The organism is Arthrobacter sp. 05N33_2 (assembly GCF_056397425.1).
This window is the reverse complement of sequence record NZ_JBFTNJ010000015.1, coordinates 1-56390: the sequence shown is the minus strand read 5'-3', so window position 1 is coordinate 56390 and position 56390 is coordinate 1. Positions and strand designations below refer to the sequence as shown.

General features: G+C 67.2%; 58 protein-coding genes and 2 riboswitches (1 of these 60 running past the window's edge). Of the genes, 47 read left to right on the top strand and 11 right to left on the bottom strand.

Annotation, left to right across the window (positions count from 1 at the left end; translation table 11 throughout):
- From AC1DHX_RS09830 to AC1DHX_RS09805, 6 genes are all read left to right on the top strand, one after another.
- Nucleotides 1–378 carry the 3' end of a purine-cytosine permease family protein gene (locus tag AC1DHX_RS09830; protein WP_230007952.1) on the top strand. The gene continues 1095 nt to the left of window position 1, outside the view, so 378 of the gene's 1473 nt are visible here — the last part of the coding sequence; its start codon lies beyond the left edge, outside the window; its stop codon occupies nt 376–378.
- A 99-nt stretch (nt 379–477) separates the two neighbouring features.
- Complete coding sequence (locus AC1DHX_RS09825) at nt 478–1980, top strand: aminobutyraldehyde dehydrogenase (protein WP_476857568.1); 1503 nt, start codon at nt 478–480, stop codon at nt 1978–1980.
- A gap of 28 nt (nt 1981–2008) precedes the next feature.
- Entirely contained in the window at nt 2009–3304 is a 1296-nt protein-coding gene (locus AC1DHX_RS09820; RefSeq protein ID WP_476899993.1) for a D-arabinono-1,4-lactone oxidase, read from the top strand.
- 101 nt (nt 3305–3405) lie between these two features.
- Nucleotides 3406–4164, top strand: coding sequence for an SDR family NAD(P)-dependent oxidoreductase (locus AC1DHX_RS09815; RefSeq protein ID WP_476857567.1), 759 nt, complete (start codon nt 3406–3408; stop codon nt 4162–4164).
- Nucleotides 4165–4202: 38 nt separating this feature from the next.
- A complete protein-coding gene (locus AC1DHX_RS09810; protein WP_476857566.1) occupies nt 4203–5126 on the top strand; it encodes an NAD-dependent epimerase/dehydratase family protein in 924 nt (307 codons plus the stop codon).
- Between the two features lie 57 nt (nt 5127–5183).
- Nucleotides 5184–6062, top strand: coding sequence for a polysaccharide deacetylase family protein (locus AC1DHX_RS09805; protein WP_476860114.1), 879 nt, complete (start codon nt 5184–5186; stop codon nt 6060–6062).
- 365 nt (nt 6063–6427) lie between these two features.
- On the opposite strand, the gene AC1DHX_RS09800 is transcribed toward AC1DHX_RS09805, so the two are convergent.
- From AC1DHX_RS09800 to AC1DHX_RS09785, 4 genes are all read right to left on the bottom strand, one after another.
- Complete coding sequence (locus AC1DHX_RS09800) at nt 6428–7255, bottom strand: glycosyl hydrolase (RefSeq protein ID WP_476860115.1); 828 nt, start codon at nt 7253–7255, stop codon at nt 6428–6430.
- Between the two features lie 170 nt (nt 7256–7425).
- The gene (locus AC1DHX_RS09795) at nt 7426–8994 is read right to left on the bottom strand and encodes an APC family permease (protein WP_476860116.1); all 1569 of its coding nucleotides are present in this window, start codon (nt 8992–8994) and stop codon (nt 7426–7428) included.
- Complete coding sequence (locus AC1DHX_RS09790) at nt 8991–10034, bottom strand: agmatine deiminase family protein (protein ID WP_476860117.1); 1044 nt, start codon at nt 10032–10034, stop codon at nt 8991–8993. Before AC1DHX_RS09790 ends, AC1DHX_RS09795 begins: the two co-directional genes overlap by 4 nt.
- Complete coding sequence (locus AC1DHX_RS09785; RefSeq protein WP_476860118.1) at nt 10031–11056, bottom strand: nitrilase-related carbon-nitrogen hydrolase; 1026 nt, start codon at nt 11054–11056, stop codon at nt 10031–10033. The genes AC1DHX_RS09790 and AC1DHX_RS09785 overlap by 4 nt, the downstream gene beginning before the upstream one ends.
- 228 nt (nt 11057–11284) lie before the next feature.
- On the opposite strand from AC1DHX_RS09785, the gene AC1DHX_RS09780 reads away from it, so the two are divergent.
- The 3 genes from AC1DHX_RS09780 to AC1DHX_RS09770 all read left to right on the top strand — a co-directional run bounded on the left by AC1DHX_RS09780 (nt 11285) and on the right by AC1DHX_RS09770 (nt 13141).
- Nucleotides 11285–11779, top strand: coding sequence for a GyrI-like domain-containing protein (locus AC1DHX_RS09780; protein ID WP_290370286.1), 495 nt, complete (start codon nt 11285–11287; stop codon nt 11777–11779).
- A gap of 193 nt (nt 11780–11972) precedes the next feature.
- Nucleotides 11973–12275, top strand: coding sequence for a DUF4193 domain-containing protein (locus tag AC1DHX_RS09775; protein ID WP_018775830.1), 303 nt, complete (start codon nt 11973–11975; stop codon nt 12273–12275).
- A 320-nt stretch (nt 12276–12595) separates the two neighbouring features.
- Entirely contained in the window at nt 12596–13141 is a 546-nt protein-coding gene (locus AC1DHX_RS09770; protein WP_476899998.1) for an AMIN-like domain-containing (lipo)protein, read from the top strand.
- A gap of 53 nt (nt 13142–13194) precedes the next feature.
- Here AC1DHX_RS09770 and fliW read toward each other — a convergent pair whose 3' ends face one another.
- From fliW to AC1DHX_RS09750, 4 genes are read right to left on the bottom strand one after another with little or no spacing between them, the layout of a single operon-like run.
- A complete protein-coding gene (gene fliW / locus AC1DHX_RS09765; RefSeq protein WP_476860119.1) occupies nt 13195–13599 on the bottom strand; it encodes a flagellar assembly protein FliW in 405 nt (134 codons plus the stop codon).
- Nucleotides 13596–14519: a flagellar hook-associated protein FlgL gene (flgL, locus tag AC1DHX_RS09760; RefSeq protein WP_459383898.1), complete on the bottom strand. Its 924-nt coding sequence runs from the start codon at nt 14517–14519 to the stop codon at nt 13596–13598. The genes fliW and flgL overlap by 4 nt, the downstream gene beginning before the upstream one ends.
- A 2-nt stretch (nt 14520–14521) precedes the next feature.
- Nucleotides 14522–15934 (bottom strand): flagellar hook-associated protein FlgK, encoded by a 1413-nt coding sequence (gene flgK / locus AC1DHX_RS09755; RefSeq protein WP_476860120.1) that lies wholly within the window; start codon nt 15932–15934, stop codon nt 14522–14524.
- Nucleotides 15935–15944: 10 nt separating this feature from the next.
- The gene (locus tag AC1DHX_RS09750; protein WP_018775825.1) at nt 15945–16433 is read right to left on the bottom strand and encodes a flagellar protein FlgN; all 489 of its coding nucleotides are present in this window, start codon (nt 16431–16433) and stop codon (nt 15945–15947) included.
- Between the two features lie 283 nt (nt 16434–16716).
- On the opposite strand from AC1DHX_RS09750, the gene AC1DHX_RS09745 reads away from it, so the two are divergent.
- The 18 genes from AC1DHX_RS09745 (at nt 16717) to rox (ending at nt 33302) form a co-directional block, all read left to right on the top strand.
- Nucleotides 16717–17895 carry a flagellin N-terminal helical domain-containing protein gene (locus AC1DHX_RS09745; RefSeq protein ID WP_223914330.1) on the top strand — a complete coding sequence of 393 codons (1179 nt, stop codon included), beginning with the start codon at nt 16717–16719 and terminating at the stop codon, nt 17893–17895.
- Nucleotides 17896–18045: 150 nt separating this feature from the next.
- On the top strand, nt 18046–19374 hold the full coding sequence (fliD, locus tag AC1DHX_RS09740; RefSeq protein ID WP_476899992.1) for a flagellar filament capping protein FliD: 1329 nt from the start codon (nt 18046–18048) through the stop codon (nt 19372–19374).
- Nucleotides 19371–19880: a flagellar export chaperone FliS gene (locus AC1DHX_RS09735; protein WP_476899991.1), complete on the top strand. Its 510-nt coding sequence runs from the start codon at nt 19371–19373 to the stop codon at nt 19878–19880. The genes fliD and AC1DHX_RS09735 overlap by 4 nt, the downstream gene beginning before the upstream one ends.
- Nucleotides 19873–20298: a hypothetical protein gene (locus AC1DHX_RS09730; RefSeq protein ID WP_476860122.1), complete on the top strand. Its 426-nt coding sequence runs from the start codon at nt 19873–19875 to the stop codon at nt 20296–20298. Before AC1DHX_RS09735 ends, AC1DHX_RS09730 begins: the two co-directional genes overlap by 8 nt.
- A 145-nt stretch (nt 20299–20443) precedes the next feature.
- Nucleotides 20444–20785 (top strand): flagellar basal body rod protein FlgB, encoded by a 342-nt coding sequence (flgB, locus tag AC1DHX_RS09725; protein ID WP_028277071.1) that lies wholly within the window; start codon nt 20444–20446, stop codon nt 20783–20785.
- Nucleotides 20785–21177, top strand: a complete 393-nt coding sequence (locus AC1DHX_RS09720; RefSeq protein WP_079555549.1) for a flagellar basal body rod protein FlgC — start codon at nt 20785–20787, stop codon at nt 21175–21177. The genes flgB and AC1DHX_RS09720 overlap by 1 nt, the downstream gene beginning before the upstream one ends.
- Nucleotides 21177–21488 (top strand): flagellar hook-basal body complex protein FliE, encoded by a 312-nt coding sequence (gene fliE, locus AC1DHX_RS09715; protein ID WP_028277073.1) that lies wholly within the window; start codon nt 21177–21179, stop codon nt 21486–21488. The genes AC1DHX_RS09720 and fliE overlap by 1 nt, the downstream gene beginning before the upstream one ends.
- The gene (fliF, locus tag AC1DHX_RS09710; protein WP_028277074.1) at nt 21488–23092 is read left to right on the top strand and encodes a flagellar basal-body MS-ring/collar protein FliF; all 1605 of its coding nucleotides are present in this window, start codon (nt 21488–21490) and stop codon (nt 23090–23092) included. Before fliE ends, fliF begins: the two co-directional genes overlap by 1 nt.
- Entirely contained in the window at nt 23089–24105 is a 1017-nt protein-coding gene (fliG, locus tag AC1DHX_RS09705; RefSeq protein ID WP_476860123.1) for a flagellar motor switch protein FliG, read from the top strand. The genes fliF and fliG overlap by 4 nt, the downstream gene beginning before the upstream one ends.
- A complete protein-coding gene (locus tag AC1DHX_RS09700; RefSeq protein WP_476860124.1) occupies nt 24095–24829 on the top strand; it encodes a FliH/SctL family protein in 735 nt (244 codons plus the stop codon). Before fliG ends, AC1DHX_RS09700 begins: the two co-directional genes overlap by 11 nt.
- On the top strand, nt 24826–26154 hold the full coding sequence (locus tag AC1DHX_RS09695; protein WP_223914323.1) for a FliI/YscN family ATPase: 1329 nt from the start codon (nt 24826–24828) through the stop codon (nt 26152–26154). Before AC1DHX_RS09700 ends, AC1DHX_RS09695 begins: the two co-directional genes overlap by 4 nt.
- Nucleotides 26151–26585 (top strand): flagellar FliJ family protein, encoded by a 435-nt coding sequence (locus AC1DHX_RS09690; protein WP_026538968.1) that lies wholly within the window; start codon nt 26151–26153, stop codon nt 26583–26585. Before AC1DHX_RS09695 ends, AC1DHX_RS09690 begins: the two co-directional genes overlap by 4 nt.
- The gene (locus AC1DHX_RS09685) at nt 26582–27307 is read left to right on the top strand and encodes a C40 family peptidase (RefSeq protein WP_476860125.1); all 726 of its coding nucleotides are present in this window, start codon (nt 26582–26584) and stop codon (nt 27305–27307) included. Before AC1DHX_RS09690 ends, AC1DHX_RS09685 begins: the two co-directional genes overlap by 4 nt.
- Nucleotides 27307–29472, top strand: coding sequence for a flagellar hook-length control protein FliK (locus AC1DHX_RS09680; RefSeq protein WP_476860126.1), 2166 nt, complete (start codon nt 27307–27309; stop codon nt 29470–29472). Before AC1DHX_RS09685 ends, AC1DHX_RS09680 begins: the two co-directional genes overlap by 1 nt.
- Nucleotides 29473–29490: 18 nt before the next feature.
- Nucleotides 29491–29925 carry a flagellar hook assembly protein FlgD gene (locus AC1DHX_RS09675; protein ID WP_476860127.1) on the top strand — a complete coding sequence of 145 codons (435 nt, stop codon included), beginning with the start codon at nt 29491–29493 and terminating at the stop codon, nt 29923–29925.
- A gap of 31 nt (nt 29926–29956) precedes the next feature.
- Complete coding sequence (locus AC1DHX_RS09670; RefSeq protein ID WP_028277079.1) at nt 29957–31123, top strand: flagellar hook protein FlgE; 1167 nt, start codon at nt 29957–29959, stop codon at nt 31121–31123.
- Between the two features lie 174 nt (nt 31124–31297).
- Complete coding sequence (locus AC1DHX_RS09665) at nt 31298–31762, top strand: phage tail protein (protein ID WP_476899990.1); 465 nt, start codon at nt 31298–31300, stop codon at nt 31760–31762.
- A gap of 79 nt (nt 31763–31841) precedes the next feature.
- A complete protein-coding gene (rox, locus tag AC1DHX_RS09660) occupies nt 31842–33302 on the top strand; it encodes a rifampin monooxygenase (RefSeq protein WP_476899997.1) in 1461 nt (486 codons plus the stop codon).
- A 14-nt stretch (nt 33303–33316) separates the two neighbouring features.
- On the opposite strand, the gene AC1DHX_RS09655 is transcribed toward rox, so the two are convergent.
- A complete protein-coding gene (locus AC1DHX_RS09655) occupies nt 33317–34483 on the bottom strand; it encodes a cytochrome P450 (RefSeq protein WP_476857546.1) in 1167 nt (388 codons plus the stop codon).
- Between the two features lie 285 nt (nt 34484–34768).
- Here AC1DHX_RS09655 and AC1DHX_RS09650 point away from each other — a divergent pair, with 285 nt between their 5' ends.
- The 13 genes from AC1DHX_RS09650 to AC1DHX_RS09590 all read left to right on the top strand — a co-directional run bounded on the left by AC1DHX_RS09650 (nt 34769) and on the right by AC1DHX_RS09590 (nt 45664).
- On the top strand, nt 34769–35071 hold the full coding sequence (locus AC1DHX_RS09650) for a flagellar FlbD family protein (protein WP_018775806.1): 303 nt from the start codon (nt 34769–34771) through the stop codon (nt 35069–35071).
- 2 nt (nt 35072–35073) lie between these two features.
- Complete coding sequence (locus tag AC1DHX_RS09645) at nt 35074–35883, top strand: motility protein A (RefSeq protein WP_028277084.1); 810 nt, start codon at nt 35074–35076, stop codon at nt 35881–35883.
- Complete coding sequence (locus AC1DHX_RS09640) at nt 35880–36704, top strand: OmpA/MotB family protein (protein WP_079555607.1); 825 nt, start codon at nt 35880–35882, stop codon at nt 36702–36704. Before AC1DHX_RS09645 ends, AC1DHX_RS09640 begins: the two co-directional genes overlap by 4 nt.
- A 147-nt stretch (nt 36705–36851) precedes the next feature.
- On the top strand, nt 36852–37748 hold the full coding sequence (locus AC1DHX_RS09635; RefSeq protein WP_223914317.1) for a flagellar motor switch protein FliM: 897 nt from the start codon (nt 36852–36854) through the stop codon (nt 37746–37748).
- Complete coding sequence (gene fliN, locus AC1DHX_RS09630) at nt 37745–38467, top strand: flagellar motor switch protein FliN (RefSeq protein WP_028277087.1); 723 nt, start codon at nt 37745–37747, stop codon at nt 38465–38467. Before AC1DHX_RS09635 ends, fliN begins: the two co-directional genes overlap by 4 nt.
- A complete protein-coding gene (gene fliO / locus AC1DHX_RS09625; protein ID WP_476860128.1) occupies nt 38468–39091 on the top strand; it encodes a flagellar biosynthetic protein FliO in 624 nt (207 codons plus the stop codon).
- Nucleotides 39088–39954 (top strand): flagellar type III secretion system pore protein FliP, encoded by an 867-nt coding sequence (gene fliP / locus AC1DHX_RS09620; protein ID WP_476851540.1) that lies wholly within the window; start codon nt 39088–39090, stop codon nt 39952–39954. The genes fliO and fliP overlap by 4 nt, the downstream gene beginning before the upstream one ends.
- Nucleotides 39951–40226, top strand: coding sequence for a flagellar biosynthesis protein FliQ (gene fliQ / locus AC1DHX_RS09615; protein ID WP_079555610.1), 276 nt, complete (start codon nt 39951–39953; stop codon nt 40224–40226). Before fliP ends, fliQ begins: the two co-directional genes overlap by 4 nt.
- A 1-nt stretch (nt 40227) precedes the next feature.
- A complete protein-coding gene (locus tag AC1DHX_RS09610; RefSeq protein WP_476857543.1) occupies nt 40228–40986 on the top strand; it encodes a flagellar biosynthetic protein FliR in 759 nt (252 codons plus the stop codon).
- Nucleotides 40986–42074 carry an EscU/YscU/HrcU family type III secretion system export apparatus switch protein gene (locus tag AC1DHX_RS09605; protein WP_476860129.1) on the top strand — a complete coding sequence of 363 codons (1089 nt, stop codon included), beginning with the start codon at nt 40986–40988 and terminating at the stop codon, nt 42072–42074. The genes AC1DHX_RS09610 and AC1DHX_RS09605 overlap by 1 nt, the downstream gene beginning before the upstream one ends.
- 73 nt (nt 42075–42147) lie before the next feature.
- A complete protein-coding gene (locus AC1DHX_RS09600; protein ID WP_476851538.1) occupies nt 42148–44196 on the top strand; it encodes a flagellar biosynthesis protein FlhA in 2049 nt (682 codons plus the stop codon).
- Nucleotides 44174–45406, top strand: a complete 1233-nt coding sequence (locus tag AC1DHX_RS09595; RefSeq protein WP_476860130.1) for a hypothetical protein — start codon at nt 44174–44176, stop codon at nt 45404–45406. The genes AC1DHX_RS09600 and AC1DHX_RS09595 overlap by 23 nt, the downstream gene beginning before the upstream one ends.
- 9 nt (nt 45407–45415) lie before the next feature.
- Entirely contained in the window at nt 45416–45664 is a 249-nt protein-coding gene (locus tag AC1DHX_RS09590) for a carbon storage regulator (RefSeq protein ID WP_026538957.1), read from the top strand.
- A gap of 14 nt (nt 45665–45678) precedes the next feature.
- Here AC1DHX_RS09590 and flgN read toward each other — a convergent pair whose 3' ends face one another.
- The gene (flgN, locus tag AC1DHX_RS09585) at nt 45679–46194 is read right to left on the bottom strand and encodes a flagellar export chaperone FlgN (protein WP_476860131.1); all 516 of its coding nucleotides are present in this window, start codon (nt 46192–46194) and stop codon (nt 45679–45681) included.
- A gap of 243 nt (nt 46195–46437) precedes the next feature.
- Between flgN and AC1DHX_RS09580 the strand changes: the two genes are divergently transcribed.
- Together AC1DHX_RS09580 and AC1DHX_RS09575 are read left to right on the top strand one after the other, a co-directional pair.
- Nucleotides 46438–47256, top strand: a complete 819-nt coding sequence (locus tag AC1DHX_RS09580) for a sigma-70 family RNA polymerase sigma factor (RefSeq protein ID WP_476899989.1) — start codon at nt 46438–46440, stop codon at nt 47254–47256.
- A gap of 166 nt (nt 47257–47422) precedes the next feature.
- Nucleotides 47423–47902, top strand: coding sequence for a Dps family protein (locus AC1DHX_RS09575; protein ID WP_028275324.1), 480 nt, complete (start codon nt 47423–47425; stop codon nt 47900–47902).
- A 145-nt stretch (nt 47903–48047) separates the two neighbouring features.
- Here the strand turns inward: AC1DHX_RS09575 and AC1DHX_RS09570 are convergent, their stop codons facing one another.
- Nucleotides 48048–49634 carry an MFS transporter gene (locus AC1DHX_RS09570; RefSeq protein WP_476860132.1) on the bottom strand — a complete coding sequence of 529 codons (1587 nt, stop codon included), beginning with the start codon at nt 49632–49634 and terminating at the stop codon, nt 48048–48050.
- Between the two features lie 67 nt (nt 49635–49701).
- On the opposite strand from AC1DHX_RS09570, the gene AC1DHX_RS09565 reads away from it, so the two are divergent.
- The 5 genes from AC1DHX_RS09565 to AC1DHX_RS09545 all read left to right on the top strand — a co-directional run.
- Complete coding sequence (locus AC1DHX_RS09565) at nt 49702–50241, top strand: TetR/AcrR family transcriptional regulator (RefSeq protein ID WP_079555622.1); 540 nt, start codon at nt 49702–49704, stop codon at nt 50239–50241.
- Between the two features lie 252 nt (nt 50242–50493).
- A riboswitch (glycine riboswitch) is annotated at nt 50494–50592 on the top strand.
- A 1-nt stretch (nt 50593) separates the two neighbouring features.
- Nucleotides 50594–50708: riboswitch (glycine riboswitch) on the top strand.
- 39 nt (nt 50709–50747) lie between these two features.
- On the top strand, nt 50748–53669 hold the full coding sequence (gene gcvP, locus AC1DHX_RS09560; RefSeq protein ID WP_476860133.1) for an aminomethyl-transferring glycine dehydrogenase: 2922 nt from the start codon (nt 50748–50750) through the stop codon (nt 53667–53669).
- Between the two features lie 12 nt (nt 53670–53681).
- Nucleotides 53682–54830 carry a glycine cleavage system aminomethyltransferase GcvT gene (gcvT, locus tag AC1DHX_RS09555; protein WP_476899988.1) on the top strand — a complete coding sequence of 383 codons (1149 nt, stop codon included), beginning with the start codon at nt 53682–53684 and terminating at the stop codon, nt 54828–54830.
- Nucleotides 54831–55366: 536 nt separating this feature from the next.
- Nucleotides 55367–55750, top strand: coding sequence for a glycine cleavage system protein GcvH (gene gcvH, locus AC1DHX_RS09550; RefSeq protein ID WP_230007215.1), 384 nt, complete (start codon nt 55367–55369; stop codon nt 55748–55750).
- A partial coding sequence (locus tag AC1DHX_RS09545) for a PLP-dependent aminotransferase family protein (protein WP_476899987.1) occupies nt 55747–56390 on the top strand: 644 nt, incomplete at its 3' end. The genes gcvH and AC1DHX_RS09545, both read left to right, overlap by 4 nt.

Genomic DNA, 56390 nt, shown 5'->3' with positions numbered 1-56390 from the left:
TTCCTCTCCTTCCTGATGTACGTCCTGGTTCCCTGGACGGCCATCAACCTGGTCGATTACTACCTCCTGCGGCACGGCGACTACCGGGTTGAAGACTTCTTCAAGCGCGACGGCGGAGTGTACGGAAGGTTCAACTGGGTGGCGATCGGAGCCTATGTTGCCGGCGCACTGATCCAGGTTCCGTTCTCGGCGACAGCGATGTTCACGGGCCCCGCTGCCGCAGCGATGAACGGCGTGGACCTCTCCTGGATTGTCGGCCTGGTGGTTGTTGCACCCCTGTACTACTTCGCGGCACGCATGTTCCGGAAAACGCCGGAAGCCGCCCCCTTTCAGTCGCCCGCATTCGCAGGTGACCTGATTGAGGCGCCGCGGGCGTAACGCCCGCTCCGGCACACCGCGCACCCCGGGCACAGACCGCCCGCCCCCACACCAAACTCCCGGCGCCGCGATCGGCGCAGAAAACAAAGGCGAAATATCATGACACTCACTGACACCGAGCAGTTCACAGTCCGACGTTCCTCCGAGGAGCAAAGCTGCGCCAGCTTCCTGCCTCCGGCGGGGCACTTCATCGGCGGAACGTTTGTTTCCGGTTCCGCGACCCGGCTGATCGACGTCGTCGACCCCACCACGGAACAGGTCATCGCATCGGTTCCTGCCGGCACGGCCGCGGATGTGGACGCTGCGGTTGAAGCAGCCGTGGCGGCCCAGAAGTCCTGGGGCACCACGACACCGAAGGAACGCTCCGAGGTGCTCTCCCTGATCGCCAACATCATTGAAGCCAACCGTGAAGCCTTCGAAATCATCGAGTCCGCCAACACCGGCAAACCGCGAACCGTCGCGGAGGACGATGTCTCCAGCACCATCGACACCTTCCGGTTCATGGCCGGGGCTTCCCGCACACTGACCTCCATGGCAGGCGGCGACTACGCCACCGGACACACCTCGGTCATCCTCAGGGAACCCGTCGGCGTCGTCGGCGTCATCACCCCTTGGAACTACCCGCTGCTGATGGCTGCCTGGAAGATCGCGCCCATCCTCGCCGCCGGAAACAGCATCGTCCTCAAACCCTCGGAACAGACGCCGCTCTCGACGCTGAAGCTGGCAGAACTTGTCGCCGGACGCATCCCCGACGGCATCCTCAACGTCGTGACGGGAAAGGGCCGAACCGTTGGGCAGCGACTCTCCGAACACCCTGATGTCGCCCTCGTTGCGTTGACGGGAAGCGTCGTCAGCGGACAGGCAGTGGCGGAGACCGCGGCCAGGTCCGTCAAGCGCGTCCATCTGGAACTCGGCGGCAAGGCCCCGGTTGTTGTCTTCCCCGACGCCGACCTCCGCGCGGCAGCCGCCGGCGTGCGAAACGCCGGCTTCTGGAATGCCGGCCAGGACTGCGGCGCCGCCTGCCGTGTGCTCGTGCACGAGTCCGTGGCCGAGGAGTTCACCGAACACCTGGTACGCGAAGTCAGCACGCTCGTCGTCGGCGCTCCGGGCGCAGGGGAAGACGTGGAAATCGGTCCCATGATTTCGCGCCCGCACTTCGAACGCGTGAAGGAAGCGCTTGCCGAGGCAAAAGCTGCGGGCCTTCAGGTGGCCATCGGCGGCTCGGCGTTGGAAGGCCCCGGCTACTTCATTGAACCCACCGTAATCAGCAACGTCCCGGCCGGGGCGCATATTGCTACCCACGAAATCTTTGGCCCAGTGGTCACCGTCGAGTCCTTCAGCTCCACTGAAGAGGCCATCACCCGGGCCAACGAGAGTCCCTACGGGCTTTCCGCCTCGGTATGGACCCGGGATTCGAGCCTCTCGCTCCGCATTCCGAAGCAGCTCGATTTCGGCACCGTCTGGGTCAATTCACACCTGGTGTTGGCCTGCGAGGTTCCGTGGGGCGGATTCAAGGGATCCGGCTACGGCCGCGACCTCTCGCTGTATGCCTTGGACGATTACTCCCGGACCAAGCACGTCATGATCAACCACGGCGCATGAGCGTTTAGACCAGCATCGGAGCCCAGCAATGACCACCACGAATCATCCCCACTCCGCGTCGTCGGCGCGCGCCGCAACCCCGTCCGCTCCGTTCGGGACAGACGTAACCTGGACCAACTGGGGCGGCAACCAGAGCGCCACGCCGGCCTTCACCGTCCGGCCGCGGAACGAACAGGAGGYGCTCGACGCCGTCCGGTTCGCCATCCGCGAAGGCCTCCCCGTACGTGCAGTCGGCTCAGGGCATTCGTCCTCACCGCTTGTCCAGACGGGCGGAGTCCTGATGGACATGTCCGCACTCTCGGCCATCACCGGAACCGACCTCATGGGGCGCCGTGCGAGGGCCCTGGCCGGCACCACCATCAACGCCTTTGGCGATCCGCTGTGGGAGCAGGGGCTGGCACTGGGCAACCAGGGCGACATCGACAAGCAGCAGATCGCCGGGGCACTCGCGACCAGCACCCACGGCTCCGGAAAGAACCTGGGCAGCTTCTCATCGGCACTGCGCTGGGTCCGGCTGATCAACGGTTACGGCGAAATCGTCGAAATCGGCGAAGGGCAACTCCGCGAACTCAGGGCCGCCCAGGTCGCCTTGGGGACGCTCGGAATCTTCCTGGAGGTCGAACTGGCGGTCGAGGACCGCTATTACCTGCAGGAGGAGATTACCTATCCCACGTGGGCGGAGACCGCGGCAACCTGGCAGGCCGACATCGACGGGAACCGGCACTACTCGTTCCTCTGGTGCCCGGACAACGATTCCTGTGAGCTCCTGGACCTGCCCGGTTCGCCGGGCCAGAGCATGGCAAACCGCAGCTACACCAAGCGGTACAACGTCGCCCAGGTCCAGGACGAGCGTGAAATTTCCCGCACGGAAGGTGCCCGGCTGGACCGGTCGTACCGCATCTACCCGGGCGGATTCACCACACCGTTCCATGAACTGGAGTACTTCGTTCCCAGCGAACACGGCCTGGCGGCCGTCCAGGCTGTCCAGGAGCTGATCCGCACCAAGCATTCCGACCAGAAGTACCCCGTTGAGGTCCGCTGGGTGAAAGCCGACGAAGGCTACATGTCCCAGTTCCAAGGACGCGACACCACCGTTATCACCCTGACCACCGAACCCGGGACCGACTACTGGCCCTTCTTCCGGGATGCGGATGCGGTGCTGCAGGAATTCGAGCCCCGCGCGCACTGGGGAAAGATCCATTTCATGACGAGGAGCCGATTGGAGCGTCTCTACCCGGAGCTTGACACCTTCATCCAGATACGCCGGGAGTTCGACCCCCGCGGCATGTTCCTTAACGACCACACTCGTGCGCTCGTTGGCTAAATCAGCCATCAAGGTTAAACCGGCAAATCCGGCGTATGCCCCCCGAATCGTGACCGGGGGCATGCTGCCCGCCTTTCCACATCCAACGGGGAAGAGGAGACATGAGCCATTTTCAGGACAAGGCCTACCTTGTCACCGGAGCCAGCTCCGGCATCGGTCTCGCGACCACCCGGGCCCTTCTGGCGCAAGGGGCAAAGGTTGCAGCGGTCGGTCTCCCGGACCGTCTGCTTGAAGACGCAAAAAGCCAAGTCTCGGGCGCTGTGATCTTCATCGAAGCCGACGTATCTGAGTCCCAACAGGTCGATGGGTCCTTCGCCCGGGCGGAAGCAGAACTCGGGCCCCTGAGCGGGGCCTTCAACGCCGCAGGAATCTCCAGTGTTGCGCCCATCGCCGAAACATCCGACGAGCTGTGGCAGAGACTGATCCGGGTGAACTTAACCGGCACTTTCCACTTCGCCCGGGCAGCGGCGCGGACGCTCTCGGCCAACGGCGGTGGATCGCTGGTCTGCACTGCCAGCGAGCTGTCACTCGTCGGCCAGGCAGGCTACACCGCATACACCGCGACCAAGGGCGGCGTGCTGTCGATGATGCGGTCACTGGCCGCCGAACTCGCACCGGCCGGCGTCCGGGTCAACGCACTGTCGCCGGGCACGACAGATACCCCGATGCTTGCGGCCGAGTTCGCGAACGAAGAAGAACGCGCCCGGGACGAAGTGTCCGTGCCGCTTGGCCGGTTCGCCCTGCCCGAGGAGATTGCAGCCGCGGCGCTGTGGCTGTTGGGTCCTGAATCCTCGTATGTCACGGGAACAAACCTTGTTGTCGATGGTGGTCGGACCACGACGTTCCCACTCGGACATTGAATCCCACATCCAACGCACCTAGTGAAAGGCAACATCACATGAGCTCTGTTCTGGTCACAGGTGGTGCCGGATTCACCGGACGCCACATCGTCAACGAACTCGCCGACGCCGGCCATCAAACAGTCAGCTACAACCGGGACTTCATCGAGGCGCCACGCCCCGACGTCGTTTCCGTCCAGGGCGAACTGTTCGATATCCCCCGTCTCCTCGAAGTATTCAAGGAGCACGACGTCGACACCATCGTCCATACCGCCGCCATATCCCACCCGACCTATTCCCTGAGCTTTCCCCTGGCTACGTTTGCTGCCAACGTCGAGGGAACGGTGGCGGTTTTCGAGGCGGCACGACTCCACGGCGTCAAACGGATCATCAACTTCTCTTCCGAGTGCGTGTACGGAAAGACCTCAGCACCGGTGGTTCTCGAATCGGAGCCAGTAAATCCGACGACGCCTTACGCCGTGACGAAGGTTACCGGGGAATGGCTCGGACGGGTCTACGGCGACAGGTATGGAGTCGACGTCATCTCCCTGCGCATCGGCCAGGTTTACGGACCCGGAAACCGCATGGATGAAGTCATACGGGACATTATGCGCGGCGTAGTCCGCGACGGTTCATTCTCACAGGACCACGGGGCCGACCACCGCTACAACCTTGTCTACGTCCGCGACGTCGCTCTTGCCGTCCTGGCGGCAGTCCAGGCACCAGAAACGGCCCGGGCCAGGCCCCTGGCCTACAACATCTCCGGCAGCGAGTACTGGACACTCAGCGACGTCGTCAAAGAAGTTCGAATCGCATTCCCGGACGCCTCCGTGGAGATCGGGCCCGGGACGGATCCAACCCTGGATTTGCAGGGCCACTTCAGCATCGCTTCCGCAGCCGCGGATCTCGGCTACGAATCGCTCTGGCCGCTGCAGCGGGCCCTCGCCGACTACGCCGACTGGCTCTCCACCCATGACTTCTGACCCCTTTCTTCTGACTCATTTCTTCTAACTGACTCATTTCTTCGAAGAGGGACGAACATGACATTCGATAGAAGCGGCTGGAGGCAGGGGGCGGCCTGCGTTGCCGCGTTGACCTTCGACGTCGACGCCGAGTCGCCCGTCCTGGCCGCCGGCCGGCGCTACGCCGACAATGCGATGGCGATGACCCACCAGGCGTTCGGACCCAAGGTGGGTGTTCCCCGGATTCTCCAGATGTTGAAGGATGTGCAGCAGCCGGCGACATTCTTCATTCCAGGAGTAACCGCGGAGCGGTATCCCCGCATGGTGGAACAGGTCCTGGAATCGGGTCATGAGATCGCGCACCACTCACACACTCACCGCACCGCGGTGAACATGAGTTTCGACGACGAACGCGCCGACTTCGATCTGGCGCTAGCTGCACTCGGGCGTTTCGGCATTTCTCCAAAGGGGCATCGCGCCGCACTGTGGGAGCCCTCGTGGCAGACACCGTCGTTGGTGGCTGAATACGGGCTGAAATACGATTCCAGCCTGATGGACGCGGACGTCCCCTATCTCATCGAAACCCCCGCAGGCACAGTTGCGGAGCTCCCCCCACATTGGAGTCTGGATGACTGGGAGCAGTATGCCTTCCTTCCGGAACCCAAGATCGGTGAAATCATCCAGTCGCCACTTGTCGTGGCGGACATGTGGATTCATGAGATCGACGCAATGCGACGTCATGGTGCTCTTTTCATGCTCACTTGCCACCCGTTCCTCACTGGGCGGGCAGGACGGCTGGAGGCGCTGCGGACCGTGATCGAAACTGCGCTGGAACGAGGCGATGTCCGCTTCTCGACGTGCGAAGCGCTCGCGGAAGCGGCACTCGGTGACCCTGCATTGATTGCCGAGCCCCTCAATCCAGTTACAGCGTCCGAGGAGCTCTATCCGGACTACTGAATCTTGGCCCAGTAGTGAACGTGGCCGCGCTGTTGTGGTTGGCTTTTGAGATCATCAATATCGCATGGCCGCGGCAGCCAGAAGCGACCTGGTACCAAAACTACGCAGTGATTGTAGTTTTCGTGCTCCTCGGCCTGGCGGGTTTTGCGGTGGAGAGGCGCCTGCGTAGACGCAATAGCGCCCACATGGCGGCAGCGGCAGGGCCAGGGCCAGAGCCAGAATTGCTGAACGTCGGGTCGTGAGCGCCGCCCTAGCAAGAAATTGGCTGGTAGTCCCCGTCAGTAGGGCCCACTGACGGGGGTGTCCTTCCGCGGTTCTGGCCGCCCGGGACGGATCTCAGGCGACGCGGATGCGACAAGTCCGGGTTAGAGCGATGCGTAGATCCTGCCGGCTGCTGTCAGTTGGCCGTTCGTTTGGTAGAGGGCCGAAGGGCCCAGGGCCGGATCGGAGGGCTCCCTGGCGTACCACGCGAACCGTTCGACGAATGGCATCGCCCGCATCCCGGCGACAGCAGCCCGCATGAAACTGTGTACTTCTGTGCGTGTGTGCCGGGAGGGGCGCGAGGGGGTCGCAGACCAGTCCGCGACGGAAAATTCGGTAACCCACACAGGCCTCTCATACTTGTCGTGCAGATTCCTGACCTTCGAAAGGAAGCTCTCAGCATTTGGCCAGCCGTAGCTGTGCATCGTCATGAAGTCGACGCGCAGGTTGGCCCTGGCCGCCTTCGTCATGAACTTATCCAACCACGGGCTGGTCGAGCTGACGGTGCACGGGGACCCCAGTCTGAGGCCGGTGGACTGGAGCTGGGGCCAAAGACGGATGGCCTCGTCAACGGACATGTTGGCCTGGCTGGAGTAGTCAGGCTCGTTGAAGCCGAGAAGGTTCTTGGTTCTCGTCACGGGAAGCTGGCGGATCACGTCGCCGATAGAATTATTCTTGATCAGGGCTTTCCCGCTCCAGACCATCGGGATGAATCCTGGGTTGGTGGTGACGGTATATGTCGATCCCCATGAGTAGTACCAGCTGGCGTTGAGGGCCCGGATCTGCCGAAGCGCCAGTGCGTCTGTGCCGCCGCAGGCTGCGCCTTTGAGGGCCAGGGGCCGAGCAGCCGCCGCGGGGACAGGAGCCGCTGAAAGAACCCCTGGAAGGGTCAGGGCGGCCAGTGGTAATGCGAGAAATGTCCGGCGTTCCATTGTATTCCTTCTCTCGATGCGAAGCGGGTCGAGACCAGGATCTGACGCGAGTCACGCTACGCCGCAGTATCGGCGTTAGTAAGAATCGTTCGGCCCTATTTGCAACAAACGCATGGCTTTGCCCTGCAGCAGGGGACAAAGCCATGCGCCTGTTTATTACCGCTGGGAGGCTACTCCGGAACCACCAGGGCGGGGGTGTCCTTCCGGATGGTCTCGCCCCGGAAGAAGCCCGGATGCAGTTTCGCGGCGACCAGCATGATCACGACGCCGAGGGCGAGGATGCCGATCCCCAGAATGAACACCAGGCCCACGCCGAAGACCTCCGAGCCGCTGCCGAATTCCGGTGCCCAGCTGTCCACGGCGGTCTGGAAGAAGACCACGGTGAGGACCAGGCCGCCCAGGACCGGGAACAGCAGCCGCATGAAGAAGTTGCGGACGCTGGAGAACAGGCTGTGCCGGAAGTACCAGGTGCAGGCGAAGGCCGTGAGGCCGTAGTAGAAGCAGATCATCAGGCCCAGGGCCATGATGGTGTCATTGAGGACGTTCTCGCTGACTACCTTCATGACGGCGTAGAAGCCGCCGGAGATCACACCGGCAATCACCGTTGCGAAACCGGGGGACCCGAACCGCTTGCTGACGGATGCGAAGCGCGGCGGCAGTGCCCCGTAGTGGCCCATCGCCAGCAGGCTGCGTGCGGGAGAGGCCATGGTGGACTGCAGGGACGACGCGGTGCCGGAGAGAACGGCCAGGGACATCAGGATGGCCAGCGGACCCATGACTGGGGAAGCCAGTGCCGCAAAGATATTCGACTGGTTGTCCGGGTTGTTCAGGCCGATGCCGTCGGTTCCGGTGCCGGCAACCATCATGGTGGCCACGATCGCGACGAGGTAAAGGGCCAGGACGGCGACCGCCGTCGTGGTTCCTGCCCGGCCGGCGGTACCCTTGCCGCCCTTGGTTTCCTCGTTGACGGTGAGGCAGACGTCCCAGCCCCAGTAGACGAAGACGGCCAGTGACATGCCGGCGGCGAACTGCTCGAAGCTGCCGATCTTCATCGGGTTGAACCAGTCCCAGCTGAAGGCGATTGCGGTGCCCGAGTCGCCCGAGGCGGCGTGGGTGAGTGCCATGACGACGAAGATGCCCAGGACGAGGACCTGGAATCCGACCATGGTGTACTGCACCAGCTTGGTGGCGTGCAGGCCGCGGTAGCTGACCCAGACGGCCAGTGCCACGAACACCAGGCACGTCGCGATGTTTACGGCCGTGTTGGAGGTCAGGTCCGCGAGGTCCGGGTTGTTGAACACCTGGGCCAGGAAGAGGTAGAAGAAGTCCACCGCGACGCCGGCCAGGTTGGACAGGACGATGATGTTGGCGGCCAGCAGGCCCCAGCCGCCCAGCCAGCCGACGAACGGGCCGAACGCCTTGGTGGCCCACGTGAAGGTGGTGCCGCTGTCCGGTGAATCGGCGTTGAGCTCACGGTAGGCGAACGCCACCAGGATCATCGGGATGAACGCGACAATGAAGATCGCCGGCAGCTGCAGGCCCACGGCGCCGACGGCGGGTCCCAGCGAACTGGTCAGGCTGTAGGCGGGTGCCACGGAGGAGATGCCGAGGACGACGACGGCGAGCAGGCCCAGCTGGCCGCCCTTGAGCCCCTTGCCCGAGATGCCGTGCTTGGAACCGGCCGGATCGACGACGTCGTGCGTGATGGTGCCGTCTTCGCGGCCGATAGTCTGACTCATTGCTGACCTTTTTTCTGGGGGACGGATGGTTGCTGTTGGGTGATGCAGTGGATGCCGCCGCCGCGGGCGAAGAGCTCGCGGGCGTCGATGCCGACTACCCTGCGGCCGGGGTAGGCGTCGCCAAGGATGCGCAAGGCTTTTTCGTCCATCGGGTCGCCGAAGGTGCAGGCGATGACGCCGCCGTTGACCACCAGGTGGTTGATGTAGCTGTAGTCGACGAACCCCTCCTCATCCGTCAGGGTTTCCGGGGCGGGGACCTCGATGATGTTCCATTCGCGGCCGGCCGCGTCCCGGGTGGTGGCGAGGTGGCTGATGATGGCCCGGCAGACTTCGAAGTCGGGGTGTGCCGGGTTCTGTTGGGAATGGACCAGCACGGTGCCCGGGGACGGGATGGCCGCAACGATGTCGACGTGGCCGCGCGTGCCGAACCGTTCCGAATCCCGGGTCAGGCCGCGGGGAAGCCAGACGACGTGGCTTACGCCCAGGGTCCGGCCCAGCTCGGCTTCGACGTCGGCCTTGCTGAGCCCGGGATTGCGGCCCGGATCGAGCTGGACCGTCTCGGTGACGAGGACGGTGCCTTCGCCGTCGACGTGGATGCCGCCGCCCTCGTTCACCAGCGGCGAGACAAGGTGGCTGGCCCCCGAGCGGGCCGCGACGGCCGACGCCACGAGCGCGTCCTTGTCCCAGGCGGCCCAGTCCTGGCCGCCCCAGCCGTTGAAGACCCAGTCGACGGCGCCGAGCCGGCCGCCGTCGTCGAGGACGAACGTGGGGCCGATGTCCCGCATCCAGGCGTCGTTCAGCGCGGCGGGGACCACCTCGATATCCGGGTGGAGGTAGTCCGCCGCGGTCTGCACATCCGCCGGCGCCACCAGCATGGTGACCGGTTCGAATTCCACGACGGCGTTCGCGACGGCGGCCCAGACGGAGCGGGCGGCGTGGGCTTCTGCCGCTGTTTCGCCCAGGGTGTAGCCGCCSGTGGGGAACGCCATCCAGACACGGTCCTGGGGCGCCGTTTCGGACGGCATCCGCCACGCGCTCATGCGGTGGCCTTGCTGGTGTCGGCGCCGAGCGGGGCGTCGGGGCGAACCGGTTCGGTCAGCCGCCCGTACGTGTCCGGGCGTCGGGTGGCCAGGAAGGGGAAAAGCGTGAGCCAGTCCCGGCGCTGGTCGAGGTCGAGGTCCGCGACGAGCACCGCGGATTCGTCCCGCGGTGCCTGGGCAAGGATCCGGCCGTAGGGATCGGAGATGAAGGAGGAACCGTAGAAGTTCAGCGTGCCTTCGCTGCCCCAGCGGTTGGGGACCACCATGAACAGCCCGTTGGCGATGCCGTTGCCGACGATGACCTGCTGCCACAACGGCTGGGTGTCGAAGTCGGGGTGGTCGGGCTCGGAGCCGATGGCTGTGGGGTAGACCAGGAGTTCCGCGCCGCCGAGGGAGTAGATCCGCGCCAGCTCCGGGAACCACTCGTCCCAGCAGGTGGGCATGCCCAACCGTGCGCCGCCGAGTTCGGCGGGGGAGTGGACCTCGTAGGCATCGTCGCCGTCCGGGCCCTGGCGGAAGAATTTGTCCTCGTAGTAGCCTGCCGTGACGGGAATGTGGAGCTTGTGGGTGCGGGCCAGGAGTTCGCCCCCGGGGGACACCAGGATGGCGGTGTTCAGGCCCAGGCCGTCGTCTGTGCCGTCCGGGTTCTCCGCCTTCTGGTACAGCGAAGCGTGGACGCAGATGCCGTGCCTCCGGGCCGCGTCCGCCGCGAACCGGAACGTGGGGCCGGTGAACAGATCCTCGGCAATGTCCGAGGGCCGCGGGCGCGTGGTCCCGCCGCGGGCGGCGTCATTTTCGGGAAGCGTGTCCGCGGGATAGCGGGACAGCGTGAGCTCGGGGAGGAAGACGACGGCTGCTCCCAGCCGGGCGGCGCGCCCGATGCCTTCGTCCAGTTCGGCGTGCAGGGCCGCGGCGTCAGGATGCCAGCGATGCTGCACGACGCCGATCCGCAGAGCCGGCCGGCTGGAGGGCAGCGTGCGGGCGAGGGAGGGCGGGGTGTCGAGGGACGTGATTTCGATCATGGCTACTCCAGTGAGACGGGCGTCACATTAATGAACGTTGTTCATTTAGTTTGAGGGTGATGGCCGCACGGGGCAAGACCTAATATGAATAAAGTTCATTTATTTATTCGGGGTGGAACCCGCGCCGTCCCCGGGCCGGCAGCCGGACCGCTACTGGACCACGGCGCGGACCTCCCCTGCGGGCCGTAAGGCCCTAGACCGTGGATTAGTCCCGGCAGAGTCTGGGGTATGACTCAAACGAACCCGGGGCCGGCCCCGGACATCAGGGCCGCCCAACTCAAGGAACAGCCCACGGCGGTGGTGCATGAGACAGTCCCGATGAATGCGTTGCGGGATTTTTTCGGCCGTGCCTTCGCCGCCGTCATGGGTGCGGTGCAGGAGCAGCATGTCCAGTTGGCCGGACCCCCGTTCGCGCTGTACCGCGGCATGCCGACCGACGTCGTCGACGTCGAAGCGGGGTTCCCCCTCGCCGCGCCTTTCACGAACCCCAGTGGCGCGGACACGGCGGTTGTCGCCGGCACCCTCCCCGCAGGCCAGGCCTACGAGGCGATGCACATCGGTCCCTACGAATCACTGCAGCGTACTTACGGCGCGATCATGGCGCGGATGCGGCAGGACGGCGCGAGCCCGGGAGCAGCAATGTGGGAGTACTACCTTACCGATCCCGGCGTCGAACCCGATCCAGCGAAGTGGCAGACGCTCGTGGTCTGGCCGGTCGACTGAAATGCCGCACCTGCACTGCCCGGCCGCCGCGCGGAGGGGCCCCGGCCGGGGGCCGCTGCCCGGGTTTCCAGGGCCCGTCCGACTCATTCTGTCTGATAGGCCACACTATTGCTCTACTCCATGCATAATGTCCTAAACTGCTTCACTGAGGTGCCTGAAATGGCGCTGCGCAGCAACGAAAGTGAACCCCGATATGGCTACCGATTACGACGCCCCACGCAAGACAGAAGAAGAATCTCCCGCTGAGTCGCTGGAGGCCCTTCAGGCGTCCCGCGGCGGCGGCGCGCAGACCGCTGTGATCGACGTCGATGAGAACGACACCGCTGAAGGCATTGATCTTCCCGGTGCGGATCTGTCCGGCGAAGAGCTGACGGTCATTGTTGTTCCGGAGCAGTCCGATGAATTCACCTGCTCCTCCTGCTTCCTGGTCCGTCACAGGTCCCAGGTGGCCCTTGAGAAGAACGGCATGAAGTACTGCCGCGACTGCGAAGGCTAAAACCTTCCGGCAACAGACAGGCCGTACGAAGCGCCGGACCCGCGAGGGTGCCGGCGCTTCGCCGTTCCCGGCCAGGCCTGCTGCTGGCGGTGTTATCTGTTCGTGAACGACCTTCACGAACAGGGTCCGTGCAATCCGTCCGTGACCAGCAGCGGGCCACGCTAACGGTTGGGCGCCGAAACTGTGGAGGACCTCGCCCGCCGGGCCGGGCCCGCCTACGCTGAAAGCGTCTGACCTGCGCTGACTGTTCCGCCAGCCCAAGGGTCAGGCAGCACCAGGGGGTGGCGGCCTTGAAGAAGACCCAGTTGAAGAAGACCCAGTTGAAAAAGGTCAACGCGTTGCTCGCGGCTGTTCTGATGGCCGCCGCGCTCGGGATTCTTGCGCCGGCGCCGGCCGCCGCAGACCCGTACTGCGGACTGGCCTGGGGGTCGCTGAGCAAAATGGATCCGRCCATGAGCCAGGCCAAGGTGGTGAACGTCCGCACCGGTCAGCACTACTGCTTCGACCGGCTGGTCATTGACCTCAACGGCCCCGTGGCAGGCTACAGCGTCCGCTACGTACCCGCGGTGGTGCAGGACGGGTCCGGCCTGCCGGTCCCGTTGCGGGGCCAGGCCTTCATTCAGCTCAYGGTCAATGCACCCGCATATGACGACGCCGGCAATCCCACCTACAACCCGGCGAACAAGAATGAATTGGCTGACGTGACCGGCTACCAGACGTTCCGGCAGGTGGCGTGGGCTGGCAGCTTCGAAGGCTATTCGACCATTGGCCTGGGGGTCCGCGCCCGGCTGCCGTTCCGGGTCCTGGCCCTGCCCGGGCCGGGCACCGGGTCCCGGCTCGTGGTGGACGTGGCGCATTTCTGGTGAGGCTGGTGAAGCCGGTCGCAAGGCAGGGCTGCGCGCCTTGCCGGGCGGGTCGGCTAGAGCGAGCCGAGCTCGGCCCGGAGCGGGAAGTCCCGGCCGTCCAGCACCAGCTGCGTGCAGAGTCCCGTGGCGCGGTTCAGAACGATCGGGGCCATAAGGTTGACGGTCGTGGAACCGGGCGAGTGGTTGACGACGACCAGTACCTGGGCGGCGTCCCGCCCGTCGAGTTCGAGGGCCTCCAGCGAGGCTGCCGGGATCGGCGGAGAGTAGCTCGGTGCGAACACGGCCGCATCGGCCAGGAATAGCCGCACCGGGCTGGAACCTGCCTCCAGGGCGTACAGTCCGGCCGCGCCCTCGACGCTCCGCAGCGCAAAATCGTGCAGCTCCTCGAAGCCAGGCATGGGTGCGGTGAATGTGAGGGGCAGGCTTGCGACGGGAGTGTCCATGACCGGGGTGCTCACCGCAGGAAGTCCATCAGGGTGGGCTGAAGCACCCGGGCCGTCGCCGCGAGGGCCACCTGGTAGTTGGTTTCCTGAAGCTTCAGGTCCATGATGACGCTGCCGAGATCTGCCTTTTCAATGCCCATCTTCTGTGCATCCAAGGTGGCCTCCAGTTCGGTGTTGACGTTGCCGGCGCGTTCCAGCTGCACCTGCCGTGTTCCTATTTCAGCACGCCCGCTGACGATGTTCTTGAAAGATGCCTGCAGGTTGGTGAGGTTCACAGTGGCATCCTCGCCTTTGCGCAGTGACTCGATGGTCTTGGTGACGGCGTCGAAGACGGAGCCGGAGCCGCTGCCGAAGATCGCGGCGCCGTCCGCGTCGACCCGGACGGTTCTGTCGGCACTGATGCGCCGTTCCACTGAGCCGCCGGCGACGCCGTTGAAGACCGGGGGAGTTCCGGTGTCTCCTGGGATGCTCGGGTCGGCCGGGATGGCTGGGCTGAAGGCCGTGGCCGCGTCCGAACTTCCAGCAAAAATGTTCCGGCCAAGGTGCTTGCTGTTGGCGGTTGAGAGCAGATCCTTGTTCAGCCCTTCGAGCTCGACGGCGATCGCGTCCTTGCCCGCCTGGTTGAGCGCGCCGTTGCCGGCCTGGACCGTGAGGTCGAGGATGCGGTTCATGACGTTGGTGGCCTGGCTGAGGGCGGAGTCGGCCGCGTTGAGCCAGCTGGCGCCGTCGTCGATGTTCCTGCCGTACTGGGCGTTGGCGGCGAGCCGCGCGCGCGTATCGAGAGCCTGCGCCGTGGCGGCAGGATCGTCGGACGGGCGCGAAATCTTGTCCAGCGTGGTGGCCTTTTCCTGCAGCTGGGCCAGCTTGGACTGCTGGGCCTGCAGGGTCCGCTGGGCGGCTGCGCTCATGGTCAGGTTGGTTACCCGGTTCAGCATGTCTACCTTCCTACCAGTCCGGTGCGGTTGATCAGGACGTCCAGGGCTTCGTCCACAGCCGTCATGACGCGGGCCGCGGCCTGGTAAGCGTGCTGGTTGGTGAGCAGGCTGACGTTTTCTTCGTCCAGGCTGACGGACGCCTGCGAGGAGCGGTTGGACTGCGCGGAGATTTCCGCTGCCGAGCTCAACGCTTCATGCTGCTGGGCGCCGCGTGACTGCACACCGATCCCGGTGACGATGTTTGCCCAGGCGCTGTCCGGAGACCCCGGCCCAGTGCCAAGCTGTGAAATCTTGTCGGCGAGGCTGCCGTCCAGGTTCCCCGCACCCGCCACGCCGACCGCGATCTCTGCGGCGGCCTTGGGCACAACAGCGAGAGCGAGCGCGGCAGGGCCCGCGGCGGCCGGGTCGAAGAAGTTGCCGGACGAAGTGCCGTCAGAGGTCCGTCCGCCGAAGTGAAGGGCGTTGACCGCGTCCCGCAGGTCGCCGGCGAACTTGTTCAGTGACTGTGCGGCCGAATCGATGGCGCCGCCGTTCGCGGCAGGAGCCAGGACGGACAACGCGCCGGCGATTTCCCCATCGGCGACGGCGATTGCCGCACCCGGCCGGTCCGCCCACTCAAGCTGCACGGCTGTGCCGAGCTTGTCCGCAGTCTGGCTTCCGGAGAGAGCGAGTGTCCGGACGGAGCTGCCCATCACGAGGGCGTTTCCGCCGACGTGGACATCCACCGTGCCGTCAGCCTGTTCCCTGACGGTGCCGCCGGTCAGCCGGGAGATGGTCTCGGTGAGCTTGGCCCGCGCGTCGATCAACTCGTTGGCCGATCCTCCCGCGGCGAGGGTTGAGCGAATGCTGGTGTTGAAGGCGGCCACCTGCGTGGCGGCGGCGTTGACGGCGTCCACGGCGCCCTGGGCCTGGCCGCGGACGCTGCTCCACTGGCCCTCAAGGGAGCGGTAGGAAGAGGAGACCTTGGTGGCGAGGTCGTTGCCGGCCTGCAGGACCAGTCCCTTGGCGGCGGAGTCGTTGGGGTGGTTGGCGGCGCCTTGCCAGGCCGACCAGAAGCCCTGGAGCGCGGTGGAGATGCCGTTTTCGCCGGGTTCCTGAAGGATGCCCTCGATCCCTTGGAGCGCCGAGGACCGGGCGCTGGCGTAGCCGGACTCGGCCGCCGTCGAGCGGACGCTTCCGTCAAGGAAGCTGCTGCCCAAGCGTGCGATGCCGTCCACGGAGACGCCATTCCCGGCCTCGGGGCGGCCCGAACCGAACAGGCCCTGCGCAGGAGCCGCGATCGAAGACTGTTGGACGCGCTGCCGGGTGTAACCCTCGGTGGCGGCGTTGGCGATGTTCTGCCCGGCCACGTTCATGCCCTGCTGGGCGGCGGTCAAGCCACGGTAGGCGGTGTTCAGCGCGCCGAAGGTACTCATGGTCGCTTCCTTAGAATTGCTTGTCGAAAATACGCGAGGCTGCAGTTTCCCCGGTCTTGCCCTGGGCGTCATAGGTGCCGGCCGCAGCGGTGGGCCGCAGATCCGCGAGGGATTCCTGGGTGGAACGGACTGCGGTGCGCAGGTACTGCTCGTTCGAGTCGCGCAGTTCCTTGATCAGTGTCGTCTGGTGGGTCAAGGCCGTCAGATGGGCCGTGAGGATTTCGGACCAGGCGCCTTCCGGCGCGGCAGCGGCGAGTTCACCCAGGGACGCGTCAGTGGGCAGTCCCCAGGTTTCGGCCACGACGGCGGCTTCGATGGTGCGGGCGAGGCTCGCCTTGGAGAGGTGTTCCAGAACCTGCTCGACTTCCTTTGTGCCGTGGGGAAGCCAGCGGGATTTGCCGGCGGTGAGCAGCAGTTGCTCTTCCTCCAGCTTGAAGGTGAGAACGTCCAGGAGTTCACGCTCCCGCCACAGCAGGGCTGAAAGTTCGTGGATGGCCATGGTCCGGACGGCTCCCTCATGTGTGAATGGTGCAAATGACTGGTGCGGTGGTGCCGGGGCGTCGATTTCATCGTGCGGACGATTTGGCCTCCAGCAGGGTTCGTAGAAACTATCGGCAGGGGCGCAGGATTCGTTAGCGGCAATAAGGCTGATAACAGACGGGGCGTTGAACTGAAAACTCTTTTTGGAATCTTCCTTACGTGTGCTGGCCAAATGGCGATAACTACTTCTGAAGGCCCACGGATGGGCCGTCGCACATCGTCCCAATCATGGAGGAAACATCATGGGAATGCAGATCAACACCAACATGGCTGCGAACAACGCTTACCGCAGCCTCAGCAACACCCAGAACGACCTGTCCAAGTCGTTGGAGAAGCTTTCCAGCGGCCTGCGCATCAACCGCGCCGGCGACGACGCGGCCGGCCTGGCTATCTCCGAGGGCCTGAAGTCGCAGATCGGTGGCCTCACGGTTGCCGCCCGCAACGCACAGGACGGCATCGGCGCAGTTCAGACCGCAGAAGGCGGCCTGAACCAGGCCCACTCCATCCTGCAGCGTCTGCGCGACCTGGGCGTCCAGGCAGCCAACGACACCAACAACGCCGAATCCCGCGGCGCCATCAAGACCGAAGCTGACAGCCTCGTAAAGGAACTGGACCGCATCGCCGGCTCCACCAACTTCAACGGTGCACAGCTGCTGGACGGCTCAAAGCCGAAGATGTCGCTCCAGGTCGGCGCCAACTCGGACGCCAACAGCATCATCGACGTCAACCTGTCCTCTGCCAACGTTGGGTCGGTTGCCACTGCTCTGGGTTCGGCGGCGTCAGGTTCCACCACATTCAAGGTTGCTGCGTTCAGCGCTACTGATGGCTCCCCCCAGGGACTCGCCGCCGGTACCTACAACTTTGAGTCGGTCAAGGGTGGCGTTACGACGACGGTGGCCGTTACCACCACCGCCGCAGCCACTACGGCTGATGACTTCGTTTCCAAGCTCAACGCGGACAAGAACTTCAACTCCAGCTTCACGGCAACGGTCTCGAAGAGCGCAAACGGCACCGGCGACGGCATCATCATCCGGTCCAACGACGGCGGCACGATCGACCTTACCGATCCGTCCGGCTCGGGTGTGTTCAACGGCGGCGCCACCGTGGTCAGCGGGACGGGTCTTGACTTCTCCTCAACCAGCGCAGCCCAGGCTTCCATCACTGCTATTGATACCCAGATCAAGTACGTTTCGACCGCCCGCGCCGAACTCGGTGCGACCCAGAACCGCCTTGAATCCGCAGTGCAGACCATCAACGTCTCCAAGGAAAACCTGACGGCTTCCAACTCCCGTATCCGCGACACGGACATGGCTGAGGAAATGGTCAAGTTCACCCGCAACAACATCCTGTCCCAGGCCGGCACCGCAATGCTGGCCCAGGCAAACCAGTCCAACCAGGGTGTACTGCAGCTCCTGCGCTAAAACACAGCGGGAAGCGATCACTCCGGTGACTTCCGCTAGGTAGTTCAGATTGCACGTGGCGCCCGGGGAGAGAATTCTTCTCCCCGGGCGCTGTGCAGTACCACCAGCCATTACTGATTCAGCCAGCCATTGTTCTAAGGAGTTGCAGGCATGGGACTTTCTATCGACGGACTTTCCAGCGGTTTGGACACCACGGCCCTGATCAATTCCCTCATGGCCGTGGAAGCAATCCCACAAAGCCTGATGAAGAACAAGGCCGCAACGGTCCAAACCCGCATCTCGGCCCTGCAGGGACTCAATACCGCCGTCGCGGACCTCGCAACCAAGGCCGGCAAGCTCTCCGACCCCAAAAGCCTGGAACTGTATTCGGCCTCGAGCAGTTCCGCCAAGGTCACCACCGTGGTCGGTGCCGGAGCGAAACCGGGTGCGGTTGATTTCACCGTCTCCCAGCTGGCCCAGACCCAGGTCTCCGTGAGCAAGAACCTCGCCGCGTGGCCATACACCACTATGACGGTCACCGGCGAAGGCGGCCAGGCCATCACGGTCACGCCACTCACTTCATCTCTTGACGACGTCGTTTCCGCCGTGAACCTCTCCGGCGCCGGGATTGTCGCATCGAAAGTTTCAGTGGGCGGCGGCGAGTACCGGCTGCAATTTGCCTCGTCCAAGACCGGCGTCGCCGGCGGGTTCAGCATCGCCGATCCGGACGGCACCGCCGGGCTGACCAAAGTTCAGTCTGGGCAGGACGCGCAGATCAAGCTGTGGGCGGGAACAGCTGCCGAGGCGACGCTCAGCTCCGCCACCAACACCTTCGCGGATGTCCTGAGCGGAGTCTCGATCAGCGTCTCCGAGGTCTCTGCCACTCCAACACGCGTCACCGTTGCCCGTGACGACGCCCAGATCAGCAGGGCCGCCTCTGACCTGGTTAGCTCCGTCAACGGAGTCCTGGCGCAGATCGCCACCAAGAGCGCCGTGGTCAGCAGCACCGACGCCTCCGGCAACCCGGTCACTTCAGGCGGCGTGTTCACCGGAGACAGCACCGTTCGTACCGTCAATGCCGCGATCCTGGCCGCTGCGTCCCAGCCCTTGAACGGAAAATCGCCGTCTGAGCTTGGCATCAGCGTGRCCAAGACCGGGACGATGGAATTCGACGCCACCAAATTCGGCGACGCCCTGGCGAAGGACCCGGCCGGAACAATGGCGGCCGTGGCCACTATCGCGGGCCGCGTGGCGGACGCCGCCAAGCAGGCCTCCGATCCCTCCACGGGGCTCCTCAGCACCAAGATCAAGGGACAACAGTCCACCGCGAAGGACTACACCGACCAGATCGCCGACTGGGATGACCGCCTGGAAATGCGTCGGACCACGCTGCAGCGGACCTACTCCGCGCTGGAGGTCGCTCTCAGCGGCATGAAAGCGCAGTCGTCCTGGCTGTCCTCCCAACTCGCAGGACTCTCTTCAGGAAGCTCTTCATCATGACTCTGACCTCCTTCGGCGGCGGCTACGGCAATGCCGGCCAGCGGAACCAGTACCTGGCCGACTCGGTCCTGTCGGCTCCGCCGGCACGCCTCCTCACCATGCTCTACGACCGCCTCCTGCTGGACCTGGGCCGGGCGGAAACGGCGCAGCACGCTGCCGACTGGACCACCGCATCGGAAAACCTGCTGCACGCCCAGGYCATCGTGTCCGAGCTGTCCTCCTCGCTCAAGGTCGACGCGTGGGACGGCGCAAACGGGCTGCTGGGGGTCTACAACTACGTCTCCACCGCACTGACCAACGCGAACATCCAGCGGGACGCGGCGCTGACCCGGGAAGCAATCGAACTCTTGGAGCCCCTGCGGCAGACCTGGCACGAGGCCGCCGCCGCGGTACCAGCGCCCGCAAGCCCCGCGGCGTTTCCCTCCGCAGCTCCAGCCGGTTTCCCGGCAGCAGGGGCCTGGAACACCGGGCCCGGAACAGGCGGCGGGAGTCTCGGCTTTGGCTGAACAGGCTTACTTGGATATTGGCCCAGGGGGAACCGGATCCAACGACGCCGATTCGTCCCTTCCCGGCAAGATCCCTGAAGACACCACCCTGGCTGCCTGGATGGCCGTCCTGGATGTGCTTGAAATGGCGGTGCAGGCCGCCGAGCGGACCCTGAAGGATCCGCTGGGCCCGCTCGCCGCTCCCGCGGGTTCGGTGGCGGAACCCCGGCCGGAGAAGCGCTGGTCTCCGCCATCGATGAACGGGCCGTTGCCGGCGACCGCGCGGCGTCGCGCCGTCGCACTGGCAGCCGCCCAGGAACGCGTTGCCCTCCGGCTGGAAGAGGCGCGGCTGGGAGTCGCCCGGCAGCTGCAGGCGGTATCGTCGGTGCCCGGCGTGGGGGAGTCCGCCGGAGCCCTGTACCTGGATGTCAACGGCTAGGAATCCCGGGTTCCAAAACATCTGAAATAGTCTTTTGATTTCGCCTAACGCGGCGCTGACCAGTGCCGATAACCACTATAAGAGCACGGATCGCTCGATTACCGGCCACGGATCGGCCACCCCCACCTTTCCCAGGCAGGACTCTGTGCTCGAATCCGTGACTTCCGCCGCCTTGGCCAGCGCCATGGACGGGCTGGCACTGCGCCAGCGGACCATCGCGAACAACATCGCGAACGTCAACACGCCGAATTACCACGCGAAGCGCGTCAGCTTCGAGGACGCCCTCGCAGCGTCGGTGCAGTCCGGGAACGGCCGCGTCCAGGCAACCACGGCGGAGTCCCTGGAGCCCACGCAGCTAAACGGCAACAACGTCAACCTGGACACCGAGACCCTGTCCAACATCGACACCGTGCTGCGTTTCCAGTTCGCCGCCCGCGCCGTCAACACCGAGTTCACCGCCGTGCGCTCCGCCCTGAGGACCAGCTGATGACCTTCGACATGATCGGCATCGCCGGCTCCGCCCTCACTGTCCACCGCAAGTGGCTCGATGCCGTCTCGGACAACCTCGCCAACATGAACAACGCCTCCGCCACGTCCGGCCCCGCCTTCCAGGCCCGGTATGTCGAGGCCGCGGAGGGCTCGCAGGGCTCGGGCGTGTACGTCAAGAGCACCCAGCTCGGCAACGCCGAGGGCAGGATCGTCTACCAGCCGGATCACCCGCTGGCGGACGCCAACGGCAACGTGAAGTACCCGGACATTGACATGGCCGAACAGATGGGTGCGCTCATCATCGCCCAGCGCGGCTACCAGGCCAACGCGCAGGTGGTGGATCGCGCCCGCGAAACCTACATGGCCGCCCTTGAGATTGGACGCTCCTAATGACTGTCGCCCCCATCGCCCCCGTCCAGGGCGTCCTGCCGACAAACTATGTGACGGGCGCCGGAGCGGCACCCGTTGCCGGCACGGACGGCTCCGCCTTCGCCACTTCCCTCACCGGCGCGGTGGATAACCTCCAGCAGCTGCAGTCGACGTCGAACCAGCTGGCTGTGTCCGCCGTGACCGGCAACCTGGATGACATCCACAACGCCACGCTTGCCGCGACCCGGGCGCAGGTGACGCTGGAGCTCATGGCCACCATGCGCAACAAGGGCGTTGACGCGTTCAACGAGATCATGAGGATGCAGGCCTGATGCCTCCGCAGATTAACGCTTTCTTCCAGCGCTTCGGCGCGGGCCTGAAGAGCTTCACCGCCGGCCAGCGCACCATCGCCGTGATCGGCGCTGCCCTGCTGGTGGTGGGCATTGTTGCCCTGTCCGCCTGGCTTACCCGCCCGGTGCTCACCCCGCTGTTCTCCGGCCTCCAGACCACCGACGCCAACGGCATCGTCGAACAGCTCCGCAAGGACAACGTTCAGTACGAACTCAGCGACGGCGGATCCACCATCCTGGTGCCGCAGGACAAGGTCTACGACGAGCGCCTCAAGGCAGCGGCCGCGGGCCTGCCGACTGCCGCCGCCACCGGCTACTCCCTGCTGGACAAGATGGGCGTGACGTCTTCGGAATTCCAGCAGTCCGTCACGTACAAGCGCGCCCTCGAGGGCGAACTTGCCAGCACCATCTCCGCCATGGACGGCGTGAAGACCGCCGCCGTCCGGCTCGCCATCCCCGAGAAAACAGTGTTTGTGTCCAAGGCCCCGGACACCACCGCCTCAGTGTTCATCGAGACCGACGCCGGCGCCGCCCTGACCGGTGACAAGGTGCAGGCGATCGTCCACCTGACCTCCGCCGCCATCGAAAACCTCAAGCCGTCCAACGTCTCCGTGGTCGATTCGCAGGGCAACGTGCTCTCCACCGTCGGCGGCGGGACCGCAGGATCGTCCACCAAGCAGGCCAGCGACTACCAGCAGCGCACCTCGGACGCCGTCCGCGCGGTCATGGACCGCGTGGTGGGCCCGGGCAACTCCACGGTCGCCGTCGCCGCCGACGTGACGGGCGAATCGGCGCAGCAGAAGAGCGAGACTTTCTCCAATGCCGAGGGCGCCCTGCCGCTGAGTGAATCGTCCAAGACCGAGAAATACACCGGAACCGGGGGAGGCGCCGCGGGCGTCCTCGGCCCGGACAACATCGCTGTTCCCGGCGGCACGAGCGGCAACGGCAACTTCGATTCCTCCACCGAAACCAAGAACAACGCGGTCAACAAGGTCACCGAGGACCGGACCATCCCGGCCGGTGCCATCAAGCGGCAGACCATTTCCGTCGCCGTCAGCCAGGCCGCCGCCGGCGGCCTGAACCTGGCGTCGCTGAAGAACCTCGTCACCTCCGCAGCCGGGGCCGACACCGCGCGCGGCGATATTGTCACGGTCGAGGTTGTGCCGTTCAGCACCGCAGCCGCCGACGACGCCGCCAAGGCGCTCGCCGAGGCCCAGGCCAACGCCGAAGCCGAGAAGCAGGCCGCGTTCTTCGGAACCCTCGTCACCGCAGGCAGCATCCTGCTGGGCCTGCTGATCCTGGCCCTGGTGGTCACGATCATCCTGCGGCGCCGCCAGAAGCGCGAGCCCGTGGACCTCGGCGAACGCCTGGACCTGGAGATCATGCCGGTGGCCCCGCCTGTGGTGGCCCTTCCGCCGGCGACGTCGGCGATCCCGATCACCGCCCTGCCCCCGCTTCCGGGCCCGAGCACCGAACAGCTGGAATCCGAGCGCCGCCGGTTTGAAATCGACAACATGGTCGCCGCCAACCCGGAACGGGCCGCCGATTACCTGCGCAGCCTCATGGATGACAGGCAACCGGCATGAAACCCACCGATACGCCCCTGACCGGCACCCAGCGCGCCGCCGTCGTCCTGATGCAAATGAGCCCCGAGAACGCCGCCAAGGTCATGGCCCAGCTCACGGACACCGAGGCGGAGGAGATTGCCGGGGAGATCGTCAAGCTCCGCAAGGTGGACTCTGACGTCACCGAGCAGATCATGAAGGACTTCCACCAGGCCGCGCTGACAACCACGCGCCAGGCCCGGGGCGGCCGGGAACTCGCCGAGGGCCTGCTGGAGGCCTCCTTCGGCTCGGAACGGGCCGCCGGGCTCATGAACCGCCTGACCGTCAATATGGCCGGCAAGTCCTTCGAGTTCCTCGAAGACATCGAACCCGTGCAGATCCTGGCCCTGATCGACGGCGAACTGCCGCAGACCATCGCCCTGGTCCTCGCCCACCTCAGCCCGCGCAAGGCCTCGGCCGTGATGTCCGGGCTGCCCGGCTCGCTGCGCGCCGACGTCGCGCTCAGCATCGCCACCATGGGATCCGGCGCGCCCGAGGCGATCGGGATCGTCGCCGACACCCTCAAACTCCGCGGCGGCGCCGCCGTGTCCCAGCAGGCCTCGAAGGTGGTGGGCGGCATCCAGCCGCTGCTGGAGATCATCAACCGGACCGACGCCGGCACGGAACGGTCCGTGCTGGACGGCCTGGACCTGCTCGATCCCGACCTCGCGGTGGAGATCCGGGCCCAGATGGTGACATTCGACGACATCGTGAAGCTGGAACGCCGCGACGTGCAGCTGGTGCTGCGCGGACTCGACGCGGCCGTCCTGGCGACGGCGATGAAGGGTGCCTCCGAGCCGGTCCTGGAAACCATCACCACAAACGTCTCCGGGCGCAACCTGGAAATCCTCGAATCCGAGATCGCCGCCCTGGGACCCCTGCGTGCCTCGCAGATCGAAGAGGCCCGTGCCGCCGTCGTCCGGTCCATCCGCGAGCTCGAGGCCGAAGGCCAGATCACCATCCAGCGCGGGGACGAAGAAGACTATGTCTACTGACAACGGCGCGGCCAACGCCCCGGCGCGCGTCGTCTTCCCGTCACTGCGGGCCAACGGCCCGGCCGCCGAACAGGCCGGCTACACCGAAGGCCACGCCGCGGGCTACGCCGCCGGTGTGCGCGCCGCAGCGAAAGAGCAGCGCCGCTGGCGGGACCGGATGGCCGCCGAGCAGGCTGCCTCCCTGGCCGCCGGACAGCAGGACCTGGACCGTGCCGTGCGCGCCCTCGCCGTCGCCAGGACAGACTTTGCGCACCGCAACGTGCAGGCCCTGCAGGACGCCGAGGAAATCCTGGCCCGCACGGCGCTGGAACTGGCCGAGGCCATCCTCGGCTACGAACTGGCCGAAGGCACCCGGACCGCCCGGGCCGCCCTGGCCCGCGCCCTCTCCGGGAATGACTCCGCCACGGTACTGGCAATCCGGCTGCACCCGGCGGACATCGACGTCCTCAGCCGGGAAGGCCAGGAACTGCCAGCCGGGCTGCCGCTGATCGCGGACCCCTCCCTGGGCCGCGGCGACGCGAAGGTCGAATACCAGCAGGGCTGGTTCGACGCCAGCCTCCGCACCGCCCTGGGACGTGCCCGCATGGCGCTGCTGGGAGAGGCAGCGTCGGCAGAGGGCCCGCTGGGAGATGCACTGGTGGCAGACACCGTGCCGGGAGACGCCGTGCCGGGAGAATCCGGCCGGGCCGAATTCGGTGCCGGCGCGTACCGGGGCCAGGCATGATCGCCGAGTGGCGGCCGAAGGGCGCCGACTATGCCGCCGCGCTGGCCGCGGCCGCCCCGCAACGGGTCGGCGTCGTCACCTCGGTCATCGGGCTGGGCCTGGAAGTGTCGGGTCTGGACTGCGCCCTTGGTGACCTCGTGACCGTGGGCGGGAACCCCGGCCTTGACGCCGAAGTCGTCGCGGCGCTGGACGGCTCCGTGCGCTGCATGCCGCTGGGCCGGCTCGCCGGCGTAGCTGCCGGTGACCCGGTGCGCGCCAAAGGCAGCGCGGTATTGGTTCCCACCGGGCGGGGCCTGTTCGGCCGGGTCCTTGACGGCCTGGGACGCCCGATCGACGGCAAGGGTCCGTTGCTCAGCGGGCCGCGCGTGCCGATCGACAACGAGGCACCGAACGCCATGAAACGCGCCCGCATCGACACCGCGCTGCAGACCGGCGTGCGCGTCCTGGACACCATGACCACGCTCGGCAAGGGCCAGCGCATGGGCCTGTTCGCCGGCTCCGGGGTCGGCAAATCCTCCCTGCTCTCGATGATCGCCCGCGGAACCGACGCCGAAGTCTCGGTGATCGCCCTCGTTGGCGAACGCGGCCGCGAAGTCCGCGAGTTCCTCGAAGACGACCTCGGCGCCGCCGGCCTGGCGCGCTCCGTGGTGGTGGTCGCCACCTCCGACGAACCCGCCCTGATGCGCATGCGCGCGGCCTTCACCGCCACCCGCATCGCCGAGTCCTTCCGCGACCAGGGCCAGGATGTGGTGCTCATGATGGACTCCCTGACCCGGGTGGCCATGGCGCAGCGCGAGATTGGCCTCTCCGCCGGCGAGCCCCCTGCCACCCGCGGCTACCCGCCGTCGACCTTTTCCATCCTGGCCCGGCTGTTGGAGCGCGCCGGCACGGCCGAGACCGGCTCCGTTACCGGCATCTACACCGTGCTCGTGGACGGCGATGACCATAACGAGCCCATCGCCGACGCCGCCCGCTCCATCCTGGACGGCCACGTGGTGCTGGACCGCAAACTCGCCGTCACCGGGCACTTCCCGTCCGTGGACGTGCTCGGATCCGTGTCCCGGGTGGCCAGCAAGGTCAATTCCCGGCCACACCTCGACGCCGCCGCCACGCTCCGCCGGGTCCTCGCGGCCCGCAAGGCGGCACAGGACCTGATCGACGTCGGCGCCTACCAGGCCGGGACCAACCCGCTGGTGGACGCTGCGCTGAACCACGAGCACGACGTCAGCGGTTTCCTCCAGCAGCCGATGGACGAATCCACGGCCCACCCCGAGTCCTGGCAACGGCTCGGCCACCTCACTTCGATCCTGGGAGCAGCAGCATGAACCGCGAATTCTCACTGGCCGGCCTCCTGCGCCTCCGCCAGCTCCAGCAGGACCAGGCGGCAACCGGGCTGGCGCGCGCCCGCTCACGTTCCAGCTCCGTCCGGGTCCGCGAAGCCGCCGCCCGCCGCGAACTTGCCGCCACGGATGACCCCATCTCCAGCTCGGCCTCACTGCGCGCCGTGGCGGCCGCCCGGTCATCCGCGCACAGCATGCTCGCGGACCTGCAAAACCTCACCCACCTGGCCGAGGCCGACGAAGCCAACGCCCGGGCCGAGTTCATCGCTGCCCGCACGCGGTCCGTGGGGCTGGAAAAACTGCAAGCCCGGCACGACGCCGAGGTCAACTCCGCGGACCTGCGCGCCGAGCAGTCGGCCCTCGATGAGATCGCCTCGACGCTCTGGCACCGCGATGAGCAGCAGGTGAAGCCATGAGCATGACTGAAGCGATCGGCCGGATGCAGGGCATCCAGTCGATGATCGCGGAATTGAGCCGGCCTGCGGCCGCGGAAACCAGCGCAGCCGCTGCCAAGGCTGCGGCTACCTCGCTCGCGTCCGCAACCGGCACCGGCGACTCCGCCACGTTCACCCAGGCACTTGCCGCGGCACTGGGCGGCAGTGGCGCAACGGATGCCGCCTCCCTCACGGACAGCCTGGGCCTGGGCTCCTCACTGGGCACGTCACTGGGCATTGGCGGCACATTCGGACCAGGTGGCGCTGCGGCGGCCGGGACGGCCGCGCTCACCGGCGCCCAGGCAGCCGGAACCGTACATGCCGGTGGGGCCGCGACGGGCAATGACGTGGTGGCCGTGGCGAAGAAGTACATCGGTGTTCCCTATGTGTGGGGCGGCACCAATCCGGCCTCCGGCATGGACTGCTCCGGCTTCACCCAGCGGGTCTTCAAGGACCTTGGCGTGGAGCTTCCCCGTGTGGTGAGCGACCAGATGCGCCAGGGCACCCCGGTGGCGTCCCTCGCAGAAGCGAAACCCGGAGACCTCCTGGTGAGCTTCGGCGGCAACCACATTTCCATCTACCTGGGCAACGGCAAGGCGATCGACGCACCCGTGCCGGGCAAGACCATCCAGATCCGCGACGCCTGGGAGCAGCAGTCCAACCTGACCTCCATCCGGCGCATCGTTCCCGCAGGGGCTGCATAATGAAGGCGGCGGCATCGACGGAGCTTGCGGCCGCGCTGGGGGCGACCGTCCGGGCGGCCCGGCAGGGCGCGGACCCGCGGCCCGGCAGCGAAAACGGAAACACAGCCGCCGCGTCCTTCGACGCAGTCCTCAACGACGTCCAGGGCGCAGCGGGCAACGGCACCGCGGCAGAGCCTGGCGCCGCTAAGGCTGTACCGGCGGCCGATGACACGGCGGCCGAACTGCCGCAGCCCGACGGCGCCACGGACCCCGCTTCGCTGAGCGGCACCGCTGCGAACACTGTGACGGGGGCCGACGCTGCTTCCGGGACCGCGCCGGGGACCGACGCTGCTTCCGGGGCCGCGCCGGGGACCGACGCTGCTTCGTCCGGTATCACCAGCCACGTCCCGGACCCGTACGTTCCGGCCCCGTACGTTCCAGCCCCGCACGTTCCAGCCCAGTACGGCACGGCCGAATTCCCGCCGGCCCAGTACGGCACGGCCGAATTCCCGCCGGCCCAGTTTGTCTCCTATACACAACTTGGTCAGGCTGGCCAGGCTGCGCTGCCCGGACAGTCGGCGCCGGCGGTTGCCCCGCCGTCGGACAGCAACGATGGTTCCCGTACTGCCGCCCCGGCCATCACTGCGTCCGCGGCCTCGGCGGTCCTTCCCGACGAATTGCCGGCCGCCGCCGCGCATTCCCCGGCCGTCGAGACCCCGGGATTGGCCGCAACGCGGCGCCAGACTGTGGCCGCCGTCCCCGCTGGGACCATGCCGGACGGTAAGCCGAACGCCGCTGCGGCCTCGCAGACGGCGGGCGCGGTCCCGCTGGCCGGGCCCAAGGCCGCCGCCGGCGGACCGGTCAACCGGCCGGTCAATGGGAACGATCCTGCCCCGACGGCTGCGCCCGTCGACGCCGTGGCCACCGCACCGGCTACTGTCGCGGCCGCGCCGCTGGCTACTGTTGCGGCCGCGCCGCTGGCTGCTGTTGCGGCCTCGCCGCTGGCCTCGACTGCCACCGGCGCCGCGGGGACCACCCCTGCGACCGGTCCCGTTCCGGTGCTCAGTGGCCCACCCAAGGCTGCTGCACCTGCCGGGCCAACGCAGGCAGTCCCGGCGCAGGCCGGCGCCACACCTCCGGCCGCCGCCGCGGCACCGGGCGCGGCAGCGGCGGCGCAGACCGCCCAGGGACTTGGGGCTGGTCATGGTGCGTCGCCGGCGGCCACCACCGCGGCCGCGTCCGCGCGGGCGGTCAACGGATCAGACGTCGCCGCCGTCGCTCCCTCCGCGCCCGGACAAGCGCCGACGTCGCCCACCACCTCACCCGGCACGACCCCGTCCGGTCCGGCGCCATCCGGCATCCCCGGAGCCGGCACTGGATCCTCCGGCAGCATGTCCACCGGAACCGGAACCGGAACCGGAACCGGAACCGGACCCGCACACGCCCCCGCTCCTTTCCACGCCGGCGTCCTGACGGAACCAGTCGCGGCACCCACGCCCACCGCCGCCCAGGCTCGGTCCAATCCGGAAAGCGACGCCCCCACGGCGGCCGCCTTCCCCGTCCAGCCGACTCTGGCGGCGGCAACCGCGGCCCAGGCCGTGCCCCAGCCGGCTGCCCAGGCCGCTGCGCAGCCGGCGTTACAGTCCGCGTCCCCGCCGGCGCCCCATTTCGCGGCGCCCCTCCAGTCCCAGCTGGCCAAACCGCTTTTCACCCTCGTGGGGGCACCCCAGGGCCAGCACATCATGACCCTCAAGGTCAGCCCGGAAGATCTCGGTCCACTGACGGTCCGGGCCCAGATCGACGCCGCGGGCGTCCGGATTGAGCTGTTCGCCCCGGGCGATGCGGGACGTGAAGCCGTCCGCGGAATCCTGCCCGAACTCCGCAGGGAACTCCACGGCGCCGGATTCGCGGCCAGCCTTGACCTCTCAGACCACAACGGTCCCGGTTTCGGGCAGCACGGGGCCCAGCACGGCACGGGCCAGGACCGGACGGGGACCGGCGGCCAGTTCGGCACCGGCCGGGACCCCGGCGGCAGCGGCTCGGGCCCCGGCGGCAGCGGCTCCGGCCCGGGCGACCGGAACGGGCCGCGGCCCGGAAACCGCTGGGATGCGCTGGCCGATGATCAAGCCATACGCACCGCCAGGCTGTTGAACGGCCCCCAGACCACCCTCGACATTCTTGTCTGACACGAAGGAACGCGACTTATGACGATTCAGCCGATCGCATCCCAGCCGGTAACGGCGGCGGGGGACGCCACCCAGGCCTCTGCCGTGCGGACACCCTCGCAGACCATGGATGCCAACGTGTTCATGTCCCTGCTCGTGACGCAGCTCAAGAACCAGAACCCGAGCGCGCCCATGGACACCAACCAGATGATGAGCCAGACCCTTCAGCTCTCCATGATGGAAAAAATGACCGAACTGACCACCAACAGCAAGGAGGGCTTCTCCCTCCAGATGCGGACGGCGGCAGCCCAGCTGATCGGACACTCGGTCGGCTACACCCTCGCGGACGGCACCACCGGGACCGGCGTCGCCAGTTCCGTCAGCTATGCGGGATCGGTTCCGTCCGTCATGATCGGCGACCTTTCCGTTCCCCTCGACTCCATCACCGGGCTTACGGCTCCGGCCGCTTCCTAACCAGTTCTTCACCCGTAGAAAGGCAGTTCCCATGCTCCGCTCGCTGTACTCCGGAATCTCGGGCCTCCGCGCCCACCAGACCATGCTGGACGTTACTGGCAACAACATCGCCAACGTCAACACCGCAGGCTTCAAGGCCTCCTCCACCCAGTTCCAGGACACCCTGTCCCAGCTGCAGCAGGGCGCCACCGGCCCGCAGGCCGCGACCGGCGGCAGCAACCCCGCCCAGATCGGCCTGGGCGTCCGGGTTGCCGGCGTCACCACCAACTTCTCCCAGGGCTCATCGCAGAGCACCGGCCGGGCCACCGACCTGATGATTTCCGGTGACGGCTTCTTCGTCACCAGCAAGGGCGGCAGCCAGCTCTTCACCCGCGCCGGCGCGTTCAGCCCGGACGCAGCCAACCAGCTGGTAAGCCCCGACGGCGGCATCCTCCAGGGCTGGACCGCCACCAACGGTGTGATCAACGCGGGTGGCCCCGTGGGCGACATTACGCTGAACCCCAACACCATGGTGGCCAAGAAGACCGACTCGGTGACGCTGGACGGAAACCTGCCCAGCGACGCCGTCGACGGCACCAAGTTGGACCGTCTCGTCAAGGTTTACGACGCCGCCGGCACCGAACGCAGTGTGTCAATGACCTTCACCAAGGCCGGAAGCACCTGGAACATCGCCGCCGACGACAACGGCACCACAGCCACCGGGTCTGTGACCTACACGAACGGCAAGCCCACCGCCGGCGGCAACGTCACCGTCAACGGCATCACCATCGATGTCTCCAAGGTTTCCGGCTACGCCGCCATGAGCTCGCTGACCGTCAGCGGCCAGAACGGTGCCCCCGTCGGCAAGCTCGAGTCCTACACGCTGGGCAGCGACGGCTCCCTGGTCGGGTCGTTCAGCAACGGCATCAAGCAGGTCCTCGCCAAGATCGCCCTCGCCAAGTTCACCAACCCGGGCGGCCTGGAGAAGGCCGGCGGCTCCTCCTACGTCGCAACCGGAAACTCCGGCGGCGTGCAGCTCGGTGCTGCGGGCGACCCCGGCCTTGGCACCCTGACCGGCGGCTCGTTGGAAATGTCGAACGTGGACCTGTCCCAGGAATTCACCAACCTGATCGTTGCGCAGCGCGGTTTCCAGGCCAACGCCCGCATCATCACCACCTCGGATGAGGTTCTCCAGGAACTGACCCAGCTCAAGCGCTAATGAGCGGAATCATGCTTGTCCCTTAAGGATTCGGGGGACAGCTTCGGGTTCCCGGTATTGCCGGACCCGGAGCTGTCTCCCCGGATCACACCCTCAGGGGGCGTTTGCGTTCCGGCGTCCGGCAGCACGTCGTCGCGTTAGCATTGGTCCCAACACGTCTGTCCAGGAGGGCACATGCCGTACATCGTTGACTTCGAGACCGTTTCTACCGTCGGCTTGGAATCATCCCCCGTCTCCGAGGCCCTCGCCGGGTTGCGCGCCAACGAGGCCCGCTATTACCGGAATAAGTACGGCCACGCCTTCACCGTGAGCCCCGCGGGCGAAGTTCCTGACGTGGTTGACCGGGTGAGCCGCATCCTCCGGGACGAACGCGAGATCGTGATCGGCTCCCGCCCGCTGGAGGCGACCGCCTTCGAAGTCGACGGTTTGCGGATGGCCTATGTTTTYTACGAGTCGGGGCTGTCGRTCAACGTCATGTACAGCATCGAGGACGGCGGGAAGCGAGCGGTGGGGTTCAAACTTGCCGACGGCATGGAAGTTCCGGAGGAATTGGCGCCGCGCTTCAAGTTCGCCCGCCAAAAGTCGAAGCTGGCGGGCGTTATTCGCGGCTCCTACTTCGTGATCAAGGGCGAGTACTGATCGGGCTCACCCCCGCATTTCAGGGTGCGGGACGCAGCCGGGCAATCCGGGAAGTCAGTTCCTGGGATTGGGGTTCCATATTTTCGACGTGATCATTAGCGGCGGCGGCCCGACGGGGATGATGCTGGCCAGCGAGTTGCGGCTGCACGACGTGGACGTGCTCGTGCTGGAGAGGGACGCGGAGCCGAGCCAGGCGGTCCGTTCGCTCGGCCTGCACCCGCGCAGCATCGAGATCATGGACCAGCGCGGGCTGCTGGACCGGTTCCTCGCCCACGGGCAACAGTATCCCGGCGGCGTGGGTCGCTTCGCCGGGATCGACAAGCCCCGGCCGGTGAACCTGGACACCGCACACGGCTACGTCCTTGGCATCCCCCAGCCGGTCACCGATCGCCTGCTGGCCGAGCGCGCCGGTGAGCTCGGCGCCCAGATCCGCCGCGGCTGCGAGGTGGCAGGGGTCGAGCAGGACGAGGACGCGGTGAGCGTCGAACTCGCTGACGGCACACGGCTGCGCTCGCGCTGGCTGGTCGGCTGCGACGGCGGACGCAGCCTGGTGCGCAGACTGCTCGGCATCGGCTTCCCCGGCGAGCCGGCCAAGACCGAGTGGCTCCTGGGCGAGGTGAAGGTGACCGCGGCGCCGGACCAGCTGGCCGCGGTGGCCGAGGAGGTGCGCAAGACCCACAAGGGGTTCGGCATCGGCCCCGCCGGAAACGGCCTGTACCGCGCCGTCGTGCCCGCGGCGGCCGTGGCCGAGGACCGCTCGGTCCCGCCGACGCTGGAGGAGTTCCGGACGCAGCTGCKGGCGTTCGCAGGCACCGACTTCGGCGTCCACTCACCACGCTCCCTGTCCCGTTTCAGCGACGCCACCCGGCTTGCCGAGCAATACCGGGTGGGCCGCATTCTGCTCGCCGGCGATGCGGCGCACGTCCACCCGCCACTGGGAGGGCAGGGACTGAACCTCGGCATCCAGGACGCCTTCAACCTCGGCTGGAAGCTCGCCGCCGAGGTCAAAAGGTGGGCGCCGGACGGGCTGCTGGACAGTTATTACGACGAGCGTCACCCGGTCGCCGAAGGCGTGCTGACCATCACCCGCGCCCAGAGCGAGCTGCTGTCCACCGAGCCCGGCCCGCAGGCCGTGCGGCGGCTGCTGAGCGAGCTGATGGACTTCGAGGACGTCAGCCGTTTCCTGGCCGAGAAGATTACCGCGATCGGGGTCCGCTACGACTTCGGCGAAGGACCCGAGCTGCTCGGCAGGCGACTGCGCGACATTCCTCTGTCGCGGGGCCGTCTCTACGAACTCACCCGCAAAGGCCGCGGGCTCCTGCTGGACCAGACCGGCGAACTCTCCGTGGCAGGATGGGCGGACCGGATCGACCACGTCGCGGACACCAGCGGGGAACTGGACGCGCCCGCGGTCCTGCTCCGGCCGGACGGCCACGTCGCATGGATCGGCGACGACCAGGACGACCTGCTCCGCCACCTGCCGACATGGTTCGGGGCCGCCCTCGAGGCCACCGGAGACGGTCACGATCGCCGCCCCTGACGCCGTGCCCGCCGTCAGGCAGCCTGCCAGGTCACGGGAAGCTGTTTCGCCCCGTACACGATCATGCTTTCCATCCGCTCCAACTGCGCGTCGGGGTCCACAGCAAGCCCCGGCAGCCGTGAGAGCACGGCCTCCAGCGCGATCCTGGCCTCCAGCCGCGCCAGGGGCGCCCCCAGACAGAAATGGATGCCCTGCCCGAAGGCGAGGTGACGGTTGGGTGAGCGTTCGACGTCGAACTCGTCCGGGCTCGGGAACTGCTCCCCGTCGCGGTTCGCCGAGCCGATCCAGGCAATGATCGGCGAGCCTGCCGGGATGGTGCGGCCGCGCACGGTCGTGTCGACGGCTGAGAGCCGGTACATGGACTGGACGGGGGAGCGGTAGCGCAGCACCTCTTCGATGGCGTGCGGGAGCAGGGCAGGCTCGGCGACGAGGCGTTCCGCCGTGCCCGGCGATTCGGTGAAGCACAGCACCGCATTGCCGATCAGGTTGGTGGTGGTCTCGTTTCCCGCCACGAGCAACAGGCTGCAGAATCCCAGCAACTCGATGGGACTGAGCTTCTGCCCGTCGATCTCGGCCGCGAGGAGCGCGCTGATCAAGTCATTGCCCGGCCGGTGCCGCCGCTCCTCGATCATGGCCATGAAGTACTCCGCCATTTCCCGGTTGGCTGCCGTGTGGACGGAATCGTCGGCGCCCGGGCGGGTCTGGCTCACGATCACGTCGGACCACAGCTTGAACCGGTCCCGGTCAGAGGCCGGAATGCCCATGAGTTCGGCGATCACGATCACCGGAAGCGGATAGGCGAGCTGTTCGATCAGGTCCGTGGCGCCGCCGGCCACCACCGGCTCCAGCAACTCGCCGGTCAGTTCCGAGATGCGCGGGGCGAGCGCTTCGACTGCCCGCGGTGTGAACGCCTGCGTCACGAGCGAACGCAACTGGCGGTGCCGCGGCGGGTCCGTGTTGACCAGGCTGGCGGCGAAGAGCTGGCCCGTTTCTGAGGGGTTGTCCCCGCCCATCCGGGAAGAGAATGTGGCGTGCTCGGACAGGACCCGCTGCACGTCGTCGTAGCGGAACACGTGCCAGACGCCCGTGTCCGGGTCCTGGAAAACGGGTTCACTGTCCCGCATGGCTGCGTAGCGGGGAAACGGGTTCAACGGCTGCTCAAAATCCGGAAATGACGCCATGGCTGGCCTTCCTGATGAGGCGGGCGGCCGTCGTTTCCTGGCACTGGGCCAACTGCACGGGACGAACTGCGGTGGAGCAGACGTCCAACGGGGCGGGCCGGGTGGCCCCGTCAGATCCCACCCTAATGCCGCGCGGCGGCCTTGGCACGAGGAATGTTGCTGCGCCGGCCGCCCCCGGGCACCGGCACGTTGACAACGCGCCTGACGACGGCGCCTAACGAAGGGGCCCCGGCTGCCGACAGTACGGAGGAGAACACCCTTCCCCTCACAGAGCAGAATCGGCCCATGATCGTCGTCACACGCCTCAACGGAACGCGCTTCGCGGTCAATCCGGACCTCATTGAACGCATCCACGAGAGCCCGGATACGCACTTGGTGACACTCGACGGCGCCGCCTACGTGGTGCTCGAAAGCCTCGCCGAGGTGGTCGAGCTCATCGCAGAGTACCGGGCTTACATCCTGAGCAAAGCCCGGGACTTTCCGGCCATCACCGGCTATCCCCTCAGCCTGGTCCGGACTGAAGACCCGGACGACGACCCCTACGACGACGGCGCCGGTCCCACGGCGCCCGCGCAACCCAGAAAGTAACGATGGATCCCGCAACAGTCATCGGACTGCTCCTCGCCTTTGGCTCCGTTATCGCCATGGTGTCGCTCGAGGGCGCCAGCCTGTCGGCGTTGCTCCTCCCGGCCCCCATGATCCTGGTCTTCGGCGCCACGCTCGCCGTCGGGATCGCCGGAAACACCCTCAAAGACGTCGTCCAGGCCTTCAAAGCCCTCCCCAAGATGTTCCTCGGCAAAACCGCCAAGCCGCAGGAAAGCATTGACCAGATGGTCCGCTTCGCCGAAAAGGCGCGCAGCGAGGGCCTGCTGTCCCTGGAAGAGGAAGCGGCCAGCGTCAAGGACCCCTTCCTGGCCCGTGCACTGCAGAACATCGCCGACGGCACCGACGCCGAGGACCTCCGGATGCTCATGGAGGACGAGATCGACTCCAAGTCCCGGAGCGATCACGCCAACTCCAAATTCTTCGCGAGTCTCGGCGGCTATGCCCCCACCGTGGGCATCATCGGCACCGTGGTATCCCTGACCCACGTCCTGGAAAACCTCTCCACCCCGGACCACCTCGGCCCGATGATCGCGGCAGCCTTCGTCGCCACCCTGTGGGGCCTGCTGTCCGCCAACTTCATCTGGCTTCCCTTCAGCGCCCGGATGGCCCGGCTCTCGGAACTGGACATCGAACGGATGACGCTGCTCATGGAAGGCATGCTGTCGGTCCAGTCCGGTGCCCAGCCGCTTCTGCTGGCCGAACGGCTCCGCGCCATGGTCCCCGAGCACCAGCTCAAGAGCTCCGGCAAGAAGGCCGGCGCTGACAAGTCCGACAGGATGGACGAGGCAGCGTGAGCCCCAGGCGGCGCGGGCGGAAGAAGCCGGAAGAACACCACGTCGACGAACGCTGGATGGCGTCCTACATGGACATGGTCACCGTGCTGATGTGCATGTTCATCGTCCTCTTCGCGATGTCCACGGTGGACGCCAACAAGTTTGAAAAGCTCCGCAACTCCCTAGCCACGGGATTCGGCGCAGTCGCGACGGAAACGGTGGATACGGCGTCGGGCACAGTGGTGCCGCCGGAACTCGTGAAAGAGGACCTCGAGGCGTTCGCCGCCGTCAAGGGCGCGGCCACCGCATCCCCCGAGAACATGGCTGAAGCGATCAAGGAAGTGGACAAACTCAAGGCGCTGCAGCAGAAAATGCAGGCCGGCCTGGCGGCAGCCGGGCTGAGCGAGAACGTCGAGTTCCAGATCGACCAGCGCGGCCTGACGGTCAAACTCGTCGGATCGCAGGCTTTCTTCGAACCTGACCGGCCCGAGCTCACCTCCCGGGCCTCCCGGGTGCTGCAGGTCATCTCACCGGTCCTCAAACCGGCCGGCATGGAAATCATGGTCGAGGGCCACGCCGCGAACGGCATCACGGCCTACCCCTCGACGTGGGAACTGTCCTCGGCGCGCGCCGTCAATGTCCTGCGGTACATGGTGGACCGAGGCGGCATAGCCCCCGGCACGATCGGTGCCGTCGCGTTCGGTTCTGCCCGCCAGGTCAACGACGACTCCACGCCGGCGCTCATGGAGCGAAACCGCCGGGTGGACATCGTGGTCATTTCCGACAAGCCCGACGTCGTCCGGGCACTGATTCCGGAGGCCTTGAAACTCAGCGAGAAGTAGCCGTTCGGGGCTACGGCGGACTGTCCGCGTTCCGTGCCTGTTTTCCTTGGCTGTGTTTTGCCTCCTGTGTCTTGCCGCATTTTGCCTCTGTGTTTTGCCTAAGGCGTTCTGCTTACGCCACGAGTTCCCTTGCCGATAGTGGCAACCGTGAGTGTTCTGGATGAGCGGGAAGTGGCACGGGAGCGGACCGTCAGCGTCTATGACTTCCGCCGTCCTGCGACGCTCGCGCGCGAACACAGCCGGGTGCTGGAGCTCGCCTTCGAAACCTTCGCCCGCCAGTGGGGCACCCAGCTCACCGCCAAGGTCCGCGTCAAGTCCGTGGTGCGCCTGGAAGACGTCAGCATGCTCAGCTACGACGAGTACGCCGCCTCGCTGCCCGCCGTCACCGCCATGGTCCTGTGCACCGTGGAGGCCCACGATTCCAAGCTCGTGGTGCAGTTCCCCGGCCCGGCCGCCCTCGGCTGGGTCAACCGCATGCTCGGCGCCACCAACGATTCGCCCATGCCGGACCGCAAGTTCACCCAGATCGAGCAGGCGCTGATCAAGGGCCTGATGGACGAGGCCCTCGAAGACCTCGGCTATTCCCTGGGCCCGCTGCTCAGCGAGGCCGTCCGGGTGGACACCATCCAATACAACTCCCAGTTCGCCCAGGCCGCCGCACCCAGCGAACTGATGATCGTTGCCTCCTTCACCATGAGCGTCGGCGACGTCAACGCGCCCGCCACCCTGGCCGTTCCGGCCGGAATCCTGCTGGGACGGCTCAAGAAGGTCAACCCGACCGACTCCCGCGAAGACGCGGCCGCCCGCGTCAGCGCCCAACTGGAGCAGGTCCCGGTGGAACTGTCCGTACGGCTCTCGACGTCGTTCGTTACCCCGAGCCAGGTCCTGGGTCTCGCCGTCGGTGACGTCCTGACACTGCCGCACCTGGAGAACCGGCCCTTTGACCTCACCCTGGACGGAACCCGGCTGGCCACTGCCGCCCCGGCCCGCAACGGCTCCCGCGCGGCCGCAGTAATTGTCACAATCGAGGAGAACCAACGATGAGCATCACCCTGACCAAGCACGAAATGTCGGCGGAACGGCTCGTCGAGGAGCTCCCGAGCCCGGTGGCCCTGAAGGTTGTCGCGCTGGTGCCTGCCCGGTCCGCGGCGGCCTACGCCCGGCAGGCGGTCACGGCGACCTTCGTCGGCGCGGTGACCGCCGACCTCGCCCTCATGCTCAGCGACCGCACCTTCCTTGACGAGGCCGCCGGCGCGGGGTCCCAGCTGGGCCACGTCTCCGTGACCGACGTGCTGCGCCCCGCGATGGAAAGCGCCAGCTCAGTCTTCGGGGCCGGTGTCCTGTCCGACCTGCGTGAATCTGACGTCTCAGGGCTCCTCTCGGATCCCGACACGGCCGTCTTTGAACTCTCCGACGGCAGCAACGCTGCGGCCTGGTTCGCCGTCCGGCTCCGCGAACACAGCAACAGCCAGGAACGCGGCGGGGACCTGTTCGCCGGCGGGGACACCGTGGCCGGCCGGCTCGGCCGGATCAACAACATTGAAATGGCCCTGACCGTGGAGATCGGACGCACCCGGATGTCGGTCCGGGACGTGCTGTCGCTGGAACCGGGCAAGATCATCGAACTGGACCGCTCCGCCGGCGCCCCGGCCGACGTCCTGCTCAACGGCCGCCTGATCGCGCACGGCGAAGTCGTGGTCCTCGACCAGGACTACGCGGTGCGGATCACCCGGATCCTCGACGTGGCCGAGGGGCTCAGCTGAATGGACGCACTGATCCTCGGGCTGCGGGTAGTCGTGGCCCTGGGCGCGGTGCTTGGCCTCATGTGGTTCCTGCAGCACCGGCTGGGCAAGGGCACCGGACGGCGCCGGGCTGACCGCGCCTTGACCATCGTCAGCCGGCAGAGCCTCGGACAAAAAGCCTCCGTGGTGGTGGTCGACGCCGCCGGGCAGCGCTTCCTCCTGGGCGTGACCGAGCACGCCGTCAACGTCCTGCACACCGGGGACATCCCGCCCGAACCCGAAGAAGTCGCGGTCCCCGGCACCAGCCGCGGCCTGGGCGATTTCGCCCGGATGCTCGCTGACGCCAGCCCGCTCGCCGGCAACCACTTCAGCAGCCAGCCGGCCATGCCGGCAGGTGATGCCGCCGCTGACGGCGACGATTTTGCGGACGGTGTCGACGCCGACGATTTCGCCGACGGTCAGAACGGTGTCCGGGAGTTGCCGCCGTCCCGCCGCAGCTCCCTTCACCGGGGCTCCGCGGCCCGCGGCCACGCCGGCCGCGGCAGCGCCGGCGGGTCGGCCCATCCGCCGCTGCACGGCTCCATCCTGGCCGGCTCCACCTGGAAGCAGGCTGCCGCCGCGCTCAGGAGCGGACGCCGCAATTGATCTTCCCGCTCCCCACCAGCACCACCCGCCCGCGACCAGCTGGCGCAAGACCCCTCAGGCTCCTGGCCCTGGGGCTCGCCGCCGTGCTCTTTGCCGTCCTCCTGCTGTGGCTCAATGCCTCGGCAGGCCACGCCGCACCGATCGACCCTGTTGCGCCGGTGCCCCCGGCCGACCCTGCCAATCCCGACGGCGGGAACATCAACATCCAGATCAACGGGATGGACGGGAAACCTTCCTCCGCTGTCCTGACCCTGATCAGCATCACCCTCCTGGCCGTTGCGCCCTCGCTGTTGCTGATGATGACGTCCTTCACCAAGATCTTTGTGGTCCTGGCAATGACCCGCAACGCGCTGTCCCTGCCCTCCATCCCGCCGAACCAGGTCCTGGCCGGGCTGGCTCTGTTCCTCTCGATCTTTGTGATGTGGCCCGTCATCAACGAGATGAACACCCTCGGCGTCCAGCCCTACCTCAACGGCACACTGGACTTCAACGGTGCCGTCAGCGCCGCGTCGGGTCCGCTGCAGCACTTCATGCTCGCCCACACGCGCGAGGAGGACATCGCCCTGATGTCCCGTGCCGCCGGAGCCGAGAACCCGGCCACGCCTGAGGCCGTGCCGCTGCAGACCCTCATCCCGGCGTTCATGATCTCCGAACTCCGTGCCGCGTTCATCATCGGCTTCGTCATCTTCATCCCGTTCCTCGTGATCGACCTCGTGGTGTCCGCGGCCCTGATGTCCATGGGCATGATGATGCTCCCGCCCGTCATGATCTCGCTGCCCTTCAAGATCCTGCTCTTCGTGCTCGTGGACGGCTGGGGCCTGATCATCACCGCGCTCGTCCAGAGCTATGCGGGTTCAGGATGAACGCCAACGCGGTCCTGGACATCTGCCTCCAGGCCATGATCGTGGCCGCCAAGCTCTCCGCGCCCGTGCTGGTCACGGCGCTGGTGGTGGGCCTGGCCATCTCCCTGCTGCAGTCCATCACGCAGCTGCAGGAAGCCACCCTGTCCTTCGTGCCGAAGGCTGCCGCGGTGGCCGTGGCCCTGATTGTCTGCGGACACTGGATGATCTCGGAGATGGTGGGCTTCACCAACGACCTCTTCGCGAAGATTCCGTCCCTGCTCGGAGGCCTGTGAGGTGGGCATCCCCATCGACCCGGCCTGGCTTGAAGTCCTGCTGCTGGCCACGGTCCGGATGACCGCCTTCCTGGTCGTGGCACCGCCCTTCTCGCACCACGCCATTCCGGGGCGAGTCAAGGCCATGCTGGGCCTGGGCCTGGGCCTGGCGGTGACGCAGCGCCTGGCCGGCGGCTACACGCCCCGGGACACCGCAGGGTTCGTCACCGGTGTGGTCCTGGAGCTCGTCACCGGGCTGGTCCTGGGCTTCCTGGTCCTCGTCATCTTTTCCGCCATTCAGTCCGCCGGCAGCCTGATCGACCTTTTCAGCGGGTTCCAGATGGCCCAGGCCTACGACCCCCAAATGATGGTCAACGGCGCACAGTTCACCCGTCTCCTGCAAATGGCGGCGCTGGCCCTGCTCTTCGCCTCCGACGGCTACCAGCTGGTCATCACCGGCCTTACCGGCAGCTTTGCGGCCCTGCCGCTGGCCGCGGGGATCGACCTGGCCCAGCCGGTGCAGGCCATGATCGCGGCGGTGTCCGGCATGTTCCTTGCCGCCGTGCAGATCGCCGGCCCCCTCCTGGTGGTCCTGTTCCTTGCCGACGTCGGGCTCGGCCTGCTGACCCGCGTGGCCCCGGCGCTGAATGCCTTCTCCCTCGGCTTCCCGCTGAAGATCCTGCTCACCCTGACGCTGGCCGGCTTCATGTTCCTGGCCCTGCCCCGACTCGTTTCCAGCCTCGCCGGGCAGGCCGCCAAAGCCGTACTGGGGGTGGGCTGATGGCGGATTCACAGGAAAAGACCGAGCAAGCCACCGAGAAACGGATGCGGGAGGTCCGCTCCAAGGGCCAGCTGTCCCGTTCCCAGGACCTCACCGCCTGGCTCGGCGTCGGCGCCGCCGCGCTGATGCTGCCCAGCACGGTGGACCGGGCCGCCAACGCCGCCACGGACCAGCTCTTCAGCATCCGCGGGATCGTGTCCGCCCCGGACCCCGGCAAAGCCGTCCGGGCGCTGGAAGCCGGCTTCGCGTCCATCGCCGGGATCGTCGGACCCCTGCTGGTTGTCGTATTCCTGGCCGTCCTCGCCGGCTCGGCCCTCCAGGGCGGTGTCCACCTGAAGAAATTCAGGTTCGAATTCGAACACTTCAACCTGCTCGCCGGGATCAAGCGGCTGTTCGGCGCGCAGGCCGTGTGGGGCGGCCTCAAGGCGCTGCTCAAGGCAAGCGTCGTGGGGCTGGTGCTCTACACCGTCGTGCAGGGACTGGTTCCGGTGCTGCTGACCGCCGGCGGCCTGCCCGTCGCCGGGGTAGTGCAGGCCGCCGCCGGCGGGATAGCCGCCCTGGTCCAGTTCGCGGTGGCCGCCGGCATCGTGCTGGCCGCGGCCGACTTCTTCGTCGTGATGCGGCGCAACCGCAAGAAGACGCGGATGTCCAAGAAGGAAATCCAGGACGAAAACAAGAACAGCGAGGGCGATCCGCTGATCCGGTCCCAACGCCGGGCGCGCCAGATGGCCATGAGCCGCAACCGCATGATCGCGGCGATCGGGGACGCCGACGTCGTCCTGGTCAACCCCACGCACGTGGCGGTGGCCCTGAAATACGAGCCCGGAAAATCCGCACCCCGCGTCGTTGCCAAGGGCGCCGGCCACGTGGCTGCGAGGATCAGGGAAGAAGCCGAGGAAAAGAACGTGCCCATGGTCCAGGACATCCCGCTGGCCAGGGCCCTCCACGGGGCCTGTGAGCTGGGGGACGAGATCCCGGTGGACTTCTACCGGGCGGTGGCCGGCGTCCTCGCGTTCGTCATGGCACTCAAGGCCCGGGGCGCTGCCGCCGGGATGCACCGCATGACCACCACGGTGGCCACCGTATGAAACACGGCAGGCTCCACAGCGTGCAACACGGCACGAAAACTTCGGGAATCAGCGTCTGTGAAAGGACAGCACCATGAACAACAGGCTGAACCGGCTGGTGGTGCCCATCGGCATCGTGGGGATCGTGCTCCTGCTGGTGGTTCCCGTTCCCGCGCCGCTGCTCGACTTCCTCATCGTCTGCAACATCCTGCTGGCACTGCTGGTCCTGCTGACCAGCATGTTCGTCAAGAAACCGCTGGATTTCTCGGTGTTCCCGTCCCTGCTGCTGGTGGCCACGCTGTTCCGGCTCGGCCTCAACGTCGCCTCAACCCGCCTGGTCCTGGGCAACGGATACGCCGGGCAGGTCATTGAAGCCTTCGGCAAGGTGACGGTCGGCGGCTCCATGATCATCGGCGCCGTCGTGTTCCTCATCCTCGTGGTGATCCAGTTCGTCGTGGTCACCAAGGGCGCCGAGCGCGTGGCCGAGGTGGGCGCGCGCTTCACCCTCGACGCCATGCCCGGCAAGCAGATGGCGATCGACGCCGACCTCAACGCCGGCCTCCTCACCGACACCCAGGCCCGGGAGCGGCGGGCCGAAGTCTCTGCCGAGGCCGACTTCTACGGTGCCATGGACGGCGCCTCGAAGTTCGTCAAGGGCGACGCCATCGCGGGCATCATCATTATCATCATCAACTTCGTCGGCGGCATCGCCATCGGCATGGTCCAGCGCGGCCTGGAAATCGGCGACGCCCTGAACACCTACGGCCTGCTGACCATGGGCGACGGGCTCGTCACCCAGATCCCGGCACTGCTCATGGCCGTCTCCACCGGCATGATCGTGACCCGGTCCAACGCCGAGTCCGACATGGGGCGGACGGCCTCCACCCAGCTGCTGCAGTCACCGAACGCCCTCATGATCGCCGGCGTCGCCGCCGTCGCCATGGCACTGATCCCCGGCATGCCCCCGATCCCGTTCGTCGTCGTAGGCGCCGGCCTGTTCATCGCCTCCCGCCGGACCGCGGCAAGCCAACAGCTGGCGGAAACGGCCCGGGAGGCCGAGTCGACCGCGCTGAACTTCCCGGAACAGGATCCGAACGAGAAGCTGCTGGAAGACATGCGCATCCACCCCGTGGAGATCCTGCTCGCACCTGACCTCGTGGATATGGTCTCCGGCGCCTCCGATGACCTCCTGGCCCGGGTCCGGTCCCTGCGGCACAAGATCGCCATGGAACTGGGCCTGGTCATCCCGCCGGTGCGCACCCGGGACAGTGTGGACCTGCCGCCGGCGACCTACGCCATCCGGATTGCCGGCGTGGAAGCCGGCCGCGGCACGGCCCCCAGCGGCCAGATGCTCGCCCTGGGCGAGAACCTGGACTCGCTCCCGGGCCCGGCGATGATCGAACCCGTGTTTGGGCTCGCCGGGAAATGGATTCCGGGGGAGATGCGCCACAACGCCGAAATGACAGGTGCCACAGTGATCGACCGGGTCTCCGTTCTGGTCACCCACCTGTCCTCGATCGTCGCGGCGAACGCTGCCCGGCTGCTGTCCCGCGAGGACGTCCGCGTGCTGACCGAGGGCGTGCGCAAGCAGAGCCCCTCCGCCGTCGACGAACTGACCCCGGCCCTGCTCTCCCTCGCCGAGCTGCAGCGCGTCCTCCAGGGCCTGCTGGATGAGCAGGTGCCCATCAACGACCTCGCCCGGATCTATGAGGCCCTCACGCTCCGCGCCAAGATTTCCACGGATCCCGAATCGCTCGTGGAAGCCGCCCGGCAGGCCCTGGGCCCCGCCCTCACGGCCAAGTTCATGGACGGCGAGGTGCTCAACGTCATCATGATCGACCCCGTCCTGGAACAACACATGCTCGAGGACATGCGGCCCGCGGAGGGCGGCAGTCAGATCGTCATGGGGCAGGAACGGCTCGACGCCGTGCTGCGCTCGGTGCGGTCCGCCGTCGACGCCGCGGCCGCCGCCAACCGCCAGGCCGTGCTTGTCTGTGCACCCGCGCTCCGGCCCGCCATCTACCGCCTCGTCGGGGCGCAGCCGGGATCCGTGCCCGTGTTGTCCTACCGCGAGGTGACCTCCGCCAACGTCCGGATCGAAACAGTAGGAGTGGTGCGCCATGCCGAACCGCTATCGGCTTAAGGGAGCCTCGCTCGAGGAAATCCGCCGCAAGGCAGAACAGCTGTACGGTCCGGCGGCCCGGATCGTGTCCGCCGAACGCGTCAGCAGCCCCGGAATCGCCGGCCTCTTCGCCCAGGACCGCTACGAGGCCATGATCGAGCTCCAGTCCAAACACGAGGTCGTCACCGGCGAGGTGGTGCCTGACGCCGACATCCTGGCCGGGGCCGATTCCGGCCCGGCGACTGGTGGTCCCGCCGGGGAGACCGCCGCCGGGGCGGCTTCCGCGGGCACTGTTCCGGGCACCGGGACCCCCGCCGGGAAGTACCACGCCGGAGCCGTGGCGGCAGCACCGGCCCCGCCGGCGGCCCGGACCGCAGCGCAGGCGGGCCCGGCCGGAGGGCCGGCACGGCCCGCCGCCCCGACCCATCACCTGCAGGGCGCCGCCATCGCCGCACTCCTGGAGGAGGCGGACGCCGCCGAGCTGAGCCTGCACCGGCCCGCTCCTGCCGGTGTGTCCACCGAATCGCGGGACTTCGCCGAGCTGCTGGAACAGCTCGGTACCGGGCTCCGGACCCCCACAGATCCGCCCGCCGCAGCGCCCGCCGCCGCCGTCGGGAGCCCCGCGCACCCCGCCGCCGTCGTTGTCGGCACCGTCGTGCACCCGGCCGCCGTCGCGCCGGGCAACGCTGCGGGTGCCCCGGCTCCGGCTCCGCTGACCGGCGTCGGCGATCTCGTGCTCCTGATCGGGCTGGGGGAGGACGCGATGGATACCGCCCTGGCCATGTCCATGGCCTCCGGAGGTGCCGATGTGCGCACCGCCGGTGAGCTCTCCGCCTATGGCCACCTGCACGTCGACGGACGCCAAAGTGCCACGGCCGCGCGCGCCCATGCCGTGGTGACGGAGCGCACCGTCCTGGTGGCGTTCGGACTGGGCAAAGCCCGCAACGCCCTGGCCCGGGTGCCGTCCGTGGCGGCGCTCTCCGCCGACCAGGTCTGGGTTGTGGTCGATGCCGGACGCAAGCACGAGGACACGGCGCGCTGGGTCGGCGTGCTGTCCGCCCAGCTCAACGTGACCGCGGTGGCGGTGGTCGGCGCCTCGGAGACCGGGTCGCCTGAAAGCGTCAATGGCCTGGGACTGCCCGTGGGCTGGATCGACGGGCGCCCCGCCGGGCCCGAACCGACATGGCAGAACCGGCGGGAATCGTACGATGCTCCCCGGACTGAAGGGTAGATTGAGAGGATGCTGGTACTTACACGCAAGCCGGGCGAACAGATCATGATCGGCGACGGCATCGTCATCACTGTTCTGGAAGGCCGCGGCGACGGTGTTCGGATAGGCATTGAGGCGCCCCGCGGTGTGCCGATCCAGCGCCGGGAAGTCATCGAAGCCATCGCGGCGGCGAACCTCGCGGCGGCGGAAGCGGGCCCGGACGCCGAGGAAGCGCTGCGCGGCCTCATGCCGCCGCGCGCCACTCCCGCCGACGGCTGAGGACCCGCACCGGATCAGACATGGTCCCCGCCGAGATACTGGGCCAGGAGCGGCTGGGCTGAACGCCGGACCACGGCCAGGGACCGCTCCAGGTTTCCTCCCATGGTCAGCTGGTCCAGAAGCCCGGCCGTGCCCGCCGGGCCGGCGCGTCCCGGCATCGGGAGGCTCCGCAGCGCGTCCTCATTCACGCTGGAAGCCTCGCCCAGCCGGGACAGGAGTGCGTGCAGGGCGTCCAGATGCTCGCGCAGGATCTCGGGCCATGGCCCGGCGGGCGCGGCCGCAATCAGTTCGACGAGCGTGGTCTGTGCCGGCAGGCCCCATTGGGCCGCCACGGCAGCAGACTCGACGCTCCGTGCCAGGGCTTCGAAGCGCAGGCGGTCCAGCACGGTTTCAATCTCGGAGGCCATGAAGCTCAGCCATTCCAGATTCCCGGCCACGACGTGCAGGCGCTGCGTTTCCAGCCTGAAGAGGAGTAGCTCCAGCTGCCGCCGCTCCTGCCACAGTGCCGCGGAGAGATCACTTGCGCTCATGTGCCCCATTCTCTTTCCGCCCCGTGAATCACAGCTTCGGGGCGGTCACCGCATTTTTCGCACAGCTTTTCCCTGAGGGTACACGCAGATCTTGGAACAGGTGATAGGTTTCCTCCATGGGTGCTGCGCCCTACTTGCGAACGCTGACTCCAATGGGGGGAGCACCGGTCGGTTTTGGGTGCGGCTCTCGGCGTTTTAAGGGTCGAGGACCCTTCGGATCCGGTCTCATGGGGGGACACAGTATTGAATCGCGTGGAACGCAACGAGATGGTCACGCAGCACCTTCCGCTGGTGGGGTATCTCGTCTCAGATTTGTGCTCGAAGGCGTCACACCTTTCTCGCGATGACTTGGCGTCAGCCGGCGCTATTGCCCTGATTACCTCGGCCGATTCGTTCGATCCAGGCCTCGGGGTGCCGTTCGGCGCTTTCGCGCGCCGGCGCATCCTTGGCGCCTTCGCAGACGAGATGCGGGCCAGCGACTGGGCCACCCGATCCGCCCGCCGCCGGATCAAGGAAACCATGTCCGTGCAGGAAACCCTGGCGTCCGCCCTGGGCCGTACCCCCACAGTGGACGAGATCGCCTCTGCCCTGGGCGTCCAGCAGAGCGTTGTGGAGGCCGCGCTCGCGGATGCCTCGCGCACATTGACGCCCCTCGACGAGRCCGTGGTGGACACCCTGGCCGCCGAAACCCTCACCCCGGAACACTCCGTGCTCGCGGACGAACGCCTCCAGTACCTTCGGGCCGCCGTGAAATCCCTTCCGGAACGGATGCGCTACGTGGTGGAGGAGATCTATTTCGGCGACCGCACGGTCAAAGACCTGGCCGCGGAACTCGGATCCACGCACGCAGCGGTGTCCCAGCAGCGTTCGGAAGCCATCCGGCTCATGCGCGACGGCCTGAGCGCCCACTACGCCGACGACCCCGAGCAGCCGTTCCAGCCCCAGTCCAGGATTACCCCGAGGCGGCGCAACGACTACCTCACCCAGCTGTCCGAATCCACCTCCGGCGGCATCACACGGGCCGTGTTCCCGCGTGGGCCCATCCTCAACGAGGCCGTCTAAACCGCCCCAAAAACGGTTAGTAAGCCGACTTAGTAAGCTGACCGAGAAATTCCTCCCAGAAGCATCGCGGCCCGGCGCCGCGCTGCGGTAGCGTCGGAAGCATCGGCCGGGGTGCCAGCAATGGCATGCGCGGCCCGCACGGCACCGGTTCTATCGAGGAGGATTCATGAAAGCATCACCCACATTGACGACCAACCTGCAGGCAGTACTGGTGGACCTGATCGAACTCCACGTTCAGGGCAAGCAGGCACACTGGAACATCGTCGGGACCAACTTCAGGGACCTTCACCTCCAGCTGGATGAAATCATCGACGCCGCCCGGGGATTCGCGGATGACCTTGCCGAGCGCATGCGTGCCCTCCACGCCCTCCCGGACGGCCGAAGCTCCACGGTTTCCAAGTCCACCGCACTGGCCGAGTTCCCGAAGGGCCTGATCAACACGAAGGACGCCATCGAGCGGATTGTCGCCGCGCTTGAGGCGGCCGTCGGCACCATGCGCAAGGTCCATGACGAAGTGGACGAGGAAGATCCCACCACCGCGGATCTGCTGCACGAGTTCATCGCCAAGTTTGAGCAGTACGCCTGGATGGTGAATGCCGAGACCATGCGGGCCACTGCCAGCGTGACCACCCCGGACAGCAAGTAGGGACCGGCTCCCACCAGCCCCCCAAAAAACAGCAGCGTCCGGCGCCGGGNNNNCNGGGAGGATACCCGGCGCCGGACGCTGCTGTTTAAGGGCTGGAACCCCTTGACGCTGACGACGGCGTGACGCTGACGGCGGCCGCTGAGCCCTATTGGGCCTTCGGCACCGACCGCAGGACGACGGCGGCCAGGACGCAGGCCCCGGACATCAGGACCAGTGCAATGGACGCCGTGACGTGCACGCCCGAGTCGAAGGCGGTGCGCGCGGCCGCCGTCACCGCCTCGGCCAGGGGCGCCGGAAGCGTCCGGGCCAGATCCACAGCGCCGGCCAGGGTTTCACCGGCCTGGCTGGTGGCCGCCGCCGGGGCGAGTTCGGACACGCCCGCGGGAAGCCGGAGGTTGCCCTGGTAGGAGGCCGTCAGGATTGAGCCGAGAATCGCCGTACCCAGCAGGGACCCCACTTCGTAGCCGGTCTCGGAGATAGCGGCGGCTGCCCCTGCCTTGTCGGCGGGCGCCGCGCCCAGGATCAGGTCATTGGAGATCGTCTCCGCGGCCCCCACCCCCAGGCAGAGCACCAGCAGGGCGGCAAGGAGCAGCGACGGGCCCTGGCTGTGGTCGCCGAATGCCACCACGAAATAGCCCGCCGCGCTCAGCAGCAGGCCGCCGGCCACCACAAAGCCGGGCCGCACCTTGCGCACCAGCGGGACCACGAGCAGCCCCGCTACAACCGTGGCGATGAGGGCCGGGACCATGGCGACGCCGGAGGCCGAGGGGGACTGGCCCTCCAGCAGCTGCAGGTGCTGGGCCAGGAAGAGAATGAAGCCGTTGAAGGAGAACAGTGCCAGGACGTTGGCCACAATGGCCGTACTGAAGATCCGGTTGACAAACAGGCTGACGTCGAGCATCGGCGCGGTGCTGTGGTCTGTCCTGTGGATACGGGCAAGCGCGCGTTGCCTCCGGATGAACACATAGCCCATGAGCAGACCGGTTCCGATGCTCGCGAAGGCCTCGGGAGCCGGCCCGTGGGTGGCAAGGGCTTTGATCCCGTAGACCACCGGCACCATGACCAGCAGGGACAGGGCAATACTGGGCACGTCCACCCGGCCCGGCTTCGGATCGCGGGATTCCGGGATCAGGGCCGGCCCGAGCAGCAGCAGCGGCAGGATGATCGGCACCGCGACCAGCAGGACGGCGCCCCACCAGAAGTGTTCCACCAGCCAGCCGCCGACAATCGGGCCGAGGGCGGCGCCGCCGGAGAAGCCGGCGGCCCAGATCGCCACCGCCAGCCTGCGCCGGTTGGGCTGCGGAAAGATGTTCCGGATCAGCGACAGCGTGGATGGCATCAGCATGGCGCCGAACAGGCCAAGCCCGGCGCGGCCGGCGATCAGCCATTCCGCACTCGGCGCGAACGCCGTCACGGCGGACACCGCGGCAAAGCCTGCGCTGCCCACGAACAGCAGCCGGCGCCGGCCGATCCTGTCGCCCAGGGAACCCATCGCGACCAGGAGTCCGGCCAGGACCAGGGGGTAGGCGTCGACGATCCAGAGCAGTTCGACGCCGGAGGCGGTCAGGCTGCTGGCGATGGCCGGCAGGGCGAACGTGAGCGCGGTGTTGTCCACGGCCACGAGCAGGACGGGGAACATCAGCAGGGCCAGCGCCACCCAGTCACGCCACGGTGCCCGGGGCCCGGTGGCCGCAGGAGTGCTGGTGGCTACGGTGATCGATGAAATGCTCATAAGGATAACTGTACCGTCTGGACGGTACAGTTAAGAAATGCGCGCGCGGACGGGCATGATGGGAGGCATGCCCAGGAAACCCGTCGCCCGCGAGGCCGTCCTCGATGCCTTCGAATCCCTGCTCATCGAAGTCGGTGAACGCGCCGCGACGCTGGACGCCGTCGCGCGCCGGGCCGGCGTCTCCAAGGGCGGCCTGCTCTACCATTTTCCGACGAAAGAGGCCATGATCGCGGTCCTGCTGGAACGGCTGGACCGGCTCCTGGCTGCCGATGTTGCGGCCATGGCGGCAGCCCCGGAAGGGGCGGCGGCGTACTTCATCAAGTCCTCGGTGTGGGCGGACACGCCCATGGACCGGGTCTTCGTGGCGGCCACGCGGCTCGCCGAGGTGGCGCACGGGGAAACCCTCCGCCGCTTCGCCGCCGGCCAGGCGAGCTGGCTGGAACTGCTGGCGGCCGACGTCGGGCCCGCCATGGCGAAGGCCGTCCTGTGCATGGGGGACGGGCTGTACTTCAACGCCATGCTGGCGCGGGGTCCCGGCGGGCCGCCGCCGGAAGTCGAGGCGGACGTCCAGAGCCTCCTGGCCGCCGTCGAGCGCCTGCGCGGCTGAAGCCCACACCCACCCCCTCCGACCCCCCTTACTCCCCGCCGAATTCGCCGGAAGCGTTCGAGTACGCCGGAAAGTTGCGGCGACTCCGGGCGTTTCCGGCGAATTCGCACCGCCGGATTGGCCGCCGGGTGGCTCGTGGCCCGTAACCTGGGTCCGCCGCCGGGAGGGAGTTTGCGGACGCGCGCCCGGCATAGGACAATGAGAGCTGTGACTGTTGTCACCCCCGATTGAACACCCAATTAAATACGCCTTTGATCTGCGGCGGGAGAGTCCTGCAAGTAGGTACAAGCAGGCGCCGTAGGAGCAAACCCTCCCCAGGAATCTCTCAGGCCCATGTACCGCCGCGGCAAGGCATCTCTGGAAAGTAGCAGGCGTGTCCCGGACATGCTGTGCTCACCGACGGTGCAAGCGGAGCCCTGAAATGCGGGCTGCGCGGAAACTCTCAGGTCCAATACAGAGCGGGGAGGAACCCGAATCAATGTGGCGTACCCTGCGCCGCCTGAGTTATGGAGTTCCTTGTGACTGTTACCCCAGCCTCCACGTCCTTCGTTGACCGGCATATCGGCGCGCGCCGCCAGGCCGACGTCGACGCCATGCTGAAGGCTGTCGGCTACGACACCGTCGACGCCCTGGTGGACACCGCCGTTCCGAAGGACATCCGCCAGGACGCCGACCTCGCGCTCGCCGCGGCCCTGAGTGAGGTCGAAGTCCTCGCCGAGCTGCGCAAGCTGGCGTCGAAGAACAAGACCGCCGTGCAGATGATCGGGCAGGGCTACTACGACACGCTCACCCCGCCGGTGATCCGCCGCAACATCCTCGAAGCCCCGGCCTGGTACACCGCGTACACGCCCTACCAGCCGGAGATCTCGCAGGGCCGGCTCGAGGCGCTGCTGAACTTCCAGACCATGGTCCAGGACCTCGTCGGCCTGCCGATCGCCAACGCCTCCCTGCTGGATGAAGCCACCGCCGTGGCCGAGGCCGTGTTGATGATGCGCCGCGCGAATAAGAACAAGACGGCGCACGACGGCAAGACCGTCCTCGACGCCGACTGCCTGCCGCAGACCATCGCGATCGTCAAGGGCCGCGCCGAGGCCCTCGGCTTCGAGGTCGAGGTCGCCGACCTCTCCAAGGGCCTGCCCGACGGCGTCATCAACGGCGTCGTTCTGCAGCAGCCGGGCGTCTCCGGCCGCGTGTTCGACCACACCGCCGTGATCGCCGACGCCAAGGAACGGGGCGCCCTCGTCACCGTCGCGGCAGATCTCCTCTCCCTGACCCTGATCACGTCTCCGGGCGAGCAGGGCGCTGACATCGCCGTCGGATCCGCCCAGCGCTTCGGCGTGCCGCTGTTCTTCGGCGGCCCGCACGCTGCCTACATGGCCGTCCAGAAGGGGCTCGAGCGCTCCATGCCCGGCCGCCTCGTGGGTGTCTCCAAGGACAACGCCGGCGTTCCCGCCTACCGCCTGGCCCTGCAGACCCGCGAGCAGCATATCCGCCGCGAGAAGGCCACGTCCAACATCTGCACGGCCCAGGCCCTGCTGGCCATCGTGGCTTCCTTCTACGCCGTCTACCACGGCCCGGACGGGCTGAAGGCAATCGCCCAGTCGGTCCACGTCCACGCCAAGACCATCGCCGCCTCCCTGAAGGCCGCCGGCCTGGACGTGCTGCACACCTCCTTCTTCGACACCATCACCGTCTCCGTGCCGGGCCGGGCAGCTGAGATCATCGCGGCAGCCGACGCCAAGGGCGTCAACCTGCGCGCCATCGACGCCGACACCGTCGGCATCTCCGCCGACGAGGCCACGACGGTTGCCGTCGTCGCCGACGTCATTGCCGCGTTCGGCGCGTCCGTGACTGCCGCGGCTGCAGGCACGGACACTGCGTTCGGCCTGGACCCCGCCGTCGAGCGCACCTCCGACTACCTGCAGCACCCGGTGTTCAACACGCACCGCTCCGAAACCCAGCTGCTGCGCTACATCCGCAAGCTCTCGGACCGCGACCTGGCTCTGGACCGGACCATGATCCCGCTGGGGTCGTGCACCATGAAGCTGAACGCCACCGCCGAGATGGAGGCCATCTCCTGGCCGGAATTCGCCTCCATCCACCCGTTCGCCCCGGAATCCCAGACCGCCGGCTGGCGTGAACTGATCGAGGACCTCGAAGGCCAGCTGACCGAGATCACGGGATACGACCAGGTCTCGATCCAGCCCAACGCCGGTTCCCAGGGTGAGCTGGCGGGCCTGCTGGCGATCCGCGGCTACCACCTCTCCCGCGGCGATGCCCAGCGCACCGTGTGCCTGATCCCGGCCTCCGCGCACGGCACGAACGCGGCCTCGGCCGTGTTGGCCGGCATGAAGGTCGTGGTCGTGGCCACGGCTTCGGACGGCACGATCGACCACGCGGACCTGACGGCCAAGATCGAGCTGCACAAGGATGCGCTGTCCTGCATCATGATCACCTACCCGTCCACGCACGGGGTGTACGACGCCGATGTCCGCGAGGTCTGCGACGCGGTCCACGCCGCCGGCGGCCAGGTCTACATCGACGGCGCCAACCTCAACGCCCTGGTCGGGCTGGCCCAGCCCGGCATGTTCGGCGGCGACGTCTCGCACCTGAACCTGCACAAGACCTTCTGCATCCCGCACGGCGGCGGCGGACCGGGCGTCGGCCCGGTCGCGGCCAAGGCGCACCTGGCACCGTTCATGCCGGGCAACGCGGCTGATCCCGCCAATGGCGCCGACGGCACCCCGATCTCCGCCTCCCGCTACGGCTCGGCCGGTGTCCTGCCGATCTCCTGGGCGTACGTGAAGCTGATGGGCGGCCGAGGCCTCACCGAGGCGACCAAGTCCGCGCTGCTCGCGGCGAACTACATCGCGGCCCGCCTCAACGACTCTTTCCCGGTGCTCTACACCGGCGARGGCGGCCTGGTGGCCCACGAGTGCATCCTGGACCTGCGCGAACTCACGGCCAAGACCGGCGTGACCGCCGAGGACGTGGCCAAGCGCCTGATCGACTACGGCTTCCACGCCCCCACCCTGGCGTTCCCGGTGGCCGGCACCCTGATGGTGGAGCCCACCGAGTCCGAGGACCTGGGCGAGATCGACCGCTTCATCACGGCCATGGTCGCCATCCGCGCCGAGATCGACCAGGTGGCCAACGGCGAATTCACCGTGGAGCACAGCCCGCTGCGCAACGCCCCGCACACCGCCGCTGCCGTGATCAGCACCGACTGGACCCGCGAGTACCCGCGTGAGCAGGCCGTCTTCCCGGTCCACACGCTCAAGCAGGACAAGTACTTCCCGCCCGTCGGCCGCATCGACGGCGCAGCCGGGGACCGCAACCTGATCTGCTCGTGCCCTCCCCTCGAGGCCTTCGAAGAAGACACAGCAGTCCACTCCGACGACTCCGCCAACTCCGACTCTGACAGCTAGGGACAGCCAACGATGACTGAGAACTACACGGCCCTGTACGAAGAGCACAAGAAGCTCGGCGCCTCCTTCACGGACTTCGGCGGTTGGCAGATGCCGCTGAAGTACAGCTCGGAACTAGCCGAGCACCACGCCGTCCGCAAGTCCGCGGGCCTGTTCGACCTCTCCCACATGGGCGAAGTCTGGGTCACCGGCCCCGACGCCGCAGCCTTCCTGGACTACGCCCTCGTCGGCAAGATCTCCGCGATGGCCATCGGCAAGGYCAAGTACTCGCTGATCTGCAACACCGACGGCGGCATCATCGACGACCTCATCACCTACCGCCGCGACGACCAGAAATTCCTTGTGGTCCCCAACGCCGGCAACGCCAAGGTCGTCGCCGAGGCCCTGGCCGAGCGCGCCGGTTCCGGAAAGGACGGCGGATTCGACGTCACCGTCCGTGACGCGTCCGCCGAGATCTCGCTGATCGCCGTGCAGGGACCCAAGGCCCAGGAGATCCTGCTGCGCCTGGTCCCCGCCGCGCAGCACGAGCTCGTCACCGGCCTGAAGTACTACGCCGCCGTGGACGTCCCGTTCATGTTCGCTGGAGCCAGCCAGGACCTCCTGCTGGCCCGCACCGGCTACACCGGTGAAGACGGCTTCGAGATCTTCGTCGCGAACGACGCCGCCGCCGCCCTCTGGCAGGCGCTCGTCGCCATCGCAGAGGACGGCGAGCTGACCCCCGCCGGGCTCGCGTCCCGCGATTCGCTCCGTCTCGAGGCCGGCATGCCGCTTTACGGCAACGAGCTCTCCCTGGAGGGCGATCCGTTCGCCGCCGGCCTGGGCCCCGTCGTCGCCCTGTCCAAGGAAGGCGACTTCATCGGCAAGGCCGCCTTGGCCGCCAAGAAGGAAACCGGCGCCGGCGCCACGACGGGCCGCAAGCTCGTCGGGCTCAAGGGCCTCGGGCGCCGTGCCGCCCGCGGCCACTACCCGGTCCTCAAGGACGGCAACGTCGTCGGCGAAGTCACCTCCGGCCAGCCCAGCCCGAGCCTGGGCTACCCGGTCGCGATGGCCTACGTCGACGTCGAATTCACCGAGCCCGGCACCGCACTGGACATCGACCTCCGCGGCAAGGCCGAACCCTTCGAAGTTGTCGCACTGCCTTTCTACAAGCGCCAAAAGTAGCCGAAGCTGTCCCGGGGGCTGCGTGACTGTGGTTGCGTCAGCCCTTCGGACCCGGCATCCTCTGCATGCTCGGTCGCGAAGACGCCCGCTGAGCGGACGTAACGCTCCCTTAGACGCATGCTCCCGGATGTCGGGCCCGAAGGGGCCCTGCAGCTCACCTCGGGTTCAACTCACCTCGAGTTCCAAGCGTCGTTTGGGGCGCCTTCGAAAGCCAAAAGTGCTGGGGGATGTACCGCCTACCGCGGGGTAGGACTGTCCCAAAGGGTGGCACGCCAAGCCCGATCATTGGGGGTTGAGCTTGATGACACCCTTGAAGCCTCGGAGCACCCCGGCTCTGGAAGATATCGAAAAGCCACTGTTTCTTCCGGGGAAACGGCTGGCCCCAAAAACTGAACTGAATAGCGGCGGGTGAGGGGATTCCGGAAGCGTGCGTCTAAGCGAGGGACGAGCGAGCACGCGGAGGAATTGCCTCATCCGCCACCCAACCCACCACAATTGTTGTGGCCCACGACATTTCAAACGTAAAGGAAAAACACATGGCAAAAGTTGCCCCTGAACTGCAGTACTCCGACGAGCACGAGTGGGTTGCCCGCGAGGCCGGAAACGTTGTTTCCATCGGCATCTCCGCCGTCGCCACGGATGCCCTCGGCGACATCGTCTACGTTGACCTGCCGGAGGTCGGCTCCGCCGTGACCGCGGGGGAGACCTGCGGCGAGGTCGAGTCGACCAAGTCGGTCTCGGACCTCTACGCCCCGGTCACGGGCGAGGTCACCGAAATCAACCCCGCCGTCGTCGATGACCCCGCGCTGATCAACAGCGACCCGTACGGTGCCGGCTGGCTCTTCAAGGTCGCCGCCGAGTCCGACGGCCCGCTGCTTTCTGCCCAGGAGTACGCGTCCAAGAACGGTGGCGAGCTGTGAGCGGCGCAACGGCGGCCGCGGGCACCCAGACGCTGGCGTTCGAGCAGGTCGTTTCTCCGAGCCTGGACGCGGACTTGTCCGTGCTGGATCCGGAGATCGCCGCGAAGATCGACGCCGAACTGACCCGGCAGCGTGACGGTTTGGAAATGATCGCCTCGGAGAACCACACCGCCAAAGCCGTGATGCAGGCGCAGGGCTCGGTGCTGACGAACAAGTACGCCGAGGGCTACCCGGGCAAGCGCTACTACGGCGGCTGCGAGCACGTGGACGTTGTGGAGCAGCTCGCGATCGACCGGGTCAAGGCCCTGTTCGGCGCCGGGTACGCCAACGTGCAGCCGCACTCCGGCGCGCAGGCCAACGCCTCCGTGATGCACGCCCTGATCCGTCCGGGCGACACCATCATGGGCCTGAACCTGGCGCACGGCGGGCACCTGACGCACGGCATGCGGATCAACTTCTCCGGCCGGCTCTACAACGTGATCCCGTACCAGGTCCGTGAGGAGGACCACCGGATCGACATGGCCGAGGTCGAGGCCCTGGCCCTGGAGCACAAGCCCCAGCTGATCGTCGCCGGCTGGTCCGCGTACGCCCGGCAGCTCGACTTCGCCGAGTTCCGCCGGATCGCCGACTCGGTGGGCGC

What these genes read in the sequence shown, in the direction of transcription:
- AC1DHX_RS09810 (WP_476857566.1), top strand. Translation starts at nt 4,203, where the DNA reads ATGAGCTCTGTTCTGGTCACAGGTGGTGCCGGATTCACCGGACGCCAC.
- fliE (WP_028277073.1), top strand. Translation starts at nt 21,177, where the DNA reads ATGACTGTCGCCCCCATCGCCCCCGTCCAGGGCGTCCTGCCGACAAAC.
- AC1DHX_RS09785 (WP_476860118.1), bottom strand. Translation starts at nt 11,056, where the DNA reads ATGATCGAAATCACGTCCCTCGACACCCCGCCCTCCCTCGCCCGCACG.
- AC1DHX_RS09655 (WP_476857546.1), bottom strand. Translation starts at nt 34,483, where the DNA reads ATGGCGTCATTTCCGGATTTTGAGCAGCCGTTGAACCCGTTTCCCCGC.
- AC1DHX_RS09780 (WP_290370286.1), top strand. Translation starts at nt 11,285, where the DNA reads ATGACTCAAACGAACCCGGGGCCGGCCCCGGACATCAGGGCCGCCCAA.
- AC1DHX_RS09720 (WP_079555549.1), top strand. Translation starts at nt 20,785, where the DNA reads ATGACCTTCGACATGATCGGCATCGCCGGCTCCGCCCTCACTGTCCAC.
- AC1DHX_RS09575 (WP_028275324.1), top strand. Translation starts at nt 47,423, where the DNA reads ATGAAAGCATCACCCACATTGACGACCAACCTGCAGGCAGTACTGGTG.
- AC1DHX_RS09570 (WP_476860132.1), bottom strand. Translation starts at nt 49,634, where the DNA reads ATGAGCATTTCATCGATCACCGTAGCCACCAGCACTCCTGCGGCCACC.
- AC1DHX_RS09805 (WP_476860114.1), top strand. Translation starts at nt 5,184, where the DNA reads ATGACATTCGATAGAAGCGGCTGGAGGCAGGGGGCGGCCTGCGTTGCC.
- fliO (WP_476860128.1), top strand. Translation starts at nt 38,468, where the DNA reads ATGGACGCACTGATCCTCGGGCTGCGGGTAGTCGTGGCCCTGGGCGCG.
- flgL (WP_459383898.1), bottom strand. Translation starts at nt 14,519, where the DNA reads ATGCTGAACCGGGTAACCAACCTGACCATGAGCGCAGCCGCCCAGCGG.
- AC1DHX_RS09825 (WP_476857568.1), top strand. Translation starts at nt 478, where the DNA reads ATGACACTCACTGACACCGAGCAGTTCACAGTCCGACGTTCCTCCGAG.
- AC1DHX_RS09750 (WP_018775825.1), bottom strand. Translation starts at nt 16,433, where the DNA reads ATGGCCATCCACGAACTTTCAGCCCTGCTGTGGCGGGAGCGTGAACTC.
- fliQ (WP_079555610.1), top strand. Translation starts at nt 39,951, where the DNA reads ATGAACGCCAACGCGGTCCTGGACATCTGCCTCCAGGCCATGATCGTG.
- AC1DHX_RS09565 (WP_079555622.1), top strand. Translation starts at nt 49,702, where the DNA reads ATGCCCAGGAAACCCGTCGCCCGCGAGGCCGTCCTCGATGCCTTCGAA.
- AC1DHX_RS09685 (WP_476860125.1), top strand. Translation starts at nt 26,582, where the DNA reads ATGAGCATGACTGAAGCGATCGGCCGGATGCAGGGCATCCAGTCGATG.
- fliN (WP_028277087.1), top strand. Translation starts at nt 37,745, where the DNA reads ATGAGCATCACCCTGACCAAGCACGAAATGTCGGCGGAACGGCTCGTC.
- flgN (WP_476860131.1), bottom strand. Translation starts at nt 46,194, where the DNA reads ATGAGCGCAAGTGATCTCTCCGCGGCACTGTGGCAGGAGCGGCGGCAG.
- gcvH (WP_230007215.1), top strand. Translation starts at nt 55,367, where the DNA reads ATGGCAAAAGTTGCCCCTGAACTGCAGTACTCCGACGAGCACGAGTGG.
- AC1DHX_RS09645 (WP_028277084.1), top strand. Translation starts at nt 35,074, where the DNA reads ATGGATCCCGCAACAGTCATCGGACTGCTCCTCGCCTTTGGCTCCGTT.
- AC1DHX_RS09815 (WP_476857567.1), top strand. Translation starts at nt 3,406, where the DNA reads ATGAGCCATTTTCAGGACAAGGCCTACCTTGTCACCGGAGCCAGCTCC.
- AC1DHX_RS09795 (WP_476860116.1), bottom strand. Translation starts at nt 8,994, where the DNA reads ATGAGTCAGACTATCGGCCGCGAAGACGGCACCATCACGCACGACGTC.
- AC1DHX_RS09590 (WP_026538957.1), top strand. Translation starts at nt 45,416, where the DNA reads ATGCTGGTACTTACACGCAAGCCGGGCGAACAGATCATGATCGGCGAC.
- AC1DHX_RS09690 (WP_026538968.1), top strand. Translation starts at nt 26,151, where the DNA reads ATGAACCGCGAATTCTCACTGGCCGGCCTCCTGCGCCTCCGCCAGCTC.
- AC1DHX_RS09800 (WP_476860115.1), bottom strand. Translation starts at nt 7,255, where the DNA reads ATGGAACGCCGGACATTTCTCGCATTACCACTGGCCGCCCTGACCCTT.
- AC1DHX_RS09745 (WP_223914330.1), top strand. Translation starts at nt 16,717, where the DNA reads ATGGGAATGCAGATCAACACCAACATGGCTGCGAACAACGCTTACCGC.
- AC1DHX_RS09595 (WP_476860130.1), top strand. Translation starts at nt 44,174, where the DNA reads ATGCCGAACCGCTATCGGCTTAAGGGAGCCTCGCTCGAGGAAATCCGC.
- fliG (WP_476860123.1), top strand. Translation starts at nt 23,089, where the DNA reads ATGAAACCCACCGATACGCCCCTGACCGGCACCCAGCGCGCCGCCGTC.
- AC1DHX_RS09680 (WP_476860126.1), top strand. Translation starts at nt 27,307, where the DNA reads ATGAAGGCGGCGGCATCGACGGAGCTTGCGGCCGCGCTGGGGGCGACC.
- AC1DHX_RS09650 (WP_018775806.1), top strand. Translation starts at nt 34,769, where the DNA reads ATGATCGTCGTCACACGCCTCAACGGAACGCGCTTCGCGGTCAATCCG.
- flgK (WP_476860120.1), bottom strand. Translation starts at nt 15,934, where the DNA reads ATGAGTACCTTCGGCGCGCTGAACACCGCCTACCGTGGCTTGACCGCC.
- AC1DHX_RS09675 (WP_476860127.1), top strand. Translation starts at nt 29,491, where the DNA reads ATGACGATTCAGCCGATCGCATCCCAGCCGGTAACGGCGGCGGGGGAC.
- AC1DHX_RS09605 (WP_476860129.1), top strand. Translation starts at nt 40,986, where the DNA reads ATGGCGGATTCACAGGAAAAGACCGAGCAAGCCACCGAGAAACGGATG.
- fliF (WP_028277074.1), top strand. Translation starts at nt 21,488, where the DNA reads ATGCCTCCGCAGATTAACGCTTTCTTCCAGCGCTTCGGCGCGGGCCTG.
- AC1DHX_RS09600 (WP_476851538.1), top strand. Translation starts at nt 42,148, where the DNA reads ATGAACAACAGGCTGAACCGGCTGGTGGTGCCCATCGGCATCGTGGGG.
- AC1DHX_RS09695 (WP_223914323.1), top strand. Translation starts at nt 24,826, where the DNA reads ATGATCGCCGAGTGGCGGCCGAAGGGCGCCGACTATGCCGCCGCGCTG.
- AC1DHX_RS09775 (WP_018775830.1), top strand. Translation starts at nt 11,973, where the DNA reads ATGGCTACCGATTACGACGCCCCACGCAAGACAGAAGAAGAATCTCCC.
- AC1DHX_RS09670 (WP_028277079.1), top strand. Translation starts at nt 29,957, where the DNA reads ATGCTCCGCTCGCTGTACTCCGGAATCTCGGGCCTCCGCGCCCACCAG.
- AC1DHX_RS09700 (WP_476860124.1), top strand. Translation starts at nt 24,095, where the DNA reads ATGTCTACTGACAACGGCGCGGCCAACGCCCCGGCGCGCGTCGTCTTC.